Genomic DNA, 56181 nt, shown 5'->3' on the forward strand with positions numbered 1-56181 from the left:
GGATTCCGGGTTCCGCTGCGCGGCCCCGGAATGACGACGCAGAGCTGTCTGTCCTTCCGATGCTCATATGCGATAGCCCTGCCCTCAAGGGGGAGGGGGACCTTGTGGCCGCAACGCCGAACAAAATCGTCGACGGTTGGCGTCCGGTGGAGCCGCAGCAAGATTCCCCTCCCCCTTGAGGGGAGGGGTTAGGGGTGGGGGTAATTCGTTATGCGATTACGCTGCCGTTCTCCCGAAGAGAAGAGATCATCCCCGCACCCGCTTCACCATGCGCTCCACATGGGCGATGGGCGTCTCCGGCGTGATGCCGTGGCCGAGATTGAAGATCAGCGGAGCGCCGCCGAGGGCTTCGAGGATCGCGTCCACGCCTTCGTCCAGCGCGCGGCCGCCGGCGACCAGCCGCAGCGGGTCGAGATTGCCCTGCACGGCGCCGCCGGCCTGCAGGGCGCGGGCCTGGGTGAGCGGCACCGACCAGTCGAGGCCGAGCGCGGTGACGCCGGTCTTTTCGCGATAGCCGGCATAGAGCGCGCCTGCGCCGCGCGGAAAACCGATGATCGGCGTCGCCGGATGTTTTTCGTGCACCCGCCGGACGATCTCTGCTACCGGCTCTACGCACCAGGCCTGAAAGCTTGCCTCGTCCAGCACGCCCGCCCAGGAGTCGAAAATCTGCACCACATCGGCACCGGCGTCGATCTGGCGGATCAGATACTCGGCCGATACCTCGGCCAGCCTGCCGAGCAGCCGCGCCATGGCTTCGGGCTCGCGAAAGCCGAACAGCCGCGCCGGCGCCTGGTCGGGCGTGCCGCGGCCGGCGATCATGTAGGTCGCCACCGTCCACGGCGCGCCGCAGAAGCCGATCAGCGTCGTCTCGTCGGGAAGTTCGCGGCGCAGGCGGGAAACCGTCTCGTAGACAGGTGCCAACCTGGCGTGGAAATCGCCGCCCTCGCCGAGCCGGGCGATCTCGGCCGTCTCGATCGGAACGAGACGCGGCCCCTCGCCCTCGACGAAGCTCAAGTCGCGGCCGAGCGCGTGCGGCACCACCAGTATGTCGGAGAACAGGATCGAGGCATCGAAGCCGAAACGGCGGATCGGCTGCAGCGTAACCTCGACGGCGAAATCCGGATTGTAGCAGAGGTCGAGGAAGGAGCCGGCCCGCTGGCGCACCTCGCGGTATTCGGGCAGGTAGCGGCCGGCCTGACGCATCATCCAGATCGGCGGCGGCGAGGCCGTCTCGCCGCCGAGCACCTTCATCATCCTGCGCTCCGGCGCGGGCCGGCCGGTCTCGTTCTCGGGCAATTGTTCGTCCTGCTTGCGTCGGGCCGGCCGGACCTATGTCATGCTGGCGCCGGATCGGCAATCACTCGTCGTCGTCTTCGACGGTCGGCCGGGGGGACATCAGCAGCACCGCCGTGCCGAGCAGCGCGGCAAGCAGCGAGCCGGCGAGGATGCCGAGCTTCACCGCCTGCTGCATGGCGGGGTCGTAGGCGAAGGCGAGCAGGCCGATGAACAGGCTCATGGTGAAGCCGATGCCGCACAAAAGGGCCACGCCGGTCATATGCGACCAGCCGGCCCGCATCGGCAGGTCGGCGAGGCCGAGCCGGATCGCGATGGCCGAGGTGGCGAGCACGCCGACCAGCTTGCCGACGACCAGGCCGGCGACGACGCCCAGCGTCAGCGGCTCGGCCAGCGAGGCGAGGCTCATGCCGGCAAACGACACGCCGGCATTGGCGAAGCCGAAGATCGGGATGACCACGAAAGGCACGACCTTGTGCAGCGCGTGCTCCATGCGATGCAGGGGCGAGTGCTCCAGATCGCGCGCGATGCCGGGCGAGGTGCGCAGCGGGACAGTCAGCGCCAGCGCCACACCGGCCAGCGTTGCATGCACGCCGGACTTCAGCACCAACACCCACAGCGCGACGCCCAGCACGACATAGGGGATCAGGTTGAGCACGCCCATGCGGTTGAGCACGACCAGCATGGCGAGCACGGCGGCGGCACCCGCGAGGTAAGGCAGCGCCAGGCCGCTGGTATAGAACAGCGCGATGATGATGACCGCGCCGAGATCGTCGATGATGGCGAGCGCGGTGAGGAAGACCTTCAGCGAGGCGGGAACGCGGTTGCCGAGCAGCGACAGCACGCCGAGCGCGAAGGCGATGTCGGTGGCGGTGGGGATCGCCCAGCCGGGCAGCGCCTGCGGGTTGTCGACATTGATCGCCACATAGATCAGAGCCGGCACGACCATGCCGCCGACGGCCGCGATGCCCGGCAAAGCGCGGCGCGGCCAGGTGGAGAGCTGGCCGTCGAGCATCTCGCGCTTGATCTCCAGCCCGACCAGCAGGAAGAACGCGGCCATCAAGCCGTCATTGATCCAGTGCTCGACATTGAGCGGACCGACATAGGTCTTGAGCGCCCCGAAATAGGCGTCCGACAGCGGCGAGTTGGCGATGATCAGCGCCAGCACCGCCGCGCCCATCAGGATGATGCCGCCCGACGCCTCGCTGTCGAGGAATTCGCGGAAAATCGAGACTGGGCGGGCTTGGCGATCCGTCAAGGCAATTTCCCTCGTGTCGTTGGCTGCCCTGAATGACGCGTCCGCGCCCGCAAGGCAACCCCGCCGCGAACGGTCGGGGAGTTTCGTGCCGTCACGGTTCCGGGAGCAGCCGAGCTGCCGGTTTGCCGCCTGCCTGGACGAGTACCGGCGCGGCGGCGGCGCCTTGCAAGAGGCGCAGCCCGAAGCGGCCGAAGCGGCTGCCCCTCGACATAGCCGGGTGAGGCGCTTATGTGCCGCGACACGAAAAACGCGGAAGAGCCATGCCGCTTCGCATCATCTTCATGGGCACGCCGGAATTTTCCGTGCCGACGCTGGCGGCGCTGGCCGAGGCCGGCCACGAGCTTGCCGCCGTCTACACGCAGCCGCCGCGGCCGGCCGGCCGGCGCGGGCTCGACCTCACGCCGTCTCCGGTGCAGCGGGAGGCGGAGCGGCTGGGCGTTCCCGTGCGCTGCCCGACAACATTGAAAGACAAGGCCGGGCAGGAGGCATTCGCCGCGCTCGGCGCGGACGTCGCGGTCGTCGTCGCCTATGGTCTGCTGTTGCCGCGCGCCGTGCTGGAGGCGCCGCGGCTCGGCTGCTTCAACGGTCACGCCTCGCTGCTGCCGCGCTGGCGGGGCGCGGCCCCCATTCACCGCGCCGTCATGGCCGGCGACGCCGCGACCGGCATGATGGTGATGAAGATGGAAGAAGGCCTCGACACCGGGCCTGTCGCGATGACGGCGCGGCTGCCGATCGGTCCGGACGAGACGACGGGCGAACTGCATGACCGGCTGAGCACGGCAGGCGCGGCGCTGATGGTCGAGGCCATGGCGGCGCTCGAAGCGGGCCGGCTGGCGCTGGCGCCGCAGGCCGATGCCGGTGTCACCTACGCCAGCAAGATCGACAAGGCCGAGACGCGAATCGCCTGGTCGCTGCCGGCGACCGAGGTGCACAATCGTATTCGCGGCCTGTCGCCTTTTCCCGGCGCCTGGTGCGAGTTCGAGGCGGGCGGACGGCGCGAGCGGCTGAAGCTGCTGCGGTCCACCATGGGCGAAGGGAAGGGCGAGCCCGGCACTGTTGTCGATGACCGGCTGACGGTCGCCTGCGGCGGCGGCGCCGTGCGGCTGGTCGAGGTGCAGCGTGCCGGCGGCCGGCCGGTCGAAGCCGTCGAGTTCCTGCGCGGCGCCAAGCTGGCGCGTGGAGACCGCCTGCCATGACCCCGATGATCAGGCCAGCCAGTGCCGGTGATCGCGCCGCCATCCATGCGCTGGTCGAGCGGGCGTTCGGGCAGCCGCTGGAAGCCGACCTCGTCGATCGGCTGGCGGCGGACGGCGATGCCGTGCTCGAACTGGTTGCCGAGACGGACGGTCGCATCGTCGGCCACGTCCTGTTCTCGCGGCTTCTGGTCGACGGCGACGGCATGCTGTTCCCGGCGGTGGCGCTTGCGCCGCTCGCCGTCGATCCGGCTCTTCAGCGTGCGGGCATCGGAAGCGCACTGGTCGAGGAGGCGCATCGCCGCCTCGCGACGGCCGGCGAAGAGCTCTCCGTGGTGCTCGGCGACCCCGCTTATTACGGCCGTTTCGGCTATCGGCACGAGCGCGCCCGGCTTTTCGCCAGCGATTACCAGGGCGACGCACTGCAGGCGCTCGCCTGGGGCGCGGCGCCCGCCACAGGGCGGCTCGTCTACGCCGCCGCCTTCGCGGACCTGTGAACGCCATGCCGCGCTACCGCCTCGACATCGAATATGACGGCCGGCCCTATGCGGGCTGGCAGCGGCAGGACGGGCCGCGCTCGGTGCAGGAGGCGGTCGAGCGGGCGGTCAAGGGTTTTTGCGGCGAGACCGTCTCCCTGCGCGCCGCCGGCCGCACCGACGCCGGCGTCCACGCCACCGCCCAGGTCGCCCATGTCGATCTCGTTCGCGACTGGCCGGCCGACACGGTGCGCGACGCGGTCAATGCGCACCTGCAATCGGCCGGGGACAGCGTCGTCATCCTCGCCGCTTCGCCGGTCGGCCCGGACTTCGACGCGCGATTTTCGGCGACCGGCCGCCGCTATCTCTACCGCATCCTCAACCGCCGCAGCCCGACGGCGCTGGAGAAGGGCCGCGCCTGGTGGGTGCCGAAGCCGCTGGACGCCGGGGCGATGCACGTCGCCGCCCAGGAGCTGGTCGGCCGGCACGACTTCACCACCTTCCGCTCCGCGCAGTGCCAGGCCAACAGCCCGCTGCGCACGCTCGACCGGCTCGATGTCAGCCGCACCGGCGACCTCATCGAGGTGCGCGCCGCCGCCCGCTCCTTCCTGCACAACCAGGTGCGCTCCATGGTCGGCTCGCTGAAGCGGGTCGGCGAGGGTGTCTGGAACGCAGCCGATCTGGCGGCGGCGCTTGCCGCGCGCGACCGCGCCGCCTGCGGCCAGGTGGCGCCGCCCGACGGGCTCTATCTGGTCGGGGTCGACTACGGGGCGGACAGGCCGAGCAACGCCTGAAGCGCCAGCAGCACCATCAGCGACGCCACGAACATGGCGGCGAAGACGGCGCTCGCCATGGCCGGGCCGCGTCCGATCGCGGCATTGGTCAGCCGCCATCCGAGAAACAGCGAGGCGCCGTAGAAGAGCAGCGACAGCAGCGTGACGAAGTCGGTGGCGCCGGGCGCCAGCATCGCGAGGATGGTCGGCGGCAGGGTCAGCCAGACCAGCAGCGCCGAGCCCCAGTTGGAGGCGACCACATAGGGGACGAAGCGGTCGGCAAGGCCTGCCGGCTTCGCCGCTAGCGCGAAGCCGATCAGCGGCAGCACCCACGTGCCGAGATCGCGCAGCGCATAGCGGACGACGAGGCCGCCGCGCGAGGCCATCTGGACGTCGGAGACCTGGTCCGCGAGCATGACCCAGCCGAGCGCCATGGCCGGCGCGGCGACAAGGATGGCGAAGAAGGAGTTCCAGAAACCGTCCGCCGACAGATCGAGCAGCCGCAACCCGTCGGCGCGGCCGGCCATCATGCGCCAGGCGCCCGACAGTCCGCTCTGGATCTCGGCGCCGGCCAGCATGGCGTCACCCGAACCAGTCCTGCAGGAAACGCTGGTAGATTCGGGTCAGCGTTTCCAGGTCGGAAAGGGCGACGCGCTCGTCCACCATGTGCATGGTCTTGCCGACCAGGCCGAACTCGACCACCGGGCAGAAATCCTTGATGAAGCGCGCATCCGATGTGCCCCCCGACGTGGAGAGCGCGGGCGTGCGCCCGGTCACCGCCGCGACGGAGGCCGACAGGGTTTCGACGAGGCGTTCGTCGCGGGTCAGGAACACATGGCTCGGACGGTCGCGCCAGACGAGATCGAAGTCGATTCTATCCGTGCGGCCCTTGCGGTATTTGCGCCGGCCGGCAGCCGTATCGAGGCGATTGTGGATCTCGGCCTGGATCGTCTCGGCCTCCCAGCTGTCGTTGAAGCGGATGTTGAAAGTCGCCTTCGCCCGCGCCGGAATGACGTTCACCGCCGGGTTGCCGACATCGATGGAAGTGATCTCCAGATTGGTGGGCTGGAAATCCTTCGTGCCGCCGTCGAAGGAGGGTTCGAGCAGCGCATCCACCAGCGAGAGCAGCCCGCGCACCGGATTGTCGGCCAGATGCGGATAGGCGACATGGCCCTGACGTCCGTGGACTGTGACCTCCCCCGACAGCGAGCCGCGCCGGCCGATCTTGATCATGTCGCCGATCGAGTCCGGATTGGTCGGCTCGCCGACGATCGCCGCGTCCCATGTCTCGCCGCGCGCCGCCGCCCAGTCGAGCAGCTTCGTCGTGCCGTTGATCGCCGGCCCTTCCTCGTCGCCGGTGATCAGCAGCGACACCGACCCGCGCGGGCGGGCCCCTTCCGCCAGCCGCCGCGCCAAGGCCGCGACGAAGCAGGCGATGCCGCCCTTCATGTCGACGGCACCCCGGCCGATCATCTCGCCGTTGCGGATGTCCGCGGCGAAGGGCGGGTGCGTCCACGCGTCGGCATCGCCGACCGGCACGACGTCGGTATGGCCGGCGAACATCAGATGCGGGCCGTTGCCGGAGAGCCGGGCATAGAGGTTCTCGATGTCGGGCGTGCCCTCCTCGGAAAACACTGGACGGTCGACGGCAAAGCCCATCGGCTCGAGCATCGCAGCCAGCGCCGCCAGCGCGCCGCCCTCGGCCGGCGTGACCGACGGGCAGCGGATCAGCGAAGCGAGGTTTTCGGCGGGATCGGTCGGCAGGTTCATGCGAACTGATTCATGCGGTTACGATAGAGGAGTCAGTGCGGCCTCGCCGCCGCCAAGTCAACGAAAAGCACCGGGATTCGCTGCCGAGGCATGATCGATGGCGGCCGCTGGCCCTGTCGATCTTGGGTGAAAGGCAGCGCCATCCGGCCCGCACGTCGGTCGCCGGACCCCGAAAAGCATGATTTTTGCAACGCCTGGAAACCATCCGGAAACCATGATCTCGCAAGAGCCTGCTTCGCGGCAGCCGCTCAATCATTCGGCAAGCGACAAGCGCTAGTCTTCCATGCAACGTCGAGGAAGAGTGGATGTCATGCTTGACAGGGTTGCCAGGCCGGCTGTCGGCACAGCTTTGCTGACCATGCAGGAAGCGCGTGCCGCGGAAACCGGCGACGACGCGCTGGCGACGCTGCGCGGCTGGGTCGAGGCCTATCTGATGCGCGGCCATGCCGATCTCGGCCGCACCGGCGCCGTTTGCCCGTTCACCAGGCAGGCAGCCAAGCTGGATACGGTCCGCCTCGCCATCTCCCCGGCCGGACCCGGCGATGAGGAAGAGGCCTTTCGGCTGATCCGCCAGGGCTTTTCCGATCTGGAGGCGATCCCCTGCAAGCCGTCCATGCGCCATTTCCGCACCGTCATCGTCGGCTTTCCGAACTGCGCCTCGCCCGAGGGCATCGCCATGCTGCAGGCGGTGCAGCGCCGCCACAAGTTCTATTCGCTCGCCCGCTTCCGCATGATCGGCTTCATGCACGCCACCAATGACGCACCGGGCCTGTGGAACCCCGATTTCAGGCCGCTCAGGGCGCCGTTGCCGGTGCTCGCCATCCGCCACCTCGTCGAGCAGGACGCACCCTTCGCGGCGCGCCATCCGCTGCTGCTCGGACCGTACCTGCTGCGCTTCCCGCTGGCCGGGCCGAAGCGGCTGCTCGCCTATATGCGTGGCGGCGGATGAGCGATCCCGGCATCCTGACGGCGGGATCGGTCTCCGTCGCGACGGCACGGTCGGTCGCGCCGGCTGTCGGGCAGGGGATCGAGGTCGTCGCTACGACCGCCGGTCTCGCAGCCCTGCGGCCCGAATGGGACGCATTTTTCGCGCGCGCCGGGCTGCCGCAGCAGGTGTTCCAGAGCCACGCCTTCCTGACGCACTGGGCCCGGCACTATCTCGAGCCGAGCATGACGCCGCATGTGGTGGTCGCGCGGCGGGACGGCCGCATCGTCATGCTCTGGCCGCTGGTCCTGCGGCGGCGCTTCGGCGTTTGCGTGCTGCAGGTCATGGGCGCTCCCGTGGCGCAGTTCGGCGATGTCTTGGCAGAGCCTGGGATCGACGCGGAGGTGGTGGCGGCCGCGTGGTCGGCGCTGGACCGTTCCGGCGCCGATCTCTTCCTTGCCCAGAAGATACGCGCCGATTCGGCGTTGCTCGGCATACAGGCACCCCGCCGTCCCGTCCTCCTGAGCCAGAGCCAGGCGCCGTTCGCAGACCTTGCCGGGCGCGTCGGCTCCGACGGGCCGGGTACCGCCTATCCGGCGCGGGAACGCTCCGCCTATCGCCGCCGGCTGCGCCGTCTCGCCGAATTGGGAGAGATTGCCCTGCGCAGCCTGCCGCCGGGCGAGGCGGCCGGGCTGGCGCGGCAGGCCGTCGCCTTCAAGCGCGATTGGCTGAAGCGCAATGCGATCCTGTCGCCGACCATGTCCGACCCGCGCTTCGTCGCCTTTTTCGAGGACTGCGCCGCCGATCCGGACTCGGCGCTGCGCATCTCCACCATCGAGCGCGACGGCCGGCCGATCGGCATCGACCTGTCCTTCGACTGCAAGGGCAGCAGCTTCGGCCATGTCATCGCTTCCGATCCCGACTGCGAGCGCGAGGGCATCGGCAGCATCCTCATCCATCACGTCTTCGCGACCGCCAGGCAGCGCGGCTCGGCCACCTTCGACATGCTGGCGCCCGCCGATCCCTACAAGCTGCGCCACGCCGACGGCGAGACCGGCGTCCAGGATCTGGCTTACGTGTTCACCCCCCGCGGCCGGTTGTATTGCGAGGCGGTGCTGAAGCGCGCCCGCCCGCTGGCCCGGGATTTTGCGAAGAAGCTGCCGGCCGGGCTGGTGCGAAGGCTCGGCAGCGGCTAGCAAGACCCGGACCGATCATCGTCAGCGGCCCTGCATCTCCCACGAGAGCAGATTCTTGGGCAGCCGTCCGGACGGATCGTGGACCATGACGCGCCACGGCAGTTCCGGTCGCCATTTCCACAGGACGAGATTGCGCATGTCCGCGCGGGCGCCGCGCGCGAAGGAGGGCACCAGGATGCCGGCACAACTGCGCCCGATCAGGCGCCTGGCCAGGTTCCATGACGCGGGCTGGCGCCCCTCCGCGACGTCGAGCGCCCATGCACAGGCCAAGTCGCCCGGCGCGACGCCGGCCGCTGCTTGCGCTTCGGGGGTTGTGAGATCGAGGATGTCGTCGCAATCTACCTCGTAGAGGCAGACGGTCAGCGGTTCGAGCTTCGCGGCAAAGCCTTGCGCCGCTTCGATCACCGCGCCTTCGATCGTCAGGCCGAGATAGAGCGCTGCGGTTCCCTTCGGATTGAAGCGCCCGCCATGGACTTTGGCCCCATCGCCGGACAGCGGCGAGAACGACCATTTCGGATGATGCGCCCGGTAGCAGTCGCCGACAAACCTCAAGCAAAGCCGCCCATGGCGACATGATCGAGATAGTCGCGCACGGCATTTGCCTTGCCGTCCTTGACGAGGCTTTCCGCCGTGCGGCCGCCGAAGGCCGGGATCGGCTCGGCGCGATACCACGCCATCGCCTGCTTCTCGCCCCCGGCCCATCCGGTCACCCGTGCGATGATCTCCAGCATCTCCGTGATCCTCGACTGAGTCTTCGCCGCCGTCAGGCGGCTGGTGCGGCGCAGCGTTTCCGGCGCCAGTCCGATGGTCTCCGCGAACTGCCCCTTCGACATGCCGAAGCGCTCCACCACATGATCTATGTCGACCATTCCGTCCGCGCCGTAGAGGCTCGCAGCCCGGCCTGCCGGCAGATGGACGGGAGTCGGTGCAAGATAGGGAGTGGCGCTTTCTTCAAAACCGTCGGGATGATCCCTTGAAGTCATCATTGCCACATCCTTCTACACTTCCATGTGACAGATTATGTGGCATCTTTCCCGTCACCTGTCAAGGAGCCACCGGCCAGGCACCTGCACCTATCCGCCCGCCTTCCCCTTCAGCCTGTACAGCGCCTCCAGCGCCTCGCGCGGCGTCATCTCGTCCGGGTTGAGCGCGGCGACCGCCTCGCGCAGCAGGTCGGGCTTGTCCGGCTTCGGCGCCTCGCGTCGCGCCGCCACGGAAAACAGCGGCAGGTCGTCGACCAGCCGGTCGGCCTTGCCGGAAGTCTCGCCGCTCTCCAGCCGGTGCAGCACCTCGCGCGCGCGCTCGACCACGGCCGCTGGCAGGCCGGCCAGCCGCGCCACCTGGATGCCGTAGGAGCGGTCGGCGGCGCCCTTGCCGACCTCGTGCAGGAAGATCACCTCGCCCTCCCATTCCTTCACCCGCATGGTGGCGTTGTGGAGCCGCGGCAGCTTCTCGGCCAGCGCCGTCATCTCGTGGAAATGCGTGGCGAACAGCGCCCGGCAACGGTTCTTCTCGTGCAGGTATTCCACCGCCGCCCAGGCGATGGAGAGGCCGTCGAAGGTGGCGGTGCCGCGGCCGATCTCGTCGAGAATGACCAGCGAGCGCTCGCCGGCCTGGTTGAGGATGGCCGCCGTCTCGACCATCTCGACCATGAAGGTGGAGCGGCCGCGCGCCAGGTCGTCGGAGGCGCCGACGCGCGAGAACAGCCGGTCGACCGCACCGATATGCGCGCGTGCCGCCGGCACGAAGCAGCCGGCCTGGGCCAGGATGGCGATCAGCGCGTTCTGCCGCAGGAAGGTCGACTTGCCGCCCATATTGGGTCCGGTAAGCAGCCAGATGGCGCCGAACTTGCCCGTTTCGGCCGGCGACAGGTCGCAGTCGTTGGCGACGAAGGGTTGGCCGGAGATGCGGCGCAGCGACTGTTCGACCACGGGGTGACGGCCGCCCTCGATCTCGAAGGTCAGGCTGTCGTCGACAATCGGCCGCGTCCAGCGCTCGTCGGCGGCGAGCGCCGCCAGCGCGGCCGAAACGTCGAGGACGGCGAGCGCCGCCGCTCCGGCGCGAATGGTCTCGGCATGGCCGACGGCTTCGGCGACCAGTTCGTCGAACACGCCGAGCTCGATCGCCAGCGCCCGGTCGGCGGCATTGACGATCCGGGTCTCGAGATCGGCAAGCCCGGTCGTGGTGAAGCGCATGGCGCTCGCCATGGTCTGGCGATGGATGAAGCGGGCGCGCAGCGCGTCGGTCCCGCTCAACGCCGCCTGATGGTTTGCCGTCACCTCGATGTAGTAGCCGAGTACGTTGTTGTGCCGGATCTTCAGCGAGCGGACGCCCGTCTCCTCGACGAGGTCGCGCTCCATGCCGGCGATGACTTTTCGCGACTCGTCGCGCAATGCCCGCATCTCGTCGAGCTCGGCGTTCCAGCCCGGCCGCACGAAGCCGCCGTCGCGCTTGAGCAGCGGCGTCTCGTCGCCGAGCGCCCGCGCCAGCCGCTCGGCGAAGGAGACGGGCAGGTCGGCGATGGCCGTCAGCGCCGATGCGATCTCGGCGGGAGGCGAGGCAGCCGCCAGCAGGTGGCGAACCTGCGCGGCGACGTCGAGACCGGCGGCGAGCGCGCCGAGATCGCGCGGGCCGCCGCGATTGAGCGCCAGCCGGGTCAGCGCCCGCGGCATGTCGGCGAGGCCCTTGAGCAGCGCGCGCAGTCCCTCGCGCAGGTCGCTCTCCTCGACCAGCCAGGAAACCGAATCGAGCCGGGCATTGACCGCCGCCGGCGCTGTCAGCGGCGAGGTCAGCCGCTCGGCCAGCAGGCGCGCCCCGGCGCCGGTCACGGTGCGGTCGATCGCATAGAGCAGCGAACCGTCGCGGCTGCCCGACAGCGTGCGCACCAGCTCCAGATTGGCGCGCGTCGCGGCGTCGATGAACAGCGTCGAGCCGGCCGCCTCGCGCTCGGGCACGCCGAGCGGCGGGCGCTCGGCCTTCTGCGTCTTCTCGACGAAAGCGATGATGCCGGAGATCGCCGACAGCTCCGCCCGGCCGAAGCTGGCGAAGCCGTCCGGCGTGGCGACGCGGTAGAAGCGGGCGATGCGGTCGGCGGCGGAAGCCGAATCGAACAGGCTCGGCGGCTGCGGGCTGGCGACGCGGCCCAGCAGATCGAACACCGGCTTCAGCTCGGGATCGAAGAACACCGGCTCGGCGACGATCAGCTCGCGCGGGTCGATGCGGAAGACGTCGGCGACCAGCCGGTCGGCGGTGGTCTCCGTCACCCGGAAAAGGCCGGTCGACAGCTCCAGCCAGGCGAGCGCGAAGCCGCCGCCCTTGACCCGGCCGAGCGCCATCAGGAAGTTGGATTCGGCCGGCGAAAGCAGTCTGTCCTCGGTGATGGTGCCGGGGGTCACCAGCCGCACCACGTCGCGGCGCACCACCGATTTCGAGCCGCGCTTCTTGGCCTCCGCGGGATCCTCGATCTGCTCGCACACGGCGACGCGGTGGCCGAGCCCGATCAGCTTCTGCAAATAGTCGTCGGCGGCGTGGATCGGCACGCCGCACATGGGGATGTCAGAACCCTGGTGCTTGCCCCGCTTGGTGAGCACGATGCCGAGCGCCCGCGATGCCACCTCGGCGTCGTCGAAGAACAGCTCGTAGAAATCGCCCATGCGGTAGAACAGCAGCGAATCGGGATTCGCCGCCTTGATCTCGATGTACTGCTCCATCATCGGCGTCGCGGCGGGAAGCGCTGCGAGCGCCCCTCCCCCTTGAGGGGAGGGGATAGGGGTGGGGGTATGACGCACGCCGCCCTCCAAGTTCATTTCCATGCCACCATGCTTGTGAACCCCCACCCCTAACCCCTCCCGGGGGAGGGGGACTCGCAGCGCGGGCGCAGGACACTTCCTTCCTGCTTGGCGCTTTACTCGCTCGGAGTGTAGCCTTAATCCCGAACACTCCACAAAAAGAAGCGGCTAGGGAAGGAACGCGCGGCATCATGGCGGCATCGAAGAAACCGGAGAATGCGGGACCGTCGGTCAGCGCCCAGGAAGCGCTGGATTTCCATGCCATGGGGCGGCCGGGCAAGCTGGAGATCAACCCGACCAAGCCGATGGCCACCCAGCGCGACCTGTCGCTTGCCTATTCGCCCGGCGTCGCCGTCCCGGTGAAGGCGATCGCCGAGGATCCGTCGCGCGCCTTCGACTACACCACCCGCGGCAATCTCGTCGCCGTCATCTCCAACGGCACCGCCATCCTCGGCCTCGGCAATCTCGGCGCGCTCGCCTCCAAGCCGGTGATGGAAGGCAAGGCGGTGCTGTTCAAGCGCTTCGCCGACGTCGATTCGATCGATCTCGAGGTCGACACCGAGGACCCGGACACCTTCATCAACGCCGTGCGCTATCTCGGCCCCTCCTTCGGTGGCATCAACCTCGAGGACATCAAGGCGCCGGACTGCTTCATCATCGAGCAGAAGCTGCGCGAGGTGATGGACATCCCCGTCTTCCACGACGACCAGCACGGCACCGCAATCATCGCCGCCGCCGGGCTGATCAACGCGCTGGAGATCACCGGCCGCGACATGAAGACGACGAAGCTCGTCTGCAACGGCGCGGGTGCCGCCGGCATCGCCTGCATCGAGCTGATCAAGGCGATGGGTTTCTCGCCGGAGAACATCATCCTGTGCGACACCAAGGGCGTCGTCTACCAGGGCCGCGCCGAGGGCATGAACCAGTGGAAGTCGGCGCATACCGTCAAGACCGAGGCGCGCACGCTGGCCGAGGCGCTTGACGGCGCCGACGTCTTCTTCGGGCTCTCCGCCAAGGGCGCGCTGACGCCGGCCATGGTGCAGTCGATGGCCAAGAACCCGATCATCTTCGCCATGGCCAATCCCGACCCGGAGATCACGCCGGAGGAGGTCGCCGAGATCCGCACCGACGCCATCATGGCCACCGGCCGCTCGGACTATCCGAACCAGGTCAACAACGTGCTCGGCTTCCCCTACATCTTCCGCGGCGCCCTCGACGTGCGGGCGACGACCATCAACGACGAGATGAAGGTGGCGGCGGCGCGGGCGCTCGCCGCGCTCGCCCGCGAGGACGTGCCGGACGACGTCGCGGCCGCCTATCAGGGCATGCGGCCGAAGTTCGGCCCGAACTACATCATCCCCGTGCCGTTCGATCCGCGCCTGATCTCGGCGATCCCGATCGCCGTGGCGCATGCCGCCATGGAGACGGGCGTGGCGCGCAAGCCGGTCCTCGACCTCGCCCGCTACGCGCAGGAGCTGTCGGCCCGCCGCGACCCGATCGCCTCGACGCTGCAGCGCATCTACGACCGCGTGCGCCGCCAGCCCAAGCGCATCGTCTTCGCCGAGGGCGAGGAGGTGCAGGTGATGCGCGCCGCCGTCGCCTATGTGAACCAGAAGCTTGGCACCGCCATCCTGATCGGCCGCGACGAGGTCATCAAGGAGAATGCCCGCACCGCCGGCATCGACTTGAACAAGGCCGGCATCGAGATCATCAACGCGCGGCTGTCGCGTCGCAACGCTCTGTATGCCGACCATCTCTACGAGCGCATGCAGCGCAAGGGTTTTCTGTTCCGCGACTGCCAGCGGCTGATCAACAACGACCGCAACCATTTCGGCGCCTGCATGCTGGCGCTGGGCGATGCCGACGGGCTGGTCACCGGCCTCACCCGCAACTACTCGACGGTGCTGGACGACGTCCGCCGCGTCATCGACGCGAAACCCGGTCACCGCGTCATCGGCGCCTCGATCGTGCTCTCCAGAGGCCGCACCGTCATCGTCGCCGACACCGCCGTGCACGACATGCCCAATGCCGAGCAGATCGCCGACATCGCCGAGGAGACGGCCGGTTTCGCGCGCCGCATGGGCTACGAGCCGCGGGTGGCGATGCTCGCCTATTCGAGCTTCGGCCATCCGCCCGGCGAGCGCTCCGAGCGTGTGCAGGAGGCGGTCCGCATCCTCGACCGGCGGCGGGTCGACTTCGAGTATGACGGCGAGATGGCCGCCGACATAGCGCTCGACTACCGGCTGATGCAGCAGCAGTACCCGTTCTGCCGCCTGTCGGGAGCGGCCAACGTGCTGGTCATGCCGGCCTTCCACTCGGCCTCGATCTCGACCAAGATGCTGCAGGAGCTCGGCGGCTCGACCGTCATCGGCCCGCTGCTGGTGGGCTTGAACAAGCCGGTTCAGATCGTCTCGCTGAACGCCAAGGATTCCGACATCGTCAACATGGCGGCGATCGCCGCCTATACCGCGGGGAGTTGAACCCGGGCTGGCGACCAGAGCGGCGATCAGCTCCAACGCGGCCGGCGCTTCGGCCCAGGCCCTGCGGGCAATCCGCGTCTGTCCGGCCGGGCCATGAGCGCGGCTGGATCAAGGAAATCTCGAAACAGCTTCGTCCCAGAACGCCATAGTCGGGCCCTTGTGCCGGCGAAGCAATCGGCGGATTGTTCCGGCGTCCGGCGCGGGCGGCGACATCCCGCGTCGAGAGGAGGACCAGCCGCAGCCCGGGAATGGACCAGCGCTCGCTCGCGCTGCGGTCCCGTGGCGGGCGCCTGGACGTCGCCTGGGAGGAAAGCGTGCTGGAAAGACTGTTCAATCTGAAGGAGAGCGGGACGTCGGTGCGGACCGAGGTGATCGCCGGCATCACCACCTTCCTGACCATGTCCTACATCATCTTCGTCAATCCCGAGATCCTGTCGTCGACGGGCATGGACCGCCACGCCGTGTTCGTGGCGACCTGCCTGGCCGCGGCGCTCGGCTCGCTGGTCATGGCGCTCGTCGCCAACTGGCCGGTCGCCATGGCGCCCGGCATGGGGCTCAACGCCTTCTTCGCCTTCACCGTGGTCGGCGCCATGGGCTTCACCTGGCAGCAGGCGCTGGGCGCCGTGTTCATCTCCGGCGTGATCTTCCTGCTGCTCACCGTCAGCGGCATACGCAGCTGGCTGATCGCCGGCATACCATATTCGATGCGCAGCGCGATCGCCGCCGGCATCGGCCTGTTCCTGGCCATCATCGCGCTGAAGAATTCAGGCATCGTCGCCGCCAGCCCCGCCACCTTCATCACGCTGGGCGACCTCAAGCAGACGGGGCCGCTGCTCGCCATCCTCGGCTTCTTCATCATCGCCGCGCTCGACGCGCTCAAGGTACGCGGCGCCATCCTGATCGGCATCCTCGTGGTGACGCTGCTCTCCATGGCGCTCGGCGCCAGCCCGTTCAACGGCGTGGTGTCGGCGCCGCCCAGCCTCGCCCCGACCTTCCTGCAGCTCGATATTTTTGGCGCGCTGCATGCCGGCCTGCTGCACGTCATCCTGGTGTTCGTGCTCGTCGAGGTGTTCGACGCCACCGGCACGCTGATCGGCGTCGCCAAGCGCGCCGGGTTGATCGAGAAGGGCAAGCCGAGCCGGCTCGGCCGCGCGCTGCTCGCCGACAGCACGGCGATCGTCGCCGGCTCGGCCCTCGGCACCTCGAGCACCACCGCCTATGTCGAGAGCGCGTCGGGCGTGCAGGCGGGCGGCCGCACCGGGCTGACCGCGCTGGTGGTCGCCGGCCTGTTCCTGCTGGCGCTGTTCTTCTCGCCGCTGGCCGGCTCGGTGCCGGCCTACGCGACCGCGCCGGCGCTGCTCTACGTCGCCTGCCTGATGATGCGCGAGCTGCTCGAGGTGGACTGGGTCGACGTGACCGAGGCAGCACCTGCGGCGCTGACGGCGCTGATGATGCCCTTCACCTATTCGATCGCCAACGGCCTCGCCTTCGGCTTCATCAGCTACGCCGTGCTGAAGACGCTGACCGGCAGGCCGCGCGAGGTCCATCCGGCCACCTGGATCGTCGCGGCGCTGTTCGTGCTGCGCTTCGCCTTCTTCGCCGAATAGCGCATGACCCCGAAAGTTGCAGACTTTTCGGACAAAGATCATGCGACAAAACAAAGAGATCGAGCGGAATTCCGGTCCACCTTCATCGGATTCCGCTTTGCTCTGGCGTCAGCTCCGCTCGCCGGGCGACTCGCGCAGGCCGGAGCGATACAGAAACCACCCGCCGCCGAGCATGGCGGCGCCCCACAGCAGGAAGCCGACGTCCCAATAGATCCACTGCTCGCGCGGCACCGTCTCGTTGACGTGGTGCAGCCCGAGCAGCTGGTGGTTGACGGTGCCTTCGACCAGGTTGAAGAGGCCGAAACCCATCAGCATCGACCCGGCCAGCAGCTTGCCGGACCACCAAAGATGCGCCTTGCGCGCGGTGTGCCAGAGCATGGCCAGCCCCAGCACCACGAAGATGTAGGTGCCGGCGTGGAAGAGCCCGTCGAGCAGCGTGTTGAACTCGAGATTCTCCACGCTGTCGGCGGAATAGCCGGCCGACGTCGCCATGTGATGCCATTGCAGCAATTGGTGCAGCACGATGCCATCGAAGAAGCCGCCGAGACCGAGCCCGAACAATATGCCGGCCGAAACCGGGAAGCGGCGCTCCCTGCTTTCCATGTCCATGACAGCCTCCTCGACGGACGAACTGTCGTCCAGCCGTCGTGTTCCGGCGATGGATCCATCGACTGCCGGCGCGACCGGCGCCGGCACTCCGGTCGTTCAGGCCTTGGGCATCACGCCGCCGGCGCCACCGCGGCGCGGCTGCGGATCCTCTCCCCTGTCTCGGTATCGAACAGGAACAGCGCCTCGTTCTTGAAGGCGATGCCGATCGGCTCGTCCATGGCGTATTGCGCCAGCTTGTCGGCCTTCACGGTCACATAGTCGTCGCCCAGCCGGCATGTCACCAGCGTGTGGTCGCCCATGAGCTCCAGCGAGTACACCCGCGCAGATATCCTGCCTCCCGACGGGCTGGTCACGGTACAGTCTTCGGGCCTTATCCCGGCGGTCACATTGCGCCTGGTTTCGTTGACGGTAACGGCGAAGCGCCCTTCCGGGAAGGCGAAGTGGCGGTCCGCGAGATCGCCCCGCAGGAAGTTCATCGGCGGCGCGCCGATGAAGCCCGCCACGAACAGGTTTGCGGGATCCTCGTAGATCGTGCGCGGGCTCGCGACCTGCTGGACGACGCCCTTGTTCATGATCGCAACCCGGTGCGCCAGGGTCATGGCTTCGACCTGGTCATGCGTGACGTAGATCGTCGTCACCCCGAGCTCGGCCTGCAGGCGCTTCAGCTCCGCGCGCATGTGGCCGCGCAGCTTGGCGTCGAGATTGGACAGCGGCTCGTCCATCAGGAACACGCTCGGCCGCCGCACCATGGCGCGGGCAAGCGCGATGCGCTGTCGCTGCCCGCCCGACAACTGGCGCGGATAGCGGTCGAGGTATTCTTCCAGATCCACCTTGACGGCGGCGTTGCGCACCGCCGCGTCGCGCTCCGCCTGCGGCACCTTCCGCAGCTTCAGGGGATAGCCGATATTCTGCGCCACCGTCATGTGCGGATAGAGCGCGTAGGACTGGAAGACCATCGCCACGTCGCGGTACTTCGGCAGCACGTTGGTGACGTCGCGCGCGCCGATCAGGATTTGGCCGGACGTCGCCGATTCCAGCCCGGCAACCATGCGCAGCGCTGTCGTCTTGCCGCAACCCGACGGGCCGAGCAGCACCAGGAACTCGCCGTCCTCGATGGTCAGGTCGAGCCCCTTGACCACCTGCACGGCGCCGAACGACTTGTGGATGTCCGAAAGCGTGACCTGCATCGCCTAGCCCTTTATCGCCCCGACCAGCAGACCCCGGGCTATGTGCTTCTGCAGCACGCTGGCGATGACCACGACCGGCGCGATCATCACGACGATCAGCACCGACATGTTCCACCATTGCGGGCCGCGGGTGGTGTTCTGCGCCGACACCAGCACCGGCATGGTCTGGGCGTTGGCATTGGAGAGGAAGAGCGCCAGCAGGTATTCGTTCCAGGCGAGGATCAGCACCAGCAGGAACGTGGCGACGAGTCCGGACCGCACCAGCGGCAGCGCGATGGTGAAGAACACGCGGAACTTCGAGGCGCCGTCGATCTCGGCGCTCTCCTCGAGGTCGAGCGGAATGCCGGCAAAGAAGTCGCGCGTCAGCCACACCACGATCGGCAAGTTGACGGCGGTGTAGGTGGCGATCAGCGCGGCCTGGGTATCGAGCATCCTGAGCTGCTGGAACATCACATAGATCGGCAGCACGGCGACGATCGGCGGCATGATGCGGTTGGAGATGATCCAGAACTCGATGTCGTTGTTGCCGAGCGCCAGCCTGGTGCGCGCGACGAAGGTGAAGAGCGCGGTCAGGAACAGCGCGGCGGCGACGGCGACGGCTATCTCCCAGGGCACCCCGAAGGTTGCGACCGCAACGATGACGGCGACGAGCAGGATCAGGAAGACGGCGACGCCTGCCAGCTTCACCCGGAAGCGGATGCGCACCAGCGCATAGGCGGCAAGCGAGCCGATCAGCACGGCAAGCATCGTGCTGACCAGCGCCACCACCACCGAATTGAGGTAGGGGCCGAGCGTGTAGTTCTGCAGCAGCATGAAATCCCACGCCGCGAGCGAGGGTTGGAAGTCGACGAAGGGGATGTAGAAGGGTCCGTTGTCGACCTCGCCCGGGCCCTTGAAGGAGGTGATCAGCACCCAGTAGAGCGGCACCAGAACCACCAGCGACCACAGGATCAGCAAGGCATAGGTGATGAATTTCGCGGCCGGCGCCTGGCTGTCGAGCGAGGCCGGCTCGAACAGCCGGCGCGTGAGGGGGCGCTTCTCCGCGCTCATGCTTCGAACCGGCGCGCCGGCCGGACCGCGAAGTTGAAGAAAGACACGCAGACCACCGTGGAGATGAACAGCAGCATGTAGCCGACGGCCGCGGACCCGCCGAGGTCCTGCGTACGCCAGGCGATGAAGGAGTGCAGCGTCATCGATTCGGTCGCCAGGCCGGGGCCGCCGCCGGTGAGGACGTTGGGCAGGTCGATGATCTTGAATGCCTCGATCAGCCGGATCAGCACCACCGTCGCCGCGATCGGGGCGATGGCCGGCCAGGTGATGTCGCGAAAAATCTGGAAACCGTTGGCGCCGTCGAGCCGCGCCGCCTCGACCTGGTCGCGCGGCTGGTTCTCCACCGCCGCCAGCAGCACGATGAACATGAAGGGCGTCCACTGCCAGGTGTCGCCGACCAGCACCATCAGACGCGCCGACCATGCTTCCGTCGCCCAGGACCACTCGCCGATCCCGAAGGCCTGGAGCAGCGGCGCGAACGGGCCCTTCTGCATGTCGGCCAGCATGCGGAAGGTGTAGGCGATGCCGACCGGCGTCACCATCAGCGGAATGAAGAACAGCACGCGGAAGAAGTTGCGGCCGCGCGTCGCCTGGCCGCAGAGCAGCGCCAGGCCGAGCCCGAGCGCGAACTGCACGGCGACGCCGACGAATACGTAAAGCAGCGTGGTGACCACGGTTCCGGGGACGCCGCCCTGTGCGAAAGTGAGGGCGGCCAGCGTGATGAGGGCCATCGCCATGGCGGCCGACACCAGGCGCCCGAGCGTCCCCACCACGGTCGGGCTGCCGCTGAAATAACGGACCAGCAGGAAGAGCAGCCCGGCGGCGGTCGCGGCCAGGATGATCCATTGGACAATGCCCAGCGTGCCGAACGCGCCCAGCAGGTGGTATTGCTGCGATCCGGTCAGCAGCTTGCGGAAATTGGCGAAGCCGATGAAGCGCAGCGTGAAGCCGCCGGGCGCCAGCGCGAAACGCGACAGCGACAGATAGGCCGAGATGATCAGCGGAAAGATCGCGAAGCACAGCAGCACGACCACTGCCGGCATCACCATGATGCGCCCGGAATGCCGATCGAGCCACTCCGCCCAGCCGAGCCGGTGGGGAGGTTGGGTCATGGTACCGGCGGTTGCGGTCATCAGCGGCCGTATGCGGAGGGCGGGGGAACCCGGCGCGGCTCGCACCGTGCCGGGTCGTTCGCTGCGGACGTACAGAGCGGAATGCGATCAAGATGAATCGGCATTCCGCCCTATCTCCTTGTTTTGCGCATGATCTTGTCCGAAAAGTCTGCACTTTTCGGGATCATGCCCTACTTGGCTCCGATCGTCGCCTTGTAGAGTTCGAGCTGCTCGTCCTTGCCGATCTCGTCGTTCAGCTCGTTCCAGCCGTCCTCGACGGCCTTGACCGTCGCTTCCTTGTCGATCTCGCCGGCCAGGAAGCGCGACACCGCCTCGTCCAGCACCACCTGCTGGTACTTCTGGTTCTGCGGGATGCGCAGGTCGAGGATCATGTTCGGGCTGCTCATGCTCTGGTTGATGGCGCCGAGATAGACCTTGGCCTCCTCTTCCGTCATGCCGGCGCCCTTCCACAGGTCGCTGTAGCTGAGCTGCGAGGTCCGGTAGGGGTTGAAGCCGGTGCCGCCGACGGTGACGTCGGCGTTGGACTGGGCCGGCTGGGTCATGAAGGAGAAGTAGGCGTAGGCGGCATCCTTCACCTTGGGATCGGCCGCCGCGTTGATGCCGCCGCCCCAGCCGCCGAAGGCCGCGAACGGGGCGTGGTTCACGCCGTCGACGGCATGCGGGCAGATTTCCGGCGTGCAGGCCTCGAGCTTGCCGGTATCCCAGTTGAGCACCTCCCCGGCGCCCGGCATGATGGCGGCGCCCCACTTGCCCTGAACCTTCGACTGCTTGGGATCGATGGAGATGGTGCCGACGTCGCCCCAGTCGAGGTTGAGCGCGCAGCGGCCCGACGCGAACAGCGGGCGGGTGTCGGAGACGTCGAGGTTGAGCTCGTCCGGCGGCCCGTATTTCGTCGATTCGGACAGGAAGTCGAGCGCCTTGCGGAAGGCGTCGTTGTTGACCAGCGGCGTCATGTCCTTGGTGTTGAAGAACGTGCCCTGGCTGGTGCCCTTGGACTGCGTCATCGAGCCGACCACGTCGGTGACGAACCAGTAGCTCTGGGCGTTGCGCTTCTTGGCGATGCACGAGCCGAAGTCCGGATTGCCGTCGCCGTTCATGTCCTGGCCGTGGACGGCCTTGGCGACCGCGAGATACTCGTCCCAGGTCGTCGGCACCTTCTGCCCGGCGGCGTCGAGCACGTCCTTGCGGTAATACATCATGTGGAAATCACCATCGAGGGTGATCATGTAGGTCTTGCCGCTGTACTTCTGCGAGAAGTCGCGGAAGAACGCGCCGACATCGTCCTCCTTGATGTCCTTGTCGCCCTCGATGCGCGCCGTCAGGTCCTCGAGATAGCCGCCGGCGATGTAGTCGACCATCCATTGCGGCGCGAACACGGCAGCGTCGACCGAATTGGTGCCGCTCGCCCAGTCGGTGAGGATCTTCTGGTACAGATCCGAGAACGGCACGGCGATGACGTTGACCTTGGCGCCCGTGAGCGCCTCGAAGTCGGGCGCGCGCCGCTGCAGCGGCTCCTGGATCGCTCCGGTCTGGGTGATGACGTTCACGGTAACGCCGGCAAACGGCTTGTCCTGCGCGAATGCCGGCACGCCGGCAGCCGCGCAAAAGGCCGAAACCCCGGCCAGAAAGGCTCCAAGTCTCATCAAGCTTCCTCCCATATTGACCGCACATTGCTGACGCGGCAGGCCATCTGGCAGCTGCCGTCGCCACAACGCATGGCTCCATCCTCGAGGCCAACAATATCGGCATCCCGCGACGTGTCCAGTGCCCTTGCCGTTAGGGAATGTCGGGGCTCTTGCCTTTTCGGCGCATCTCCGCTTCAAGCGCCGCCATGACCCAGATTCTCACCATCGCCATCGACGGCCCCGCCGCCTCCGGCAAGGGTACGCTGGCCCGCCGCATCGCCGACTATTTTCACCTCGGCCATCTCGACACCGGGCTTACCTACCGCGCCGTGGCGCACAGGATGCTGGAGAAAGGCTGGCCGCTCGACGACGCGGCGCATGCCGTCGAGGCGGCAAGACAGGTCGATCTCGGCAATCTCGACAAGCATGCGCTGTCGGCCCATGCGGTGGCCGACGCGGCGTCGAAGGTTGCGGTGATCCCGGACGTGCGCAAAATCCTCGTCGAAAAGCAGCGCGCCTTCGCCGCTCAGCCCGGCGGCGCGGTGCTCGACGGCCGCGATATCGGCACGGTCGTGTGCCCCGACGCCGCGGTCAAGCTCTACGTCACCGCCAGCGCCGAGGTGCGCGCGGCGCGCCGGCTGCGCGACATCGAGGCGCGCGGCGGCACCGCCGCGCTCGCCGAAATCCTCGACGACATAAGGCGCCGCGACGAGCGCGACATGGGGCGCTCCGACTCGCCGCTGCGGCCCGCCGCCGACGCGCACTTGCTCGACACGTCCGAAATGTCTATAGAAGCCGCGTTTCAGGCGGCGCGGGCGATCGTGGACGACGTCCTTGCCAAGAGAGACAGAGCCTGACGGGCACGGCCGGTCTCCTTCCGGAGATTTCTCGCCGATCCCGCCTCGGGCATGAACCAGCCTGCCAGCATTCCCATGCGCCGGTCCGGCCGCTTGCGAGCGGCCCAGGGTTTCGAAACCCGGGAAAGCCGGCAGGCCAACGCAACACCAACCGACGGCGCCGCCTCGCGACAGACGCGAGGCCATCCAGGAGAAACAATGTCCCAATCCAATCCCACCCGCGACGATTTCGCCGCCCTTCTCGACGAGTCGTTTTCCAGCGGCCATTCCGGTGAAGGCCAGGTCGTCCGCGGCGTCATCACGGCCATCGAAAAGGACATGGCCATCATCGACGTCGGCCTGAAGGTCGAGGGCCGCGTGCCGTTGAAGGAATTCGGCGCCAAGGCCAAGGACGGCCAGATGAAGGTCGGCGACCGCGTCGAGGTCTATGTCGAGCGCATCGAGAACGCGCTGGGCGAAGCCATGCTGTCGCGCGACAAGGCCCGCCGCGAAGAGAGCTGGGTCAAGCTCGAAGAGAAGTTCAACAAGGGCGAGCGCGTCGAAGGCGTCATCTTCAACCAGGTCAAGGGCGGCTTCACCGTCGATCTCGACGGCGCCGTGGCCTTCCTGCCGCGTTCGCAGGTCGACATCCGTCCGATCCGCGACGTCACCCCGCTGATGCACAACCCGCAGCCCTTCGAGATCCTCAAGATGGATCGCCGCCGCGGCAACATCGTCGTGTCGCGCCGCACCGTGCTCGAGGAGAGCCGCGCCGAGCAGCGCTCGGAGATCGTGCAGAACCTCGAAGAGGGCCAGGTGGTCGAGGGCGTCGTCAAGAACATCACCGACTACGGTGCGTTCGTCGACCTCGGCGGCATCGACGGCCTGCTGCACGTCACCGACATGGCATGGCGCCGCGTCAACCATCCGACCGAGATCCTCAACATCGGCCAGACGGTCAAGGTGCAGATCATCCGCATCAACCAGGAGACGCACCGCATCTCGCTCGGCATGAAGCAGCTCGAGAGCGATCCGTGGTCCGACATCGGCACCAAGTTCCCGATCGGCAAGAAGATCACCGGCACGGTCACCAACATCACCGACTACGGCGCGTTCGTCGAGCTGGAGCCGGGCATCGAGGGCCTCATCCACGTCTCGGAAATGTCGTGGACGAAGAAGAACGTGCATCCGGGCAAGATCCTGTCGACCTCGCAGCAGGTCGACGTTGTGGTGCTCGAGGTCGATCCGGCCAAGCGCCGCATCTCGCTCGGCCTCAAGCAGACGCTGGAGAATCCGTGGCAGGCCTTCGCCCGCAACCATCCGGTCGGCTCCGAGGTCGAGGGCGAGGTCAAGAACAAGACCGAGTTCGGCCTGTTCATCGGCCTCGACGGCGATGTCGACGGCATGGTCCACCTCTCCGACCTCGACTGGTCCCGTCCGGGCGAGCAGGTCATCGAGGAGTACCAGCGCGGCCAGATGGTGAAGGCGCAGGTGCTCGACGTCGACATCGACAAGGAGCGCATCTCGCTGGGCATCAAGCAGCTGCAGCGCAGCGCCTCCAATGCCGGCGAGGCGGCCGGTGACCAGCGCAAGAACGCGGTCGTCACCTGCGAGGTCACCGGCGTCAAGGATGGCGGTCTCGAGGTTCGCCTGGTCGAGAGCGGCCTGGACAGCTTCATCCGCCGCGCCGACCTGTCGCGCGACCGCGACGAGCAGCGCCCCGAGCGCTTCTCGGTCGGCCAGAAGCTCGACGCCCGCGTCATCGCCTGGGACAAGAAGACCCGCAAGGTTCAGGTCTCGATCAAGGCGCTGGAGATCGCCGAGGAGAAGGAGGCGGTCGCCCAGTACGGCTCGACCGACTCCGGCGCCTCGCTCGGCGACATCCTGGGCGCCGCGCTCAAGAACCGCGGCAACTAGAGCATGATCCCGAAAAGTTGCAGACTTTTCGGACAAGATCATGCGGTAGGACAAGGAGTTGGAGCAGGATGAAGAACTCCGTCCAACTCATCCTGCTCTAATGCATCGCGGCCGGTCCGGCCGCGGCATCAAGCGAAAAAAGGCCCCGCCGGAGCGATCCGGCGGGATTTTTCGTTACCGGGATCGCCGGGAACCTCCCTCCGCCTGGTTCGTTGATCGTCCGACCGGCGCGGCAAGCGCTGGAAGAACAACCAGGAGATGCGACATGAATTGGAATCAGGTTGAAGGCAATTGGGAGCAGTTCAAGGGCAAGCTGCAGGAGCAGTGGGGCAAGCTCACCAATGACGACCTCGACGTGATCAAGGGCAACCGCAAGCAGCTGGCCGGCCGGCTTCAGGAGCGCTACGGCAAGGCGCAGGACGATGTCGAACGCGACATCGACGGCTGGCTCTCCAGACACTGAAGCCCATTCCGATCCAGTGCCAGCCCGCCGGGGCGACCCGGCGGGCTTGTTACGTGCAAGGGGCGTCCTCGCAGGCGGTCAGGGCACGAAATATTCGATCATCGCGGGCAGCGGGGACGCCGCGCGAAGCGCCGAGGCGAGATCGGCAGCGTTCGTCACCCTTGCATAGGGCAGGCGATAGGCCGCCGCGATCTTCTCGAAATCCGGCGGTGCCGGCGACACGCCGACCGGCTCGACGCCGGCGTCGCGCATCGACACCTCGATCTCGCGATAGCCGCGATTGTTCCAGATGACGAAGACGACGCCCGCCCTGCTTTCGACCGCCTCGGCGACCTCCGGCAGCGTGAACTGGAAACCGCCGTCGCCGCTGAGGCACACCACCGGCAGGTCCGGGCGGGCGAGCGCCGCGCCGATCGCCGCCGGCGGTCCGTAGCCCAGCGCGCCATAGCCGGTCCCGGCGTTGAACCAGCCGCCCGGCCGGTCGTGGTCGTAATAGAGGTTGCCGGCATAGACCGGCTGCGTCGAATCGCCGACGATCAGCGCGCCCGGCAGCGCGTCGCGGATGGCCTCCACCGCCTCCAGTTGCGCCGGCAGCCCCGGCCCCAGCTGCGCCAGTTCGGCGCGCGCGGCGCGGCGGCATTTTTCGGCGCGGTCGCCTCCGTTCGACGTGCCGGAGGGACGGGCGCGGTCCGAAAGGGCCGTGAGGATCGCCTCCAGCCCGGCGGCGCTGTCGGCCTCCAGCTTGACGTCAGCCGGATGCCGGTCCAACTGCTCGGCGTCGATGTCGACCCGGACAAGATTAGCCGGCAAGGAAAAGCCGCCGTCGGCGTACATGTCGTAGTCCGTCGGCCCGAATTCGGTGCCCATCGCCAGCACCAGATCGGCGCCGTCGATCAGGTCGCGCACCGGCTTCAGGCTGGGGCTGGCGGGCACCGCCAGCGGATGGCCATGCAGGAGGCCGCGCGCATTCACCGTCAGCACCACCGGCGCGTCCAGGCGTCCGGCCATGGCGACAAGCTGTGCCTCGGCATGCCGGGCGCCGCCGCCGGCAAGAATCGTCGGCCGCGCCGCCTGCGTCAGCAGGCGCGCCGCGGCAACGACCGCCGCATGGTCCGGCAGGGGCGGCTCGGCCGTCTCTATGGGTTTGAGGGGCACGGCGGGCCTGCCCATCACGTCCAGCGGAATCTCGACATGCACGGGCCCCGGCCGGCCGGTCCTGAACTGCGCGAAGGCGCGGTCGATCGCCGGCTGCAGGCCGGCGGCGTCCTCCACCCGGGTCGACGACAGCGCCACCTTCGCGGCCAGCCCGCGCTGGTCGGGCAGCTCGTGCAGGTAGCCAAGACCCTTGCCGAGCGTCTTCGAGGCGTTCACGCCCGAGATCACCAGCATCGGGATCGAGTCGGCGCGTGCCTGCGCCATGGCGGTGAGGGCGTTGGTCAGCCCGGGGCCGGTGATGACGAAGGCGACGCCCGGCCTGCCGCAGGCGCGCGCGTAGCCGTCGGCCATGAAGCCGGCGCCCTGCTCGTGGCGCGGCGTGACGTGGCGGATCTTCGAGCCGGCCAGCCCGCGATAGAGCTCGACCGTGTGCACGCCGGGAATGCCGAATACGGTGTCGACGCCATGGCGTTCGAGCAGGCTGATGAGAGCTTCGCCGACGGTGGTCATTAGCTTCCCTCCCCCTTGAGGGGAGGGTGCCGAGCGAAGCGAGGCGGGTGGGGTAACCTCAACTGCCTCGACGCGGAAAGAACGTAGAGCACTGCCTCGGCGACCCCACCCGGCCGCTTCGCGGCCACCCTCCCCTCAAGGGGGAGGGATAGCTGGCGCAGCGCGCTCATCCCCTCAGCACCGGCCGCGTCAGGCAGGTCGGCCCGCCTTCGCAGGCGATGCACAACGCATCCGCCGCGAAGGTTTTCACCGTGCATCCCGCCGCCTCCATCGCCGCCGCCGTCTTCGGAAATCCTGCCACGGCGATCACCTCGTAGGGGGCGGTCGGCAGCACGTTGAGGCTGAGCCCGTTGGAAGCAGAAAACTCGTCGGCGTCGCCTTCGACCAGCCGGATGCCCTTGGTTTTCAGCATCTGGTAGAAGGGCGCCGGCAGCAGCGGCGCATGGACCAGCGCCAGATCGTCGGCGAGCGGGCTGATCACCGACATCAGGTGCAGGCAGGCTTCTTCGCCGTGCCACAGCGGCAGATCGAAGCCGTAGACGGAGATGCCGTGCGGCGTCAGCAGATTGGCCATCTGCTGGATGCCGGCCTGGTTGCTGCGTACGCCGCGGCCGATGGCGAGCGTGGTGCGGTCGACCCAGACGCAGTCGCCGCCCTCGACCTGGCCGGGGGCCTCGATCCTGCCGAGGATGGGAATGCCGAGGCGGCGATAGGCGGCTTCATGCAGCGCCGGTTCCGGCTCGCGCAAAACCTTGCCCATCGACAGGATGACGGCGCCATGGTCGGTCACCAGCGACGGATCATGGGTGAAGACGGAATCGGCCAGCCCGTCCTCCTTGTCGTCGAGCCACGTGATCTCGGCGCCCGACGCCGCCACCAGCTCCGCCAGCGCCTCATGCTGCGCCGCCGCCCGGCCGGCGTCGAAGCCAGGCCCGTAGTGCCAGCGTTTCGCGTCGGCGCCGCGCATGGCCGAAGCGGCGCGGCGCATCAGCACCCGTCTGAGTGGCGCCGCCATCGACTGCGATCCGAAGGCCGTCGCCACTGCAGTATCCACGCGGTCCCTCCGGTTCTGTCCTTGCCGGCCAGTATCCACGCGCGAACACGGGCCGCAAGGGCCAGCACCGGCATTCGCCTTGGCGTTCGCGGCATCCGCGATTGCAAGATGGAGCCTGACCATGCGCTCCCAGGGCGAAATCGGCCAGACGGGGCGGTTTTTCCGCATATGCAACCCTGTTGACCGCGGGGCGCCCGGCGTTGCGGCTGGAACCGCGACGGCGCCTGGCACTTGCTCGATGGCCGTCCAGGCGCACTCCACCGAGGGGGATGAAAAATCGCGCAGTCAGATATATTGCCCTGACTTTCCAATGGATTATCGCCTTCGTCACGAAAATCCCGCTCCACTTTATCCCCATCCCCTCCGCCTCCTTTATGGTTTCACCCAGTCCCTTCTGCGGGAACGCCGATCATGACGGTGGTTTGCGGGGAGGGATCGGTGTCCGGAAGGTAGCGGCTAACGTGGCCGCGAGAGCCGGCGCTGCTTCAGAGTTTCTAACGATCCCGACGAATGAGCGGGACGGGGCTCCGGTATGGCCTCAGGAGCCGTCATGAGCGGGATATCGCCGGCGACACTCAAGTCGGAGTAGTGAGTACGATCCCATGACCCGGAAATGAAGCGGCGAAGAAGCACCGGACGGGCGGCCGAAAGGTCGCATATAAAATTCAGATGAGCGATCCTGCGGCCGCCCGTCTTCCCGACTTCTTCAGTGGCCAGGGCCGCAAGGCAGCGTGGCGAGGCTCGAACACGCCGGTTCACCGCTCGGCGATGGCGGGTTGACGCAGACGATGCGGAAAGTCCATTCTGCGGCGGGGAACAAGGCCGAGGTTGCGTAAAAGTGCACCGGCGTTTGATGGTAGCGTATGGGGGCGGTCGTTCATGACCGCGACGAAGAGCGACGCGTCGATCGAAACCGGCGGCAAGGCTGCCGCCGAAGCCATCCACATCGAGAACCTGCACAAGAGCTTTGGCAACCTTCACGTGCTGAAGGGCGTCTCGCTGTCGGCGCGCGACGGCGAGGTGGTCGCCATCATCGGCGGCAGCGGCTCGGGCAAGTCGACGCTGCTCAGATGCATCAACTGCCTGGAGAATCCGAGCAGCGGCCTGATCCGCGTCAACGGCGAGGAGATCAGGCTGAAGCCCGACGGCCATGGCGGCTCGGTGCCCGCTGACCGGCGGCAGATCGAAAGAATCCGCTCGCGCCTCGGCATGGTGTTCCAGAGCTTCAACCTGTGGAGCCATATGACCCTGCTGGAGAACGTGATCGAAGTGCCGATCCACGTTCTCGGCGTCGGGCGCGACGAAGCGGTCGCGGTTGCCGAAAAGCTGCTGGACCGCGTCGGCCTGGCGGACAAACGCGACGTCTATCCGGCCTTCATGTCGGGTGGCCAGCAGCAGCGTGGCGCCATCGCCCGCGCGCTCGCCATCCAGCCGCGCGTCATGCTGTTCGACGAGCCGACCTCGGCGCTCGATCCCGAGCTCGTCGGCGAGGTCCTGAAGGTCATCGCCGACCTGGCGCAGGAGGGCCGCACCATGGTGCTGGTCACCCACGAGATGAAGTTCGCGCGTCGCGTGGCGACCCACGTGGTCTATCTCTATAACGGGCTGGTCGAGGAGGAAGGTCCGCCCGAGCAGATTTTCGGCGCGCCGAAGTCCGAGCGCCTGAAGCAGTTTCTCCGCAACATCCATTGAGCCGCGGAGAAGGGGGTCGGAGAAAACAAGAATGGGAGATATCGTCATGAAGAAACTGTTGGCAGGTCTTGCCGTGACTGTCGGCCTCGCGCTCGGCGCGGGCGTCGCCCAGGCCGAGCAGGTCAAGATCGGCTTCTCGCCCGAAGCCTATCCGCCGTTCTGGTCGCAGGATGCCTCCGGCAGCTGGGGCGGCTGGGAGGTCGAGATCATCAACGCCATCTGCGCCGAGCAGAAGCTCGACTGCGTGCTGACGCCGATCCCGTGGGACGGCCTCATCCCGGCGCTCGGCACCAAGAAGATCGACGCGATCATGAACTCGATGTCGATCACCGACGAGCGCAAGAAGACGATCGACTTCTCGGACAAGTACTACAACACGCCGACGGCCGTCATCGGCTCGAAGGACGCGAAGTTCGATGCGACGCCGGAAGGTCTCAAGGACAAGATCATCGGCGTGCAGGTGTCCACCGTTCACGCCGCCTACGCCAAGAAGCACTTCACCGAGGCCGCCGAGATCAAGGAATACCAGACCCAGGACGAGGCCAACCAGGATCTCACCGCCGGCCGCATCGACGCGACCCAGGCGGATTCGATCGCCCTCGACGCGTTTCTCAAGTCGGATGCCGGCAAGGCCTGCTGCGACATGAAGGGCTATGTCGCCCCGGATGACGAGGTGCTCGGCCCCGGCGTCGGCGCCGGCGTGCGCAAGGACGATGCCGCACTCAAGGACAAGCTCAACGCCGGCATCAAGGCGATCCGCGACAACGGCAAATATGCCGAGATCACCAAGAAGTATTTCGACTTCGACGTCTACGGCGCCGAAGGCCAGACGAACTGATCGAACTCCGCCCTGCCCATCCCTTATGGGCAGGGCGGAGTGCCTGGGCGGCGGGCCGGCTCGCCGTTTTTCGACAGTCATGCGGGGGACGGGCCCATAGACCTGCTGCACCTTTTCGGAGCGAGTTCCCTCGAGCTGCTGTCGTACAGTCCGCCCGGCTGGGGCGCGGTGCTGCTGCGCGGCCTCGTCAACTCGCTGATCATCGCCGCAGGCGCCTTCGGCATCGGCCTGCTGATCGGCATCGCCGGCGCCTTCGGCAAGCTTTATGGCGGCCCGGTCACGCGCGACCTGCTCGAGGTCTACACCACGCTGGTGCGCGCCGTGCCGGAACTGGTGCTGATCCTGCTGCTCTATTACGCTGGCACCGATCTGATCAACCGGCTGATGGACATGCTTGGCTATCCGCCGGTCGACATAAGCGGCCTGGCCGCCGGCATCGGCGTGCTCGCCATCGTGCAGGGAGCCTATTCGACCGAGGTGCTGCGCGGCGCCATCCTTGCCATCCCGCAGGGCCAGATCGAGGCCGGGCGCGCCTACGGCATGTCGCCCTGGACGCTGATGAGGCGCATCACCCTGCCTGCCATGGTGCCCTTCGCCATTCCGGGCCTCGCCAATCTCTGGCTGATCGCCACCAAGGACACGGCTCTGCTCGCCGTCGTCGGCTTCGGCGAGCTGACCCAGGCGACGCGCCAGGCGGCGGGCGCCACGAAAGCCTATTTCACCTTCTTCCTGGCCGCCGGCGGCATCTACCTGGTCGTGACCCTGCTTTCCCAGGTCATCCTCGCCCGCGCCGAACGCCGGACGCGCCGCGGCATGCCGTCCTTCGCGGGGAGCGGCCGGTGAGCGCGCTCGTCGTCAACGTCACCACCCGCCAGCGGGTGCTCGGCTGGCTGCAGCCGCACCGCATCGTGCTGATCGCCATCGCCCTGGCGATCGTCGTCTGCGCGGCCGTCTTCATGCGCTGGGACTGGATACCGAACTATGCCTGGCTCGCCGTCCAGGGCATATGGCGCACGATCTGGCTGCTGGTCGTCAGCGTCGTTCTCGGCTTCATGCTCGCGGTGCCGCTGGGGCTGGTGCAGGTCACCGGCCCGATCTGGCTGGCGGTGCCGGCAAGAACCTTCTGCACGATCATCCGCGGCACGCCGTTGCTGCTGCAGCTCTGGCTGCTTTATTTCGGCCTCGGTGCGCTGTTCCCGCAATTTCCCTGGATCCGCGAATCCTTCCTCTGGCCGTATCTGCGCCAGGCATGGCCATACGGCGTTCTCGCTCTCACGCTGTCCTATGCCGGCTACGAGGGCGAGGTGATGCGCGGCGCCTTCGCCGGCGTGCCGCGTGGACAGCTCGAGGCGGCGCGCGCCTTCGGCATGAGCCGCTGGAAGATTCTGCGCCGCATCTGGCTGCCGCAGGCAACCTATCGCGCGCTGCCGACGCTGGCGGGCGAAACCGTGCTGCAACTCAAGGCCACGCCGCTGGTCGCGACCATCACCATGGTCGACATCTTCTCCGTATCCTCGCGCGTGCGGCAGGAGACCTTCATCACTTACGAACCGCTGCTCCTGCTGGCGTTGGTCTATATGGCGATCACGGCTGTTCTGGTCTTCCTGTTTCGAAAGCTGGAGGCGCGGATACCCACGCGCCCGGGATGACAATGCAATGAGCGACACCGTGCTGCTCGCCCTCGAGGACGCCCTCTCGCTCTGCGAGGCTGCGGCCATGCGCCTCGGCGCCAGTGCGGAGACGGCCCGCTCGATCGCCGAGGCGGCGGTGCGCGCCGAGGCGGAGGGGCAAGCGTCCGTCGGCCTTGCGCATTACGTCGACTATCTCGATTCGCTGCGCGACGGCCGCATAAATGGCCAGGCGGAGCCAGTGATCACCCGGCCGGCCCCGGCCCTCATCCTCTGCGACGCTGGCAAGGGCGCCGCCCACACCGGCTTCCACCGCGCCTTCGACGATCTCGTCGCCACCGCCCGCAATTTCGGGCTGGCACTGTTCGTGCAGAAAAACGCCTACACCTGCGGCGCGCTCGGCCAGTTCGCGGCGCGTCTGGCGGAAGCCGGCCTCGTCGGCCTTGCCGCTACCAACGGCCCGGCGCTGATCGCCGGCTCCGGCGGCACGAAGCCGGTCTATTGCACCAATCCGCTGGCCTTCGCCGCACCGGTCGAGGACGGCCCGCCGCTGCTGATCGACCAGTCCTCCAGCGCCACCGCCTTCGTCAACATCCGCCAGGCCGCGCGCGACGGACGCCCGATCCCGGAGGGCTGGGCCGTGGACGCCGAGGGCAGTCCGACGACCGACCCGAACGAGGCGATGAAGGGCGCGCTGCTCGCCTTCGGCGGGGCGCGCGGCGCCAACATCGCGCTGATGGTGGAGGTGCTGGCTGCCGGCCTGTCGGGTGCAAACTGGTCGCTCGATGCGCACTCGATCTCGGAGGGCAGCGAAAATCCCGGAAGCGGCTTGTTCGTGCTGGCGATCGCTCCGGCCTTGCTCGATCCGGATTTTTCCCGGCGGCTTGACGCGCAGCTCGACCGTCTATCCGCCGACTACGGCGTCCACATCCCCGGTCCGGCCAAGGCGCGGGCGCGGCAGGCCGCGGAGCGCGACGGCATGACCGTGTCCCGGCCGATCTACGAGCGGATCGCGGGTGCCTCCCGCTGAAGCAGCGCCATCGCCGCGGACCGTACCAGGGAATTTCCGGTTCCGATGCATGCCGCCCGCCTCCCCAGGGCTGGGTGCCGTATATCGAGCCTGGAACGAGAAAGGCTTCACAGCCCCCACGGGCCGTGATGCGCGCCGGGCTCGTCGATCCGCTCGAAGCCGTGCGCGCCGAAGAAGTCGCGCTGCGCCTGGATCAGGTTGGAGGTGCCGCGGCCCTGCCGGTAGCTGTCGAAATAGGCAAGCGCGGACGACAGGGCCGGGACCGGCAGGCCGGCTTCCGCCGCCTGGGCGACGATGCGGCGCAGCGCGGGATGCGCCTCCCGCATCATCGTCACGAAGGCCGGCGCCATCAGCAGGTTGGCGACCTTGCCGGCCGAAAACGCCTCGGCCAGCGTGCCCAGGAACTGCGAGCGGATGATGCAGCCGGCCCGCCAGATCTTTGCCACCATCGGCAGCGGGATGTTCCAGGAGAATTCGCGCGAGGCAGCGTCCATGACGGCAAAACCCTGCGCATAGGCGGCGATCTTGCCGGCAAACAGCGCCAGCTCCAGGTCGGCGAGCAGTTTCTCCCGGTCGCCGCCGAACCCCCCGGCCGGCCGGGCGCCGTAGACGTCCTCCGCCGCCAGCCGCTCGTCCTTCAGCGAGGAGAGCACACGCGCCGCCACCGCCGCCTCGATGGCGGTGGCCGGCACGCCGAGCGTCTGCGCCTCGATCACCGACCATTTTCCGGTGCCCTTCTGGCCGGCGCGGTCGAGGATCACCTCGACGATCGGCTTGCCGGTCTTCTCGTCGTCGGCGGCGAGCACCGCCGCGGTGATCTCGATCAGGTAGGAGTTCAGCCGGCCCTCATTCCATCCGGCAAAAATCTTGCCGATCTCCTTCGGAGCCATGCCGAGGCCGTCGCGCAGCACGCCGTAGATCTCGGCGATCATCTGCATGTCGGCATATTCGATGCCGTTATGGACGGTCTTGACGAAATGCCCGGCGCCGTTCGGACCGAGCCAGGCGGCGCAGGGCTCGTCCTGATACTTCGCCGAGATGTCGAGCAGCACCTTCTCGATGCGCTTGTAGGAGTCCTCGGTGCCGCCGACCATGATCGATGGGCCGTGGCGTGCGCCCTCCTCGCCGCCGGAGACGCCCATGCCGATGAAGGTCAGGCCGGTGCCCTCCAGTTCGTGGAAGCGGCGCATGGTATCGTGGAAATTGGCGTTGCCGGCGTCGATGACGATGTCGTCCTTCGACAGGACGCCGCGCAGCAGCGCGATCTGCTCGTCGACCGGCTTGCCGGCCTGCGTCATGATGATCACCGGGCGCGGCGGCTGGATCGCCTCGGCCAGCGCCTCGATGCTGTCGCAGGGCACGATCATGTCCGACAGCGGGCCGGCCTCGGCGGCGAATTCATGGGTGCGCGCGGTCGTGCGGTTGAAGACGGCGATGCGGTGGCCTTTCTCGGCGATGTTCAGCGCCAGGTTCGATCCCATCACGCCAAGGCCGATCAGGCCGATTTCGGCTTTTTCCATCGTCTTTCCCGCTGCTTCATCCATCGGCCTCTCGCCGCGGCGCTTTTTTGGCGCCGGGCGGCGGCTTCGTCAACCGGCGAACGTATTCGAGGCGAGCGGCGGCGCCCCGCGTTGACATGTCAGGCCCGAATTCTACCTGACGTATCCGGGCGCACCGTCACCTGGAGCGCTGTTCCGAAAGGAGCGTTCCATGAATCCGGCTTTGTGGGCGGCGTTTTGCGGAACCGTCATTCTGCTGCAATTGCCGCCCGGTCCTGACAGCATGCTGGTCATGGCGCGGGGCATCGGGCAGGGACGCAGGATCGCCTTGTTCACGGTGCTCGGGATGACCGTGGGCGCCGGCGTGGTCCAGTTGCCGCTTGTCGCGCTCGGCGTGGCGTCGCTGGTGCGGGCGTATCCATGGATGCTGGGCCTGCTGCAATCGGCCGGAGCGCTCTATCTCGTCTGGCTCGGCACGAGGCTGCTGCTGTCGCCGCCTCCGGACGCAGCGCCGGCACGCCCTGTCGCAAAGCCGCTTGCCGCCGCCCGTGAAGGCATGATCGCCAATCTGGTGAACCCGTGGCCGATCACCTTCATGATCGCCTTTCTCCCCCAGTTCGTCGATCCCGCCCGCGGCTCCGTCACGCTGCAATTGCTGCTGCTCGGCGTCACCCAGAAGGTCACCGGCCTGCTGGTTCTTGGAAGCTACGCAATTGCCGCCGGCACGCTCGGCACATGGATCATGCGGCGGCCCCGCGTGGGACTGTGGCAGCAGCGGATCGCCGGCGGTTTCGTCATCCTGCTCGGGCTCCGCATGGCCTTCAGCGGCGGGTCGAGTCGCTGAGTCGGCGGTTCGCAGATGTCGGCCGCGTCACGCCCGCCGCTTGCGGCCGTACAGCTCGAAGCGATGATGGACGACGTCGTAGCCGAGCTTCTTGGCGATCTCGTCCTGCAATTGCTCGATGCGGTCGGACGTGAACTCGATGACGTCGCCGGTCTCGATGTCGATGAGGTGGTCGTGGTGCTCGCCGCCGGCCCGCTCGAAACGGGACGGGCCGCCCTCGAAGGCGTGGCGATGGATCGCCCCCATCTCCTCCAGCAGCTTCATCGTCCGGTAGACCGTCGACAGCGAGATGCCCGGGTCGATCGCGACGGAGCGCCGAAAAATCTCCAGCGCGTCGGGGTGGTCGTCCGTCGCCGACAGGATGCCGAGAATCACCTTGCGCGGCCGTGTGATCCGCACGCCAGCCTTGCGCAGCGCCTTCTCGTAGTCGGGCCTGATCGTCTTGTGCTTCACCATGCCGCGACTATGCGCCAGATGACAGCCAGTTGCAAAGAAAACGGTCCGAAAGCCACAGGTCGCCGGCGTCGCCATGGGCGATTTTCGCAAGCGGCGAACAGGGTGCTGCGCCGCGCTACCCCGCGAAGCAGACGAGGTTTCCGTCCAGGTCGGCGACGATGAACGTCGAAGCTCCCCACGGCTCCTTCCGGAGCGCCTGGTGGAGGCGGACGCCGGCGTCCTGGTATTCGAGGAACAGCGCCTTGGCGTCATCCACCGCGATGGTCGCGGACAGGGCGTCGGCCTCGCGGTCGCGAAGGCTCTCGTCGAACACCCGCCCTCGAACACGCCGCAGGTTGAGCCGCACCCCATCGCGGGACACCTGCGCATAGAAGGGCGGGTTGCCGTAGGAGAAAGCGACCTCGAAGCCGAGTTTCTGGACGTAGAAGCCGATGGCAGCTTCCATATCCGACGTGAAAAGCTGCGGCTCGGCAGCCAGCAGCAGCGGCCGCGACCCGGGCTCCATTGCCCGCGCGTCCGTGATGGCGGCTCCTTCTTTCAGTGCGGCCCAGCTCTCGAAGCCTTGCTTGCGCGCCACCAGTTCCTGCGCGTCGGCGAGCTTGAACTCGGCATCGAGCACCGCGCGGTCGCCCAGCCCGGCGAAACGCGGCAGCCAATGGCTGATCGCCGCCGCGACGGGAAAATAGCGCTCGCGGTGCCAGCGCACATACTGCTTGGCCTGTTTTCTGAGATTCTCGAGATTCGGCATGAAATCCTCCGGTCACTCGGAGGCGGGCATTGCCCAGCCGGCTGAAGCCGATGCGCCCTGCCGCAGCGCATCGTAAGAAGACGAAAGCGGCTCGGGATTGTCAAGCTTGGCATGTCGCTGCAATGCCGCCCGCCCGCTTTCGCATCCTGCGTTTTGCAAACGATTTGCAATTGCATTGACAATGGCGGCGAGCGTGGCTAGCTATCGATGAAGGGCGGCACAGGCCGCGTCACCGAAGGAGATTCCATGCGCCGCCGTACGCTGCTTGCCGCTTTCCTCGCCTTGCCGGCGCTCGCCGCCTGCTCCCCAGCCGACGAGGGCAAGGCGGAGAGCCGCGGCGAGAAGATGCTGGTGGCCACTACGTTCACCGTCATCGCCGACATCGCACGCAACGTCGCGGGGGATGCCGCCGACGTCGTCTCGATCACCAAGCCGGGCGCGGAGATCCACAACTACCAGCCGACGCCGGGCGATCTGATCGCCGCGCAGAAGGCCGACCTCATCCTGTGGAACGGTCTCAACCTCGAGCTCTGGTTCGAAAAATTCTTCGGCAATCTGGATGACGTGCCGAGCGCGGTGCTGACCGAGGGCATCGAGCCGATGAGCATTGCGGAGGGGCCCTACACCGGCAAGCCCAACCCGCATGCCTGGATGTCGCCGGAAGGCGCGGTGATCTATGTCGAGAACATCCGCAAGGCCTTCGCCGAGCGCGATCCGGAGAACGCCGACGTCTATGCGGCGAACGCCAAGGCCTATGTCGATAAGATCAGGGCGACGGTCGAGCCGGCCCGCACGGTCCTCGCCGCCGTGCCCGGGGAACGTCGCTGGCTGGTCACCAGCGAAGGCGCCTTCTCCTACCTGGCGCGCGATTTCGGCCTGAAGGAGCTCTATCTCTGGCCGATCAACGCCGACCAGCAGGGCACGCCGCAGCAGGTGCGCAAGGTGATCGACGCGGTCCGGGCAAACCACATCCCGGCGGTGTTCTCCGAAAGCACGGTGTCCCCCGATCCGGCCGAGCAGGTGGCGCGCGAGACTGGCGCAAAATATGGCGGCGTGCTCTATGTCGATTCCCTGAGCGAGGCCGACGGGCCCGTGCCGACCTATCTCGACATGATGCGCGTCACCACGGAAACCATCGCCAAAGCGCTGTCGCAATGAATGCTCCCCTAGCCAGCGCGCGACGCGCGCCAGCCATCGACGCCGACGGGCTTTCGGTCGAGAACGTCACGGTCACCTACCGCAACGGCCACACCGCCGTACGCAATGCGAGTTTCGCGATACCGCGCGGGACCATCACAGCCATGGTCGGCATCAACGGCAGCGGCAAGTCGACGCTGTTCAAGTCGATCATGGGTTTCGTCCCGCTGGCGGCGGGGCGGGTGACGATCCTCGGCGAGCCGGCGGCCGAGGCATTGCGCAAGAACGCCGTGGCCTATGTGCCGCAGAGCGAGGACGTCGACTGGAACTTCCCGGTTCTTGTCGAGGACGTCATCATGATGGGCCGCTACGGCCATATGAATTTCCTGCGCATGCCGCGCCCCGCCGACCATGAGGCAGTGGACGCCGCCCTGAAGCGCGTCGGCATGGCGGATTTCCGCAAGCGGCAGATCGGTGAGCTGTCCGGCGGCCAGAAGAAGCGCGTCTTCCTCGCCCGCGCCCTGGCGCAGGACGGAAAGATCATCCTGCTCGACGAGCCGTTCACCGGCGTCGACGTGCGCACCGAGGAGGCGATCATCGCGCTCCTGCAGTCGCTTCGCGACGAGGGCCGGGTGATGCTGGTCTCTACCCACAATCTCGGCAGCGTGCCGCGCTTCTGCGACCGCGCCGTGCTGATCAACGGTACCGTGCTCTGCTACGGGCCGACCGCGGAGGTGTTCACCCACGCCAACCTCGAAAAGGCCTTCGGCGGCGTGCTGCGGCAGTTCACGCTGGGCGGCGCCGAGCTGCATGACGACGCCGACCCGCGCACGGTCACCGTGCTCACCGACGACGAGCGCCCCTTCGTCATCTACGACCGCGGCGCCGATCCGCGTGACGAGCCGGACGCCGGGGAGTCCGGCCGGTGATCGCCACGCTCCTGGAGCCGTTCGGCTATGGCTACATGGTCAACGCCATGTGGGTGTCGGCTCTGGTCGGCGGCGTCTGCGCCTTCCTCTCCGCCTATCTGATGCTGAAGGGCTGGTCGCTGATCGGCGACGCGCTCTCGCATTCGATCGTGCCGGGAGTGGCCGGCGCCTACATGCTCGGCCTGCCGTTCTCGCTCGGCGCCTTCCTGTCGGGCGGCCTTGCGGCGGGGGCGATGCTCTTCCTCAACCAGCGCACAAAGCTCAAGGAAGACGCCATCATCGGCCTGATCTTCACCTCCTTCTTCGGCCTCGGCCTGTTCATGGTGTCGCTGTCGCCGACCTCGGTGAACATCCAGACCATCGTGCTCGGCAACATCCTCGCCGTGACGCCGGCCGACACGCTGCAGCTCGTGCTGATCGGCGGCATCTCGCTCGCCGTGCTGCTCGCCAAATGGAAGGATCTCATGGTCGTTTTCTTCGACGAGAACCATGCGCGCTCGGTCGGTCTCAACCCCGACCTGCTGAAGATCGTGTTCTTCACGCTGCTGTCGGCCTGCACGGTCGCCGCCCTGCAGACGGTCGGCGCCTTCCTGGTGATCGCCATGGTGGTGACGCCCGGCGCCACCGCCTATCTCTTGACCGACCGCTTTCCGCGGCTCATCGCGCTCAGCGTCGCCATCGGCGCCGGCACCAGCTTCTTCGGCGCCTATGCCAGCTATTTCCTCGACGGCGCCACCGGCGGCATCATCGTGGTGGCGCAGACGCTGATCTTCCTCGCCGCCTTCTTCCTCGCACCCAAGCACGGCATGCTGGCGGCCCGCCGGCGGGCACGGGAAGCGCTGCGGGAGGACGCGGCATGACCGATCTCCTCCTCCAGCCTTTCGCCTTCGGCTTCATGCAGCAGGCTTTCATCATCGCCCTGCTGGTCGCGATACCCATGGCGCTGCTGTCCTGCTTCCTCGTGCTCAAGGGCTGGTCGCTGATGGGCGATGCCATCAGCCACGCCGTACTGCCCGGCGTGGTGCTCGCCTACATCGCCGGTATCCCGCTCGCCATCGGCGCTTTCGCCGCCGGCATGGTCTGCGCGCTCGCCACCGGCTTCCTCAAGGAGAACAGCCGGGTCAAGGAGGACACGGTCATGGGCATCGTGTTCTCCGGCATGTTCGGGCTGGGCATCGTGCTCTACACCAAGATCCAGTCGTCCGTGCATCTCGACCACATCCTGTTCGGCGACATGCTCGGCGTGTCCTGGGGCGACGTGCTGGAAAGCGGCGTGATCGCCGCGGTGTCGGCCGGGCTGGTGCTGGTATTCCGCCGCGATCTTCTGCTCAACGCGTTCGACCCGCAGCATGCGCGCGCCATCGGCCTGCCGGTGCGGCTGCTCCACTACGGGCTGCTGTCGGTGCTGTCGCTCACCATCGTGGGTGCGCTCAAGGCGGTCGGCATCATCCTCGCCATCGCCATGCTGATCGCACCGGGCGCCATCGCCTTCCTGCTGACGACCCGCTTCGAGCGCATGCTGGCCGTGTCGGTGGCGGTCGGGGTAGTGGCCTCGTTCTTCGGCGTCTATCTCAGCTTCTTCCTCAACTCCGCGCCGGCGCCCACCATCGTGCTGTTGATGTCCATCGGCTTCGTGGCGGCGTTCCTGTGGTCGCGCCTGCGCATCGCCCGCGCCGAGCGGCGGCTTGCCGCCGAGCCTCCCGCCGCCTGAGCGGCGACGCGCCCCGCTTGCATTTTACCGGCCGTTGGCCACATTGACGGGCATGGATTCGTCGAGAGAGCCGGCGCGCCTGCCGCGCCCCGTCGAGAAGCGGCGGCGCGTTCCGATCGCCGTCATCATGGCGCTCAGCTTCGGAACGCTGGTTTTGCTGTCGGTCGGCGGCGTGCTGGCGCTGTCCGTAGGCGCCAACTTCCGCAACACCTTCGATCTGCTGGGCGCGCAGTCGACGCTGCTGGTCGACGCGATGGAGGATTCGCTGCGTGCGCAGATGCAGCAGGCCGAGCGCGCGGTCGACGGCATCGCCGGGCTGTATGCGCAGGGCGAATTCCAGATCGACGACGCCGACGCCATGTCGTCGGCACTGGCCGGAGCTCTTTCGGCGACGAGCGAAGCCACCGCCATGCTCATCTGCACGCCCGACATGGCCTGCCGCGGCGTCGCGCGGTCCCGGGACGAGGGCTCCCACGCGATTCGCCGGCTGCCGGTCGAGGCGGAGAAGCTGCCGCAGACCATGGCGGTCCTGGAACAGCGGCGCCGGGTCGACGGCCGCCGGTGGGGGGCGTTCGTGACCAACGAGCACGGCCTGTTCGCTCAGGTCTCGGTCCCGCTGAAGCGGGGCGGGGCGACGCAAGGCTGGGCGATCGCCGCGGTGGAACTGCACAAGCTGTCCGAGATCACGCGGCAGCTCTCGACGCGCTTCGGCACCCACGCCTTCATCCTCGACGGCGACGACCGCGTGCTTGCCGACCAGCGCCTTGCCGATCCCGATGCGCTGAAGAGCGGCATCGCGCCGCTCACGCCGCTTGCCGCCTTCGGCGATCCGGTGCTCGCCGCCTATAACACGCGCAAGGTGGAGGATCAGTTCGACGCCAGGCGCACCCGCGACGTCGAGCTGGCCGAGGTCAATGTCGGCGACGCAGGCCGCTCGTCGGACTGGGGGGACGATCAGACGACCTATATCACCATCACCCGCAAGATCGCCGGTTATGGCGACCGGCCGTGGACGATCGGCGCCTATTTCGCCAGCGCCGACATCGGCGACGAGATCGAGCGCATCATAGCATCGGCCCTGCTCGGCCTCGCGGCCATGGTCGCCGCGGTGATCGTCGCCATCCTGCTCGGCAAGCGCCTCTCCAGGCCGGTTCAGGCGATCGCCGGCCAGGCGCAGCGCGTCGCCGATTTCGAGCTCGACGGCGTGACCCCGCTGCCGCGCAGCCGCGTGCTCGAACTCGACGACCAGGCTTCCGCCTTCAACGCCATGCTGATCGGGCTGCGCGCCTTTTCGACCTATATCCCGCGCTCGCTGGTCGCAAAGCTGGTGCGCACCGGCGAGATCGGCGTCGCCGAATCGCGCGAGGCGATCGTCACCGTCATGTTCACCGACATATCCGGCTTCACCGCCCTGTCGGAGCAGATGGGAGCGGCCGACGCCGCGCGGCTGCTCAACCATCACTTCGCCATCCTGTGCCGCGTGGTCGATGCCGAGGGCGGCACGGTCGACAAGTTCCTCGGCGACGGCATGATGGCCTTCTTCGGCGCGCCGGATCATCTGAAGGGCCATGCCGCCGCCGCGGTTCGCGCGGCCGTCAGGATCCGCGAGGAGCTGGACGCCGACAACCTGGCCGCCGCCGATGCCGGCCGGCCGACGCTCCGGGTGCGCATCGGCATCCACAGCGGGCCTGTCATCGTCGGCAACATCGGCGCGTCCGACCGCGTCAACTACACGATCGTCGGCGACACGGTGAATGTCAGCCAGAGGCTGCAGGAGCTGGGCAAGACGCTCGCTCCCGCCACCGCCACCGCCATCCTCATTTCCGCGGAAACCGCCGCCCGCCTCGACGAACGTTTCGAGATGGTCCCCGCCGGCAGGCACAAGCTGCGTGGACGGGGCGGTGCCACCGAGGTCTTCCTGGTCGACGGGATCTCCGCCTCCGCCACGCAGGCCGAGGCGAGCGCCGCATAAAGCAGGCGGGCCCCCTCTCGGGAGCCCGCCGCACAAAGGCGCCAGACGGGAGGAGGGGTCAGGCTGCCTTCGCCTCCTCGCGCGGTCGCGCGAACGAAAGGCCGTTGTCGTCGAAGATATGCAGGTCGCCCGGATCGGCGGCAAGCCGGATCGTCGAGCCGCGCTGGATGCCGGCGTTGCCCGGCAGCTTCGCCACGACCGGCTGGTTCGAGCGGCCGACGTCTACATAGACCAGCTGCACCTCGCCGAGCTGCTCGACATAGTCGACCGCACCCTCGAACAGGACGTTGTCGCCGGTCGCGACGGAGAGATCTTCCGGCCGCACGCCGAAGCTGATGGCGCTGCCGGCGGAGGCACCCGACGTGGAGACCGGCACCGCGATCTTGCGGCCGGACACGTCGACCTCGGTCCGCATGCCCGGCCTGTCGATCGTGCCCGGCAGGATGTTCATGGCCGGCGAGCCGATGAACTGGGCGACGAACAGATTGCCTGGATGCTTGTAGAGCTCCATTGGCGTGCCGACCTGCTCGATGCGGCCGTCCTTGAGCACGACGATACGGTCGGCCAGCGTCATCGCCTCGACCTGGTCGTGGGTGACGTAGATCATGGTGGTGTTGGGCATCGATTCCTTGAGCTTGGCGATCTCGATGCGGGTGGCGACACGCAGTGCGGCGTCGAGGTTCGATAGCGGCTCGTCGAACAAAAACACCTTCGGATTGCGCACGATGGCGCGGCCGATGGCGACGCGCTGGCGCTGGCCGCCCGACATCGCCTTGGGCAGGCGGTCTAGCAGCTTGGTCAGCTGCAGGATCTCGGCGGCGTTCTTCACGCGCTTGTCGATCTCCTCCTTGCTCTCGCGGGCGATGCGCATGGAGAAGGCCATGTTGTCGTAGACCGTCATATGCGGATAGAGCGCATAGGACTGGAACACCATGGCGATGCCGCGCTTGGACGGCGGCACGTCGTTGACCACCTCGCCGGCGATCTGCAGTTCACCGGACGTGATCTCCTCCAGACCGGCGATGGTGCGCAGCAGCGTCGATTTTCCGCAGCCCGAAGGCCCGACGAAGACGATGAACTCGCCCGACTGGATGTCGAGGTCGATGCCGTGCAGCGTGTACAGGCTGCCATACGCCTTCTTGACGTTCCTGAGGGTGAGATCGGCCATTGTTGTCCTCCCTTTGTCGCGGCGTGTCAGGCCATGCGGCCGAACCATGCTTGATAGCTGCCGAGGCGGATCGTGCCGCCGTCGAGCGTTCCCGAAAAACCGTGTCCCGTCAGCGCATGCGCCGCGCGTTGCCCGAGCTCGATCGTCGCCGGCTTCGATCCGAGATTGAAGGCGCAGACGATCTCCTCGTTGCCGTAGCGGCGGGTGAAGGCGACCGCGTCGCCCTCGGCGGCGAGGAAGGCGATCTCGCCCTTGGCGAAGGCCGCATGGTTCTTGCGGAAGGCGAGGAATCGGCGGTAGTGCTCGAGCAGCGACGAGGCATCGCCTTCCTGGCTGTCGACGGCGAGCCTAAGATGCTCGGCCGGCACCGGCAGCCAGGGTTTTGCGGTCGAGAACCCGCCACTGGCGGCCTTCGATTCCCACACCATCGGCGTGCGGCAGCCGTCGCGGCCCTTGAATTCCGGCCAGAAGCGGATGCCGTAGGGATCCTGCAGGTCCTCGAAGGCAAGATCCGCCTCGGTCAGCCCCAGCTCCTCTCCCTGGTAGATGCACACCGAGCCGCGCAGCGACATCAGCAGCGCCGAGATCACCTTGAGATAGGCGGCGCGGTCGGCCTCGCCCTCGCCCCAGCGCGAGGCATGGCGCTTCACGTCGTGGTTGGAGAACGCCCAGCAGGACCAGCCGTCGGTGGCGACCCGGCCGAAATCCTCCAGCACGGTCTTCACCTTGGCGGCACTGATCTTCTCCGGCGCCAGGAAATCGAAGGCGTAGCACATCTGCACGCGATCGCCGCCGCCGGTGTAGTCGGCCACCACCTGCAGGCCGCGCTGCGAATCGCCGACCTCCCCGACCGCGGCGGCCGCCGGATACTCGTCGAGCAGGGCGCGGAAGCGGCGCAGGAACTCGACATTCTCCGGCCGGCTCTTGTCGTAGATGTGGTCCTGGTAGTTGTAGGGGTTGACGGCCGGCGCGGTCTGGTCGTTGCGCAGCTCCGGCGCCAGCGGCGGGTTGTCCTCCAGCCCCTGGCTGTGGAAGTAGAAATTGATGGTGTCGAGGCGGAACCCGTCGACCCCCCGCTCCAGCCAGAAGCGGGTGATGTCGAGCAGCTCGTCCTGGACCGCCCGGTTGTGGAAGTTGAGATCCGGCTGCTCGGCCAGGAAGTTGTGCAGGAAATACTGCTGGCGGCGGGTGTCCCACTGCCAGGCCGAGCCGCCGAAGATCGACAGCCAGTTGGTGGGCGGCGTGCCGTCCGGTTTTGCGTCGGCCCAGACATACCAGTCGGCCTTGGGATTGGTGCGGCTCGACCGGCTCTCCTTGAACCAGGGATGTTCGTCGGAGGTGTGCGAGATCACCTCGTCCATCATCACCTTGAGGCCGAGCCGGTGCGCCTCGGCGACCAGCGCGTCGAAATCGGCAAGCGTGCCGAACATCGGGTCGACGTCCCGGTAGTCGGAGACGTCGTAGCCGAAGTCCTTCATCGGCGACTTGCAGAAGGGCGAGATCCAGATCGCGTCAGCGCCGAGCCCGGCGATGTAGGGCAAGCGCTTGATGATACCCTTGAGGTCGCCAATGCCGTCGCCGTTCGAATCCTGGTAGCTGCGCGGATAGATCTGGTAGATCACCGCGCCCCGCCACCAGTCGCGATCGGGCGCCGGTTCCGGAACTGCCATCCTGCGTGCCGCCGATTGCATCAGATCAACCTCCTTTGACGGAGCCCGCGAGCAGGCCGCGGACGAAGTAGCGCTGCAGCGAGAAGAACACGATCAGCGGCACGATGATGGTGACGAAGGCCGAGGTCGTGAGGATCTCCCAGTCGCCGCCACGTGAGCCGAGCAGCGCATTGAGCTTGCCGGTGAGCACCAGCTGGTCGGCGCCCGAGCCGAGGAAAACCATCGCCACCAGCAGATCGTTCCATACCCACAGGAACTGGAAGATGGCGAAGGAGGCGAGCACCGGGAAGGACAGCGGCAGCACGATCTTGACGAATATCTCGAAATCGCTGGCGCCGTCGATGCGCGCCGATTCCATCAGTTCGCGGGGCAGGCCGGCCATGTAGCTCCTGAGCAGGTAGATGGCGAAGGGCAGGCCGAAGCCCGTATGCGCCAGCCAGATGCCGAGATAGGTCTTCGACGGCACGCCGAAGAACAGGGCGACGCCGTTGTAGAGCTGCAGCAGCGGGATCAGCGCCATCTGCAGCGGCACCACCAGCAGGCCGATGATGGTGGCGATGATCAGCGCCCGGCCGGGGAAGCGCATCCAGGCGAGCGCATAGGCGGCGAAGGCGGCGATCATGATCGGGATGACGGTGGCCGGGATCGTCACCGTCAACGAGTTGATGAAGGAGCGGCCGATGCCTTCCGAAAACAGCACCGCCTCGTAATTCTCGGTGGTGAAGCGTGCCGGCGCCGAGGCGGCGAAGTAGACGCGCTGGCCGCGCTCGCCCTCGAAGGCGGTGGGCGAGGCGAGCACGAAGCTGCCATCGGCATTGATCTGCAGCGTCGCGCCGTCCTTCAGCTCCGCGACGGTGCCGGCCTCGAATTCGGTCGGAGCCACGGCGCGCGTTCCGAAGGCGCGGATCTCGCGGGCGCCGGGCTGCTCGAACAGATTGCCCTCGATGACGAACTTGCCGTCCTTCTCCTGCTGGGCCGAGGCCGGCGGCAGGCGGCCGTTCTCCGTCTGCACCGAGCCGGCAAACGAGTTCCACCATCCCGAGGCGATGATCTGGTCCTTGTCGCGCAGCGACGACACCAGGATACCGAGCGTCGGGATCGTCCACAGCACGACGAAGAACAGCACCGCGATATGGACGCCGAAGCGGCCGATGAAGGACTTTCCGCTGGCCTTCGCCATCTCAGTGTCCTCCCGTTTCCTTGTTGGCCTGGCGGATGTTCCAGACCATGATCGGCAGCACCGCCAGCATGATGATGATGGCGATGGTGGCGCCGCGGCCGAAATCGCCGCCGCCGCGGAACATCCAGTCGAACATGAGATTGGCCAGTACCTGGCTGTTCCACTGGCCGTTGGTCATGGTCAGCACGATGTCGAACACCTTAAGCACCAGGATGGTGATGGTGGTCCACACCACCGCGATCGTGCCCCAGATCTGCGGCACCATGATCTTCCAGAATATCTGGAACGGCGAGGCGCCGTCGATCACCGCCGCCTCGATGGTCTCGTCGGGAATGCCGCGCAATGCCGCCGACAGGATCACCATGGCGAAGCCGGTCTGAATCCAGATCAGGATGGCCATCAGGAAGAAGTTGTTCCAGAAGGGCAGCGATATCCACACCTGCGGATCGCCGCCGAAGAACCGCACGACGGCGTTGAGCAGGCCGATCTGCACCTGATCCGCGCCACGGAACTCGTAGATGAACTTCCAGATGACGCTGGCGCCGACGAAGGAGATGGCGAGCGGCAGGAAGATCAGGCTCTTGGCGATGGTGCCCCACCAGATGCGGTCGGTCAGCACCGCGATGATCAGGCCGAGGAAGGTGCAGGCCGCCGGCACCACCAGCAGCCACAAGAGGTTGTTGAGGATCGAATTGCGGAACTCGCGATCACCGAAAGCCCAGGCATAGTTGCCGAGGCCGACGAAGCTCTCCCCCGCCCGGTCGTGGAAGGACAGATAGAGCGTCTGCACGACCGGATAGATCAGGTAGACGATCAGGATGATCATGGCCGGGCCGATGAACAGCCAGGGCCGGATCATCGCCTGCCGGCGCAGATTGTCGACCGCAGTGCCGCCGCTCACCCCGCGCGACGGGAAGATGAGATCGAGCGTCTTGTTGGCGCCCCAGAAATAGGCGACGCAGCCGCCAACGCCGACGATGATGACGAGAATGGCCGAGAATATCTGACCAGCCATGGGTTCCTCCCCTCTATGAGGACCGATGTCTTTGCTCTGCTCGCGTGTTCAAGAGACCGTTCAAACGCTGGAACTACCGATACTGGTTGGCGCCGGCCCTCACCTGGCTGCCGCCATCCTCTCCCCGCAGGCGGGGAGAGGACGCCTCATCAGCCCTTTCGCCAACCTCCAACGTCACGGGGTGGCGAAACCGGCCCAGCTTCGTCCCTCTCCTTGCTTGCGGGGAGAGGATGCCGGAAGGGCAGCGCCTTACACCTCGGGCGAAGCTGCCCCCTTCAATCCGAGAGCCCTTACTTGATCGCGTCCCAGCTCTTCTGGATGTCGCCCGCCACATCCGCCGCCGGCTTGCCGCCGACCAGGTCGATCATGCCGGTCCAGAAGGCGCCGGCGCCGATCTTGCCGGGCATCAGGTCGGAACCGTCGAAGCGGAAGGTCGAGGCGTTGACCAGGATTTCGCCCTGCTTCTTCAGCTGGTCGTTGGCATAAGCCTCGGTGTTGGCGGTCTTCAGCGCCGTCAGCAGGCCGGACTGCGCCATCCAGATCTCATGCGCGAGCGGCATTTCGAGGAACTTGATGAACTCGCGCGCCGCCTTGGAATCTTTGGTGATGGCGACCAGCGTGCCGGCGCCGAGCACCGGGTTGCCGAGGTCCGGCTTGGAGGCCATCGGCGGCAGGTAGAAGAAGTCCGCATCCTCGCCGAGCTTGGTGCCCTCCGGGAAGAAGGAGGAGATGAAGGAGGCCTGGCGGTGCATGTAGCATTTCGGCGGAATGCCGAAGAGGCCCTTCGGGCTGTCGCGGAAGTCGGTCGCGGCCACCGCCGCCTTGCCGCCATCGACATATTTGTCGTTGGTGGCGATGTCGGCAAAGATCTGCAGCGCGTTGACCACGGCCGGATCGTTGAACGGGATCTCGTTTCTCGTCCACTTGTCATAGACGTCCGGCGAGGCCGTGCGCAGCATGATGTCCTCGACCCAGTCGGTCGCCGGCCAGCCGGTGGCGCCGCCGGAGCCCAGCCCGATGCACCACGGCACGCCGCCGTCCTCGACGATCTGGTCGGTCAGCGCCTGCAGCTCCTCCCAGGTCTTGGGCACCTCGTAGCCGGCCTCCTCGAAATTCTCCGGCACGTACCAGACGAGCGACTTCAGGTCGGCCTTGTAGGGGAAGGCGAAGAACTTCGCCGTGCCGTCCTTGTCCTTGTAGGTGCCGAGGTCGACCCAGGACTGGCCGGCGCCGTAATTGTCCTTGACGAAGGTGGCGACGTCGTCGCCGAGCGGCACCAGCAGGCCCTTGGACGCCAGATCCTGCAGCAGGCCGGGCTGCGGCAGGATGGCGATGTTGGGCGGGCTGCCGGCCTGCGTGTCGATGACGATCTGCTGCTCGTAATTCTCGGACGAGGAATAGTTGATGGCCGCGCCCGTGGCCTCGGAGAAATAGTTGAGCACGCTGCGCACCAGCGCTTCGTCCTCGCCGCGCCACGGCCCGAAGATCGACAGCGTCTCGCCCTTGAGATCGACCTTCTTCAGGTCATCGTAGTTCGACCAGGTGAAGCGCGCATCCTCGCCCGGCGCGAACTTCAACTCCGCCGAAGCCGGACCGCCGAGCGCCAGCGCCGCCAGCGCGACGCCAACAAACAAGCTTTTCCTCATCGGATTTCCTCCCTGCCGATTTGGTAGCGGACGGAACCTCCCTTCCGTCCGGCCGGCGCTACCCTGAACCCGTCCCGCCGGCATGTCCACAGATGTTCCCGTGGCGCGCGGCTTTCCGGCGAATTCCAAAGCGCTTTGGCTGATTTTCATCTTCGCTCCGGCGTATCCGGAATGTCAAGAGCAGACAATAATAAATCGATTTAGGTTGCCGGCATCATTGCAGTGCAGCATGCTTTTTCGGCGTTGCATTACAAATTTTGCTTCAAAGCGGTGGCCAAGCGGCCTAATTTGGTCACTCGGCAGGCGCTTCTCGAGCCCCGCCAGTCGTTTTGAAATTTGAAAGCGCTTTGGGATGGCGGCGCGCTGATGAACCTCAAGCAGCTCGCAACGATGCTGGACCTTTCGCAGACGACGGTCAGCCGTGCGCTGAACGGCTACCCCGAAGTCAGCGAGGAGACGCGCCGGCGGGTCATGGATGCCGCCAAGCGGCACGGCTACCGGCCCAACCCGAGCGCCAGGCGGCTCGCCACCGGCAAGGCCGGCATGATCGGCCACGTGCTGCCGACCGGCGCCAGCGTCGACATCGACCCGCATTTCGTCGAGTTCCTCTCCGGCCTCGGCGACTATGCGCGCTCGCACGATCTCGATCTCGTGCTCAGCCCGGCGGAGGCCGGCGACGAGGAGACCACCTATCGCCGCGTCGCCGCCAACAAGCAGGTCGACGCCGTCTACGTCTCGGCACCGCGTCCCCGCGACCGCCGCATCATGCTGCTGCAGCAGCTCGGCCTGCCCTATCTCGTGCATGGCCGCTCCGAGGGGCTCGACTTCCCCTATGCGCATGTCGACATCGACAATGAAGGCGCCTTTCACGAGGCGGGGCGGCTGCTCGTGCAGCTCGGTCATCGCCGCATCGCGCTGATCAATGGCGACGACACGCAGACCTTCGCCATCTTCCGCGAGCGCGGCCTGCGGCGGGCGCTGGCGGCGGGCGGGTTCGATCTCGCGCCAGCGATGGTCCGCTCGGTGCAGATGACGGAGGAGAACGGCTATCGGGCGACGCTCAGCCTGCTCGACCAGGCGGGGGCGCCCACGGCGATCGTCTGCTCCAGCCTGATCATGGCCCTGGGGGTGGTCCGCGCGTTGCGCGAACGGAACCTGGCGGTTCCGCAGGACGTCTCGCTGGTCGCCCATGACGACGTCTTTCCCTGGCTCAGGCCGGAGAATTTTCCGGTTCCGCTGTCGACGACGCGGTCCTCAATCCGGGCGGCCGGCGCGCGCCTCGCGGAACGCCTCGCCGCCCGCATCTCCGGTGTCGAGGACGGGGCGCGCGGCGAGGTCTGGCCGGTCGATCTGGTGGTACGCGGGTCGGTCGCCGGCGCGCCGGGCTGATCCGGCGCGCATGTCAGCGATGCATTCCCGAGACGACGGGCGGCCGCGGCTTGGCTGTGGGATCCGGCTTGAACTGGCGCCGCGCCAGAATGCCGGTGATCCTGGCAAAGCTCTCGAAGGCCTTGCGTGCATCGTCCACCTTCATGGTTCCGGCAAGCGCTGCTTCGCAGCTCCTTTTGGCGCAGGCATAGACGGGTCCCTGGCGGCCACGCGGCCAGTCGGCGAGAAAGGCGACGGCCTCGTGCAGGGTCTCTATTTCAGTCACGGAGTCCTCGACACGCAGCCACACAGGCGCGCGGAAAGGCTTGGTGTCCATTCCATCTCCTCCCACGGATTTGGGGTAAGCAGGCATCAACGCGCCCCATGCTAAATGGTTCCATCGGCCATCAGAAAAAATTGACGCACTGGGAGGTGCCCGACGACTGCTCAGACGCGGCTCGGCACGGAATCGAGAAGCGTGTCGCGCGCCGATGTCAGATGCGCGCCACAGGCAGCCTGCACGCGGCCGCGGTCGCGTGAACGCAGCGCCTCCGCATAGGCGAGGTGCTCGGCGACGGCCGAGGCGTTGCGCTCCCGCTCGCCGACCTTGTTCCACTGGTAGTGGTAGTGGAAGATCATCGCGATGACGTCGTAGAAATCGATGATGAAGCGGTTGCGCGACGCGTTGTGGATGAGCCGGTGGAAGCGCTCGTCGAGCTCCGAGAAATCACCGTAGCGCGTCGCCATCGACGCCGCCAGCGCGTGGTGCTCGGCCTCGATGCGGTCCAACGCCGCCCAGGCCGGATTTTCCTCGGCCAGCGTGGTGAAGGCAAAAGCCGAGCGCAGCTCGAACATCTCGCGGATCTCGATGAGCTCGAGCGCGAAGTCGCGGGTGAAGCCCTTGAACCTCCATCGGCTCTTCGGCCGTTTCTCTATCAGGCCGAAGCGGCTGAAGCGGATAAGGAATTCGCGCACGCTGCTGGCGCCGACGCCCATGTCGCGCGCCAACTCCGCCTCGGTGAGCTGCGTTCCCGGCTCCACGCCCTGCGCCAGCAGCCGCCGCATGAAGCCGCGCTCGACGATATCGGCGGGAGAATCCGTTTCCTCCGCCGGATAGAAATCGGCAACGCAAGGCTCGCGCAGCCGCACCTTGCTGCGCTTGTTCCAGGAGATCAGCCTCGTCCCCTCCAACTGCGTCAGCACGGCGCGGACGGTGGTGCGGCTGACGCCGAGCGTCAGGCCGAGCTCCGGCTCGGAAGGCAGACTCTCGCAGCCCTCGAGTAGGTGCAAACAGCGGTTGTAGGTCTGCTTGAATACGATGCTGGTCTTGGACATCCGGCCCGCCCGCTTACCCGGATCCTCGCGACAGCGAGGCTAAAAAGCAATTGACGTCAAAATGTTTTTTTAACATAAAAGACAATGCTATCCGCCACTGTCAACCGCGGATAATCCGACCTTGCCCAATCGATCCCGCCGGCGCTCGATCCACCGCCCCTAGCCAATGTCGACCCCAGCCAGGAACCACTGCCGTGACCGTCGCGAAATGCATTCTTCTGTCCGAAGCCGACAACGTGGTGGTCGCCAACGGCCGCATCGAGGCGGGTGAGGCGCTTCCGGCCGGCGCGGCGGCGCTGACGGTCATCGAACCCGGCCACAAGGTGGCGATCCGGCCGATCGCGAAAGGCGAGGCGGTGATCAAATACGCGCAGGCGATCGGCCGGGCGACAGAGGACATAGCCGCCGGCGCGCATGTGCATTCCCACAACCTCGTCTTCGAATCCGGCCGCATGCCGGTAGTGCCGCCGTCGGCGCCGGTCGAGGCGACGGAAGCGGACAAGGCGCGCACCTTCATGGGCTACCGCCGCGCCGACGGGCGCGCCGGCACGCGCAACTTCGTCGGCATCGTCGCCAGCGTGAACTGCTCGACCACCGTCTGCCACGCCATTGCCGACGAGGCCAACCGGCGGTTGCTGCCGCTCTATCCCGGCATCGACGGCTTCGTGCCGATCGTTCACGGCCAGGGCTGCGGCATGAGCGCCACCGGCGACGGCATGATGGTGCTGCACCGCACGCTCGCCGGTTATGCTCGCCACCCGAATTTCGGCGGCGTCCTGATGGTGGGGCTCGGCTGCGAGGTCAACCAGCTCACCCTTTACGGCCAGAAGGGCGTGGCGGCGGGAAAACGCCATTTCAACATCCAGGACGCCGGAGGCTCGCGCAAATCGGTCGAGAAGGCGATGGGCGTGCTGGCCGAGATCTGCGAGGAGGTCGGCAATCTCCCGCGCGAGCCGATCCCCGTCTCGGAGATCGTCGTCGGCCTGCAATGCGGCGGCTCCGACGGCATGTCGGGCATCACCGCCAATCCCGCCCTGGGGGCGGCGGTCGACATCCTGGCTGGCGTCGGCGGCATCGGCATTCTGTCCGAAACCACCGAGATCTACGGCGCCGAGCACCTGCTCGCCTATCGCGCCGCCTCACCGGAGATCGCCCAGAAGCTCGACGGCTACATCAAGTGGTGGGAGGATCATACCGCCAAGCACGGCGCCTCAATCGACAACAACCCGTCGCCCGGCAACAAGCGCGGCGGCCTCACCACCATCCTGGAAAAGTCGCTCGGCGCGGTCGCCAAGGGCGGGCAGACGCCGCTCAACGGCGTGTTCGGTTATGCCGAGAAGGTCGCCGGCCGCGGCCTCGTCTTTATGGACACGCCCGGCTATGATCCCGTCTCGGCCACTGGCCAGGTAGCGGGCGGCGCCAACGTCATCGTCTTCACCACCGGTCGCGGCTCCTGTTTCGGCAGCCATCCGACGCCGTCGATCAAGGTCGCCACCAACACTGCCCTCTACAATTCGATGGAAGAGGACATGGACGTCAATTGCGGGGTCATCGCCACGGGCGAGAAAACGATCCCGCAGATGGGCCGCGAGTTGTTCGAGCTGATCGTCGACACGGCATCGGGCAAGAAGACCAAGAGCGAGCTGTTCGGCTACGGCGACAACGAGTTCGTGCCCTGGCATCTCGGCGCGACCTTGTAGGCCGGCACGGCTGACCGCTTCACACCCTTTCGGCCTTCGGCCGTCTCCCCCAGCGCGCGGGAGTGGAAAAATACGCCGCGAACCGCTACCTATGACGGACTGGTCGCGCCGTTGCGGCCAGGCTAGCGGTAGCGAAGGCAAGATGGCGACGCGGGCATCCCTGACGAAGAACCAGGCCAAGGTGCTGGACCGGCTCGAAGCGGCTTCGGCGCCGCTCAGCGCCTATACGCTGCTCGACCAGCTGCGCCCCGACGGTTTTCGCGCCCCGCTGCAGGTCTACCGGGCGCTCGACGGCCTGATCGACGCCGGCTTCGTGCACCGGCTGGAGAGCATGAACGCCTTCGTCGCCTGCTGCGAGCCGCACGACCACAACCACCGCATGATCGCCTTCGCCATCTGCGACAAGTGCGGCCACGTCGCCGAGTTCTCCGACGAGGAGATCGGCCGCCGCCTCGACGCCTGGGTCGGCGCCAACGGCTTTGCAGCCAACAGGGCCGTCATCGAGTTCCGCGGCACCTGCGCCAATTGCGCCAAGGCGGCCGCCTAACCGATCCCGTCACGACCGTGGCATGCAGGTCCTGGGCGAGCGATCAGATCGAGCCTGAAAAGGCCGCGCCGCCCTGCGACAAGGCAGCGTGGCGATCCTGCCCCATCCTCCATGGGACACTTCGCCGGCAGGCGGAGGAAGAGACGCTCATCCGAAAAACACCCAGCCCGCGACCAGGAAGATCGGGATCAGCACCGCGCCCGACCACAGCATGTAGCCGAAGAAGCTCGGCATCTTCACCCCGCGGTGCCGGGCGATCGCGTAAACCATGAAGTTGGGCGCATTGCCGATATAGGTGTTGGCGCCCATGAACACCGCGCCGGTGGAAATCGCCGCGAGCGTCGTGGCGAGCGTCGTCATCAGCACCTGCGGATCGCCGCCGGCGAGTTCGAAGAAGACGAGATAGGTCGGCGCGTTGTCGAGGAAGGAGGAGAGCCCGCCGGTCAGCCAGAAATAGGCGAGGTCGTTGGGCAGGCCGCTCTCGGTCGACACCAGCGCGACCAGCGGGGCGAGCGCGCCGGCTGCGCCGGCCCTCAGGATGGCGATGACCGGCACGATGCAGATGAAGATGCCGGCGAACAGCTTTGCCACCTCGGCGATCGGCCCCCAGGCGAAACCGTTCGCCCGGCGGTATTCTGCCCGCGTCACCTTCAACGAGGTCAGGGCGAGCGCCAGGATGATCAGGTCGCGCACGATGTTCTGCAGCTCCAGCGCCACGCCGGCAATGGTAAAGGCGATGCCCGGCTTCCAGCTGGCCGACAGCAGGATGGCGGCGATGACGCCGGCAAGCAGCGGCAGGTTGGCGAGGCCGCGCACCCACACCCTGCTGTCCGGCGTCGGGTCCTTGATCTTAGGCAGACCGGCCTCGCGGTGGTGGAACCAGTAATCCAGGGCGAGGAAGACGGCAAGCACGACGACGCCGACGAACAGCGTCTCCTTCCACAGATGCGCGGCCGTCCAGAAGAAGTCGACGCCGCGCAGGAAACCGACGAACAGCGGCGGGTCGCCGAGCGGGGTGAGCGCGCCGCCGATGTTGGACACGAGGAAAATGAAGAAGACCACGACATGCGCGTTGAACGGGCGGTTGTCGTTGGCGCGGATGACCGGCCGGATCATGATCATCGAGGCGCCTGTGGTGCCGACGACCGAGGCGAGCAGCGCACCGATCAACAGAAGCGCGGCATTGGTCAGCGGCGTGCCGTGGATGTTGCCCGCCACCAATATGCCGCCGGCGATGGTGAACAGCGCGAACAGCAGGATGATGAAGGACATGTATTCCAGCAGCAGCGTATGCAGCAGCGCCTCGGCCGAGACCGCCCAGCCGTGCAGGACCAGCATCGGCAGCACCACCAGCGCCGCCCAGGCGGCGGTGATCTTGCCGTAATGGTGCTCCCAGACATGCGGATAGAGCAGCGGCCCGGTGGCGATCGACAGCAGCAGGCCGACGAAGGGCAGCGCCCAGAAAAGCGACATGGAGTCGCCAGGCAGTCCATGGCCCTCGGCGGCGAGGGCGGTCGTGGGACACAGAAGCAGAGCCGGCAGCAGGGCCGCGCAAAAAACCGAACGCATGGAGTCCTTCATCGAATGGCGGTACGTCCTTCGAGGCACGCCCGCTGACCAGTTTGCCTCAATCGTCGATGCGGTGCGGGCGAACCGAGTCCGACCGTTGGCGGGCGAGCATCGAAGGAAGCACCCTCCTCACGCCAGCACGACGCCGGCGTCGCGCATCTCGCCCAGTCTCGCCTCCAGCGAGCCGCCGAGATCAATGCC

General features: G+C 67.2%; 50 protein-coding genes (1 of these 50 only partly in view). 24 read left to right on the top strand and 26 right to left on the bottom strand.

What is annotated here, in order from left to right:
- Nucleotides 1–246: 246 nt before the first annotated feature.
- Both hemE and nhaA read right to left on the bottom strand, forming a co-directional pair.
- Nucleotides 247–1254, bottom strand: a complete 1008-nt coding sequence (gene hemE / locus AC5JDC_RS06170; protein ID WP_495840228.1) for a uroporphyrinogen decarboxylase — start codon at nucleotides 1252–1254, stop codon at nucleotides 247–249.
- A 103-nt stretch (nucleotides 1255–1357) separates the two neighbouring features.
- Entirely contained in the window at nucleotides 1358–2557 is a 1200-nt protein-coding gene (gene nhaA, locus AC5JDC_RS06175; protein ID WP_495840230.1) for a Na+/H+ antiporter NhaA, read from the bottom strand.
- 254 nt (nucleotides 2558–2811) lie between these two features.
- On the opposite strand from nhaA, the gene fmt reads away from it, so the two are divergent.
- The 3 genes from fmt to truA are packed head-to-tail and all read left to right on the top strand — an operon-like array spanning nucleotide 2812 to nucleotide 5014.
- Complete coding sequence (fmt, locus tag AC5JDC_RS06180) at nucleotides 2812–3747, top strand: methionyl-tRNA formyltransferase (protein ID WP_495840065.1); 936 nt, start codon at nucleotides 2812–2814, stop codon at nucleotides 3745–3747.
- Nucleotides 3744–4241 (top strand): GNAT family N-acetyltransferase, encoded by a 498-nt coding sequence (locus tag AC5JDC_RS06185; protein WP_495840067.1) that lies wholly within the window; start codon nucleotides 3744–3746, stop codon nucleotides 4239–4241. Before fmt ends, AC5JDC_RS06185 begins: the two co-directional genes overlap by 4 nt.
- A 5-nt stretch (nucleotides 4242–4246) precedes the next feature.
- Nucleotides 4247–5014: a tRNA pseudouridine(38-40) synthase TruA gene (gene truA, locus AC5JDC_RS06190; RefSeq protein ID WP_495840069.1), complete on the top strand. Its 768-nt coding sequence runs from the start codon at nucleotides 4247–4249 to the stop codon at nucleotides 5012–5014.
- Here truA and AC5JDC_RS06195 read toward each other — a convergent pair.
- Both AC5JDC_RS06195 and dapE read right to left on the bottom strand, forming a co-directional pair.
- Nucleotides 4984–5571 carry a transporter gene (locus AC5JDC_RS06195; protein ID WP_106774098.1) on the bottom strand — a complete coding sequence of 196 codons (588 nt, stop codon included), beginning with the start codon at nucleotides 5569–5571 and terminating at the stop codon, nucleotides 4984–4986. The two genes, truA and AC5JDC_RS06195, sit on opposite strands and share 31 nt — an antisense overlap.
- A gap of 4 nt (nucleotides 5572–5575) precedes the next feature.
- Complete coding sequence (dapE, locus tag AC5JDC_RS06200) at nucleotides 5576–6763, bottom strand: succinyl-diaminopimelate desuccinylase (protein WP_495840072.1); 1188 nt, start codon at nucleotides 6761–6763, stop codon at nucleotides 5576–5578.
- 310 nt (nucleotides 6764–7073) lie between these two features.
- Here dapE and AC5JDC_RS06205 point away from each other — a divergent pair, with 310 nt between their 5' ends.
- Nucleotides 7074–7712, top strand: a complete 639-nt coding sequence (locus AC5JDC_RS06205; RefSeq protein WP_495840074.1) for a DUF6875 domain-containing protein — start codon at nucleotides 7074–7076, stop codon at nucleotides 7710–7712.
- The gene (locus tag AC5JDC_RS06210) at nucleotides 7709–8884 is read left to right on the top strand and encodes a GNAT family N-acetyltransferase (protein WP_495840076.1); all 1176 of its coding nucleotides are present in this window, start codon (nucleotides 7709–7711) and stop codon (nucleotides 8882–8884) included. Before AC5JDC_RS06205 ends, AC5JDC_RS06210 begins: the two co-directional genes overlap by 4 nt.
- Nucleotides 8885–8905: 21 nt before the next feature.
- On the opposite strand, the gene AC5JDC_RS06215 is transcribed toward AC5JDC_RS06210, so the two are convergent.
- The 3 genes from AC5JDC_RS06215 to mutS form a co-directional block, all read right to left on the bottom strand.
- Nucleotides 8906–9436, bottom strand: a complete 531-nt coding sequence (locus AC5JDC_RS06215; protein WP_495840078.1) for an RES family NAD+ phosphorylase — start codon at nucleotides 9434–9436, stop codon at nucleotides 8906–8908.
- A complete protein-coding gene (locus tag AC5JDC_RS06220; protein ID WP_495840080.1) occupies nucleotides 9433–9870 on the bottom strand; it encodes an MbcA/ParS/Xre antitoxin family protein in 438 nt (145 codons plus the stop codon). The genes AC5JDC_RS06215 and AC5JDC_RS06220 overlap by 4 nt, the downstream gene beginning before the upstream one ends.
- A gap of 87 nt (nucleotides 9871–9957) precedes the next feature.
- Complete coding sequence (gene mutS, locus AC5JDC_RS06225; RefSeq protein ID WP_495840232.1) at nucleotides 9958–12597, bottom strand: DNA mismatch repair protein MutS; 2640 nt, start codon at nucleotides 12595–12597, stop codon at nucleotides 9958–9960.
- A gap of 266 nt (nucleotides 12598–12863) precedes the next feature.
- Between mutS and AC5JDC_RS06230 the strand changes: the two genes are divergently transcribed.
- A complete protein-coding gene (locus tag AC5JDC_RS06230) occupies nucleotides 12864–15152 on the top strand; it encodes an NADP-dependent malic enzyme (RefSeq protein WP_495840082.1) in 2289 nt (762 codons plus the stop codon).
- Nucleotides 15153–15466: 314 nt separating this feature from the next.
- Nucleotides 15467–16759 (top strand): NCS2 family permease, encoded by a 1293-nt coding sequence (locus AC5JDC_RS06235; RefSeq protein ID WP_106774117.1) that lies wholly within the window; start codon nucleotides 15467–15469, stop codon nucleotides 16757–16759.
- Nucleotides 16760–16867: 108 nt separating this feature from the next.
- On the opposite strand, the gene AC5JDC_RS06240 is transcribed toward AC5JDC_RS06235, so the two are convergent.
- The 5 genes from AC5JDC_RS06240 to AC5JDC_RS06260 form a co-directional block, all read right to left on the bottom strand.
- Complete coding sequence (locus AC5JDC_RS06240) at nucleotides 16868–17368, bottom strand: DUF2243 domain-containing protein (protein WP_495840084.1); 501 nt, start codon at nucleotides 17366–17368, stop codon at nucleotides 16868–16870.
- Nucleotides 17369–17478: 110 nt separating this feature from the next.
- Nucleotides 17479–18555, bottom strand: coding sequence for an ABC transporter ATP-binding protein (locus AC5JDC_RS06245; RefSeq protein ID WP_495840086.1), 1077 nt, complete (start codon nucleotides 18553–18555; stop codon nucleotides 17479–17481).
- A gap of 3 nt (nucleotides 18556–18558) precedes the next feature.
- Nucleotides 18559–19605: a carbohydrate ABC transporter permease gene (locus AC5JDC_RS06250; RefSeq protein ID WP_495840088.1), complete on the bottom strand. Its 1047-nt coding sequence runs from the start codon at nucleotides 19603–19605 to the stop codon at nucleotides 18559–18561.
- Nucleotides 19602–20717, bottom strand: coding sequence for a carbohydrate ABC transporter permease (locus tag AC5JDC_RS06255; protein WP_495840090.1), 1116 nt, complete (start codon nucleotides 20715–20717; stop codon nucleotides 19602–19604). The genes AC5JDC_RS06250 and AC5JDC_RS06255 overlap by 4 nt, the downstream gene beginning before the upstream one ends.
- A gap of 191 nt (nucleotides 20718–20908) precedes the next feature.
- A complete protein-coding gene (locus tag AC5JDC_RS06260) occupies nucleotides 20909–22381 on the bottom strand; it encodes an ABC transporter substrate-binding protein (RefSeq protein WP_495840092.1) in 1473 nt (490 codons plus the stop codon).
- Nucleotides 22382–22569: 188 nt separating this feature from the next.
- Between AC5JDC_RS06260 and cmk the strand changes: the two genes are divergently transcribed.
- The 3 genes from cmk (at nucleotide 22570) to AC5JDC_RS06275 (ending at nucleotide 25579) form a co-directional block, all read left to right on the top strand.
- Entirely contained in the window at nucleotides 22570–23220 is a 651-nt protein-coding gene (cmk, locus tag AC5JDC_RS06265) for a (d)CMP kinase (protein WP_495840094.1), read from the top strand.
- Nucleotides 23221–23418: 198 nt separating this feature from the next.
- Nucleotides 23419–25116, top strand: coding sequence for a 30S ribosomal protein S1 (gene rpsA / locus AC5JDC_RS06270; RefSeq protein WP_495840096.1), 1698 nt, complete (start codon nucleotides 23419–23421; stop codon nucleotides 25114–25116).
- 265 nt (nucleotides 25117–25381) lie between these two features.
- Nucleotides 25382–25579: a CsbD family protein gene (locus AC5JDC_RS06275; RefSeq protein ID WP_106774085.1), complete on the top strand. Its 198-nt coding sequence runs from the start codon at nucleotides 25382–25384 to the stop codon at nucleotides 25577–25579.
- 78 nt (nucleotides 25580–25657) lie between these two features.
- Here AC5JDC_RS06275 and AC5JDC_RS06280 read toward each other — a convergent pair whose 3' ends face one another.
- Both AC5JDC_RS06280 and AC5JDC_RS06285 read right to left on the bottom strand, forming a co-directional pair.
- Entirely contained in the window at nucleotides 25658–27244 is a 1587-nt protein-coding gene (locus AC5JDC_RS06280) for a 5-guanidino-2-oxopentanoate decarboxylase (protein ID WP_495840099.1), read from the bottom strand.
- Between the two features lie 166 nt (nucleotides 27245–27410).
- Complete coding sequence (locus AC5JDC_RS06285) at nucleotides 27411–28259, bottom strand: dimethylarginine dimethylaminohydrolase family protein (RefSeq protein WP_495840234.1); 849 nt, start codon at nucleotides 28257–28259, stop codon at nucleotides 27411–27413.
- Nucleotides 28260–29177: 918 nt separating this feature from the next.
- On the opposite strand from AC5JDC_RS06285, the gene AC5JDC_RS06290 reads away from it, so the two are divergent.
- From AC5JDC_RS06290 to AC5JDC_RS06310, 5 genes are all read left to right on the top strand, one after another.
- Complete coding sequence (locus tag AC5JDC_RS06290) at nucleotides 29178–29990, top strand: ABC transporter ATP-binding protein (protein ID WP_495840101.1); 813 nt, start codon at nucleotides 29178–29180, stop codon at nucleotides 29988–29990.
- Nucleotides 29991–30036: 46 nt separating this feature from the next.
- Nucleotides 30037–30828, top strand: coding sequence for a transporter substrate-binding domain-containing protein (locus AC5JDC_RS06295; RefSeq protein WP_495840103.1), 792 nt, complete (start codon nucleotides 30037–30039; stop codon nucleotides 30826–30828).
- Nucleotides 30829–30930: 102 nt separating this feature from the next.
- The gene (locus AC5JDC_RS06300; protein ID WP_495840236.1) at nucleotides 30931–31671 is read left to right on the top strand and encodes an ABC transporter permease; all 741 of its coding nucleotides are present in this window, start codon (nucleotides 30931–30933) and stop codon (nucleotides 31669–31671) included.
- Nucleotides 31668–32477 carry an ABC transporter permease gene (locus AC5JDC_RS06305; RefSeq protein ID WP_495840105.1) on the top strand — a complete coding sequence of 270 codons (810 nt, stop codon included), beginning with the start codon at nucleotides 31668–31670 and terminating at the stop codon, nucleotides 32475–32477. The genes AC5JDC_RS06300 and AC5JDC_RS06305 overlap by 4 nt, the downstream gene beginning before the upstream one ends.
- Nucleotides 32478–32484: 7 nt before the next feature.
- Nucleotides 32485–33486: an Ldh family oxidoreductase gene (locus AC5JDC_RS06310; protein ID WP_495840107.1), complete on the top strand. Its 1002-nt coding sequence runs from the start codon at nucleotides 32485–32487 to the stop codon at nucleotides 33484–33486.
- Between the two features lie 107 nt (nucleotides 33487–33593).
- Here the strand turns inward: AC5JDC_RS06310 and gnd are convergent, their stop codons facing one another.
- Nucleotides 33594–35006, bottom strand: a complete 1413-nt coding sequence (gene gnd, locus AC5JDC_RS06315) for an NADP-dependent phosphogluconate dehydrogenase (RefSeq protein ID WP_495840109.1) — start codon at nucleotides 35004–35006, stop codon at nucleotides 33594–33596.
- Nucleotides 35007–35196: 190 nt separating this feature from the next.
- Between gnd and AC5JDC_RS06320 the strand changes: the two genes are divergently transcribed.
- Nucleotides 35197–35829, top strand: coding sequence for a LysE family translocator (locus AC5JDC_RS06320; RefSeq protein WP_495840111.1), 633 nt, complete (start codon nucleotides 35197–35199; stop codon nucleotides 35827–35829).
- A 27-nt stretch (nucleotides 35830–35856) separates the two neighbouring features.
- Here AC5JDC_RS06320 and AC5JDC_RS06325 read toward each other — a convergent pair whose 3' ends face one another.
- Nucleotides 35857–36285 (bottom strand): Fur family transcriptional regulator, encoded by a 429-nt coding sequence (locus AC5JDC_RS06325; RefSeq protein WP_495840113.1) that lies wholly within the window; start codon nucleotides 36283–36285, stop codon nucleotides 35857–35859.
- 115 nt (nucleotides 36286–36400) lie between these two features.
- Nucleotides 36401–37033 (bottom strand): bleomycin resistance protein, encoded by a 633-nt coding sequence (locus AC5JDC_RS06330; protein WP_495840115.1) that lies wholly within the window; start codon nucleotides 37031–37033, stop codon nucleotides 36401–36403.
- 246 nt (nucleotides 37034–37279) lie between these two features.
- On the opposite strand from AC5JDC_RS06330, the gene AC5JDC_RS06335 reads away from it, so the two are divergent.
- Genes AC5JDC_RS06335 through AC5JDC_RS06355 form a run of 5 tightly spaced genes read left to right on the top strand, consistent with a single transcriptional unit; the run spans nucleotide 37280 to nucleotide 42782 of the window.
- On the top strand, nucleotides 37280–38191 hold the full coding sequence (locus AC5JDC_RS06335; protein ID WP_495840117.1) for a metal ABC transporter substrate-binding protein: 912 nt from the start codon (nucleotides 37280–37282) through the stop codon (nucleotides 38189–38191).
- A complete protein-coding gene (locus AC5JDC_RS06340) occupies nucleotides 38188–39099 on the top strand; it encodes a manganese/iron ABC transporter ATP-binding protein (RefSeq protein ID WP_495840119.1) in 912 nt (303 codons plus the stop codon). The genes AC5JDC_RS06335 and AC5JDC_RS06340 overlap by 4 nt, the downstream gene beginning before the upstream one ends.
- Nucleotides 39096–39959: a metal ABC transporter permease gene (locus AC5JDC_RS06345; RefSeq protein ID WP_495840121.1), complete on the top strand. Its 864-nt coding sequence runs from the start codon at nucleotides 39096–39098 to the stop codon at nucleotides 39957–39959. Before AC5JDC_RS06340 ends, AC5JDC_RS06345 begins: the two co-directional genes overlap by 4 nt.
- Entirely contained in the window at nucleotides 39956–40810 is an 855-nt protein-coding gene (locus tag AC5JDC_RS06350) for a metal ABC transporter permease (protein ID WP_495840123.1), read from the top strand. Before AC5JDC_RS06345 ends, AC5JDC_RS06350 begins: the two co-directional genes overlap by 4 nt.
- A 52-nt stretch (nucleotides 40811–40862) precedes the next feature.
- On the top strand, nucleotides 40863–42782 hold the full coding sequence (locus tag AC5JDC_RS06355; RefSeq protein WP_495840125.1) for an adenylate/guanylate cyclase domain-containing protein: 1920 nt from the start codon (nucleotides 40863–40865) through the stop codon (nucleotides 42780–42782).
- Nucleotides 42783–42840: 58 nt separating this feature from the next.
- On the opposite strand, the gene AC5JDC_RS06360 is transcribed toward AC5JDC_RS06355, so the two are convergent.
- The 5 genes from AC5JDC_RS06360 to AC5JDC_RS06380 all read right to left on the bottom strand — a co-directional run bounded on the left by AC5JDC_RS06360 (nucleotide 42841) and on the right by AC5JDC_RS06380 (nucleotide 49461).
- Nucleotides 42841–43950: an ABC transporter ATP-binding protein gene (locus AC5JDC_RS06360; RefSeq protein WP_106774071.1), complete on the bottom strand. Its 1110-nt coding sequence runs from the start codon at nucleotides 43948–43950 to the stop codon at nucleotides 42841–42843.
- Between the two features lie 26 nt (nucleotides 43951–43976).
- Nucleotides 43977–45641, bottom strand: coding sequence for a beta-galactosidase BglA (gene bglA / locus AC5JDC_RS06365; protein ID WP_106774070.1), 1665 nt, complete (start codon nucleotides 45639–45641; stop codon nucleotides 43977–43979).
- A gap of 4 nt (nucleotides 45642–45645) precedes the next feature.
- A complete protein-coding gene (locus AC5JDC_RS06370) occupies nucleotides 45646–46800 on the bottom strand; it encodes a carbohydrate ABC transporter permease (RefSeq protein ID WP_495840128.1) in 1155 nt (384 codons plus the stop codon).
- A gap of 1 nt (nucleotide 46801) precedes the next feature.
- A complete protein-coding gene (locus AC5JDC_RS06375) occupies nucleotides 46802–47815 on the bottom strand; it encodes a carbohydrate ABC transporter permease (protein ID WP_495840130.1) in 1014 nt (337 codons plus the stop codon).
- A gap of 290 nt (nucleotides 47816–48105) precedes the next feature.
- The gene (locus AC5JDC_RS06380; RefSeq protein ID WP_495840132.1) at nucleotides 48106–49461 is read right to left on the bottom strand and encodes an ABC transporter substrate-binding protein; all 1356 of its coding nucleotides are present in this window, start codon (nucleotides 49459–49461) and stop codon (nucleotides 48106–48108) included.
- Nucleotides 49462–49827: 366 nt separating this feature from the next.
- Between AC5JDC_RS06380 and AC5JDC_RS06385 the strand changes: the two genes are divergently transcribed.
- Entirely contained in the window at nucleotides 49828–50850 is a 1023-nt protein-coding gene (locus AC5JDC_RS06385; RefSeq protein WP_106774113.1) for a LacI family DNA-binding transcriptional regulator, read from the top strand.
- Nucleotides 50851–50863: 13 nt separating this feature from the next.
- On the opposite strand, the gene AC5JDC_RS06390 is transcribed toward AC5JDC_RS06385, so the two are convergent.
- Nucleotides 50864–51166, bottom strand: a complete 303-nt coding sequence (locus tag AC5JDC_RS06390; RefSeq protein WP_495840134.1) for a DUF982 domain-containing protein — start codon at nucleotides 51164–51166, stop codon at nucleotides 50864–50866.
- Between the two features lie 110 nt (nucleotides 51167–51276).
- On the bottom strand, nucleotides 51277–52164 hold the full coding sequence (locus AC5JDC_RS06395; RefSeq protein WP_495840136.1) for a GntR family transcriptional regulator: 888 nt from the start codon (nucleotides 52162–52164) through the stop codon (nucleotides 51277–51279).
- Between the two features lie 194 nt (nucleotides 52165–52358).
- Between AC5JDC_RS06395 and AC5JDC_RS06400 the strand changes: the two genes are divergently transcribed.
- Together AC5JDC_RS06400 and AC5JDC_RS06405 are read left to right on the top strand one after the other, a co-directional pair.
- On the top strand, nucleotides 52359–53864 hold the full coding sequence (locus tag AC5JDC_RS06400; protein WP_495840138.1) for a UxaA family hydrolase: 1506 nt from the start codon (nucleotides 52359–52361) through the stop codon (nucleotides 53862–53864).
- Between the two features lie 142 nt (nucleotides 53865–54006).
- Nucleotides 54007–54411, top strand: a complete 405-nt coding sequence (locus AC5JDC_RS06405) for a Fur family transcriptional regulator (RefSeq protein WP_106774063.1) — start codon at nucleotides 54007–54009, stop codon at nucleotides 54409–54411.
- Between the two features lie 147 nt (nucleotides 54412–54558).
- Here the strand turns inward: AC5JDC_RS06405 and AC5JDC_RS06410 are convergent, their stop codons facing one another.
- Both AC5JDC_RS06410 and pncA read right to left on the bottom strand, forming a co-directional pair.
- Nucleotides 54559–55884, bottom strand: coding sequence for a sodium:proton antiporter (locus AC5JDC_RS06410; protein WP_495840140.1), 1326 nt, complete (start codon nucleotides 55882–55884; stop codon nucleotides 54559–54561).
- 225 nt (nucleotides 55885–56109) lie between these two features.
- Nucleotides 56110–56181, bottom strand: partial view of a bifunctional nicotinamidase/pyrazinamidase gene (pncA, locus tag AC5JDC_RS06415; RefSeq protein WP_495840142.1) — the end only. Its footprint extends 528 nt past the window's final position; only the last 72 of its 600 coding nucleotides appear in the window; its start codon lies off the right edge, out of view; it ends in the stop codon at nucleotides 56110–56112.

Source organism: Kumtagia sp., assembly GCF_059502445.1.

What these genes read in the sequence shown, in the direction of transcription:
- cmk (WP_495840094.1), top strand. Translation starts at nt 22,570, where the DNA reads ATGACCCAGATTCTCACCATCGCCATCGACGGCCCCGCCGCCTCCGGC.
- AC5JDC_RS06370 (WP_495840128.1), bottom strand. Translation starts at nt 46,800, where the DNA reads ATGGCGAAGGCCAGCGGAAAGTCCTTCATCGGCCGCTTCGGCGTCCAT.
- AC5JDC_RS06380 (WP_495840132.1), bottom strand. Translation starts at nt 49,461, where the DNA reads ATGAGGAAAAGCTTGTTTGTTGGCGTCGCGCTGGCGGCGCTGGCGCTC.
- truA (WP_495840069.1), top strand. Translation starts at nt 4,247, where the DNA reads ATGCCGCGCTACCGCCTCGACATCGAATATGACGGCCGGCCCTATGCG.
- dapE (WP_495840072.1), bottom strand. Translation starts at nt 6,763, where the DNA reads ATGAACCTGCCGACCGATCCCGCCGAAAACCTCGCTTCGCTGATCCGC.
- hemE (WP_495840228.1), bottom strand. Translation starts at nt 1,254, where the DNA reads ATGATGAAGGTGCTCGGCGGCGAGACGGCCTCGCCGCCGCCGATCTGG.
- AC5JDC_RS06285 (WP_495840234.1), bottom strand. Translation starts at nt 28,259, where the DNA reads ATGGCGGCGCCACTCAGACGGGTGCTGATGCGCCGCGCCGCTTCGGCC.
- AC5JDC_RS06320 (WP_495840111.1), top strand. Translation starts at nt 35,197, where the DNA reads ATGAATCCGGCTTTGTGGGCGGCGTTTTGCGGAACCGTCATTCTGCTG.
- AC5JDC_RS06260 (WP_495840092.1), bottom strand. Translation starts at nt 22,381, where the DNA reads ATGAGACTTGGAGCCTTTCTGGCCGGGGTTTCGGCCTTTTGCGCGGCT.
- AC5JDC_RS06210 (WP_495840076.1), top strand. Translation starts at nt 7,709, where the DNA reads ATGAGCGATCCCGGCATCCTGACGGCGGGATCGGTCTCCGTCGCGACG.
- AC5JDC_RS06310 (WP_495840107.1), top strand. Translation starts at nt 32,485, where the DNA reads ATGAGCGACACCGTGCTGCTCGCCCTCGAGGACGCCCTCTCGCTCTGC.
- rpsA (WP_495840096.1), top strand. Translation starts at nt 23,419, where the DNA reads ATGTCCCAATCCAATCCCACCCGCGACGATTTCGCCGCCCTTCTCGAC.
- AC5JDC_RS06230 (WP_495840082.1), top strand. Translation starts at nt 12,864, where the DNA reads ATGGCGGCATCGAAGAAACCGGAGAATGCGGGACCGTCGGTCAGCGCC.
- AC5JDC_RS06355 (WP_495840125.1), top strand. Translation starts at nt 40,863, where the DNA reads ATGGATTCGTCGAGAGAGCCGGCGCGCCTGCCGCGCCCCGTCGAGAAG.
- gnd (WP_495840109.1), bottom strand. Translation starts at nt 35,006, where the DNA reads ATGGAAAAAGCCGAAATCGGCCTGATCGGCCTTGGCGTGATGGGATCG.
- AC5JDC_RS06205 (WP_495840074.1), top strand. Translation starts at nt 7,074, where the DNA reads ATGCTTGACAGGGTTGCCAGGCCGGCTGTCGGCACAGCTTTGCTGACC.
- AC5JDC_RS06360 (WP_106774071.1), bottom strand. Translation starts at nt 43,950, where the DNA reads ATGGCCGATCTCACCCTCAGGAACGTCAAGAAGGCGTATGGCAGCCTG.
- AC5JDC_RS06295 (WP_495840103.1), top strand. Translation starts at nt 30,037, where the DNA reads ATGAAGAAACTGTTGGCAGGTCTTGCCGTGACTGTCGGCCTCGCGCTC.
- AC5JDC_RS06185 (WP_495840067.1), top strand. Translation starts at nt 3,744, where the DNA reads ATGACCCCGATGATCAGGCCAGCCAGTGCCGGTGATCGCGCCGCCATC.
- AC5JDC_RS06350 (WP_495840123.1), top strand. Translation starts at nt 39,956, where the DNA reads ATGACCGATCTCCTCCTCCAGCCTTTCGCCTTCGGCTTCATGCAGCAG.
- AC5JDC_RS06385 (WP_106774113.1), top strand. Translation starts at nt 49,828, where the DNA reads ATGAACCTCAAGCAGCTCGCAACGATGCTGGACCTTTCGCAGACGACG.
- AC5JDC_RS06330 (WP_495840115.1), bottom strand. Translation starts at nt 37,033, where the DNA reads ATGCCGAATCTCGAGAATCTCAGAAAACAGGCCAAGCAGTATGTGCGC.
- AC5JDC_RS06375 (WP_495840130.1), bottom strand. Translation starts at nt 47,815, where the DNA reads ATGGCTGGTCAGATATTCTCGGCCATTCTCGTCATCATCGTCGGCGTT.
- AC5JDC_RS06195 (WP_106774098.1), bottom strand. Translation starts at nt 5,571, where the DNA reads ATGCTGGCCGGCGCCGAGATCCAGAGCGGACTGTCGGGCGCCTGGCGC.
- AC5JDC_RS06245 (WP_495840086.1), bottom strand. Translation starts at nt 18,555, where the DNA reads ATGCAGGTCACGCTTTCGGACATCCACAAGTCGTTCGGCGCCGTGCAG.
- AC5JDC_RS06240 (WP_495840084.1), bottom strand. Translation starts at nt 17,368, where the DNA reads ATGGACATGGAAAGCAGGGAGCGCCGCTTCCCGGTTTCGGCCGGCATA.
- AC5JDC_RS06255 (WP_495840090.1), bottom strand. Translation starts at nt 20,717, where the DNA reads ATGACCCAACCTCCCCACCGGCTCGGCTGGGCGGAGTGGCTCGATCGG.
- AC5JDC_RS06290 (WP_495840101.1), top strand. Translation starts at nt 29,178, where the DNA reads ATGACCGCGACGAAGAGCGACGCGTCGATCGAAACCGGCGGCAAGGCT.
- AC5JDC_RS06395 (WP_495840136.1), bottom strand. Translation starts at nt 52,164, where the DNA reads ATGTCCAAGACCAGCATCGTATTCAAGCAGACCTACAACCGCTGTTTG.
- AC5JDC_RS06390 (WP_495840134.1), bottom strand. Translation starts at nt 51,166, where the DNA reads ATGGACACCAAGCCTTTCCGCGCGCCTGTGTGGCTGCGTGTCGAGGAC.
- AC5JDC_RS06335 (WP_495840117.1), top strand. Translation starts at nt 37,280, where the DNA reads ATGCGCCGCCGTACGCTGCTTGCCGCTTTCCTCGCCTTGCCGGCGCTC.
- AC5JDC_RS06410 (WP_495840140.1), bottom strand. Translation starts at nt 55,884, where the DNA reads ATGTCGCTTTTCTGGGCGCTGCCCTTCGTCGGCCTGCTGCTGTCGATC.
- fmt (WP_495840065.1), top strand. Translation starts at nt 2,812, where the DNA reads ATGCCGCTTCGCATCATCTTCATGGGCACGCCGGAATTTTCCGTGCCG.
- AC5JDC_RS06280 (WP_495840099.1), bottom strand. Translation starts at nt 27,244, where the DNA reads ATGACCACCGTCGGCGAAGCTCTCATCAGCCTGCTCGAACGCCATGGC.
- AC5JDC_RS06250 (WP_495840088.1), bottom strand. Translation starts at nt 19,605, where the DNA reads ATGAGCGCGGAGAAGCGCCCCCTCACGCGCCGGCTGTTCGAGCCGGCC.
- AC5JDC_RS06275 (WP_106774085.1), top strand. Translation starts at nt 25,382, where the DNA reads ATGAATTGGAATCAGGTTGAAGGCAATTGGGAGCAGTTCAAGGGCAAG.
- AC5JDC_RS06340 (WP_495840119.1), top strand. Translation starts at nt 38,188, where the DNA reads ATGAATGCTCCCCTAGCCAGCGCGCGACGCGCGCCAGCCATCGACGCC.
- AC5JDC_RS06405 (WP_106774063.1), top strand. Translation starts at nt 54,007, where the DNA reads ATGGCGACGCGGGCATCCCTGACGAAGAACCAGGCCAAGGTGCTGGAC.
- mutS (WP_495840232.1), bottom strand. Translation starts at nt 12,597, where the DNA reads ATGATGGAGCAGTACATCGAGATCAAGGCGGCGAATCCCGATTCGCTG.
- AC5JDC_RS06220 (WP_495840080.1), bottom strand. Translation starts at nt 9,870, where the DNA reads ATGATGACTTCAAGGGATCATCCCGACGGTTTTGAAGAAAGCGCCACT.
- bglA (WP_106774070.1), bottom strand. Translation starts at nt 45,641, where the DNA reads ATGCAATCGGCGGCACGCAGGATGGCAGTTCCGGAACCGGCGCCCGAT.
- AC5JDC_RS06325 (WP_495840113.1), bottom strand. Translation starts at nt 36,285, where the DNA reads ATGGTGAAGCACAAGACGATCAGGCCCGACTACGAGAAGGCGCTGCGC.